At 41.8% G+C, this 57671-nt stretch carries 58 protein-coding genes and 1 pseudogene (1 of these 59 cut by a window edge); 48 read left to right on the top strand and 11 right to left on the bottom strand.

The features are described from left to right. From D1151_RS04555 to D1151_RS04525, 7 genes are all read left to right on the top strand, one after another. On the top strand, positions 1-3550 hold the 3' portion of the coding sequence (locus tag D1151_RS04555; protein WP_161908114.1) for a phosphohydrolase. It extends 1220 nt beyond the left edge of the window; only the last 3550 of its 4770 coding nucleotides appear in the window; its start codon lies beyond the left edge, outside the window; it ends in the stop codon at positions 3548-3550. 16 nt (positions 3551-3566) lie between these two features. Continuing rightward, the gene (locus D1151_RS04550; RefSeq protein WP_161908113.1) at positions 3567-4550 is read left to right on the top strand and encodes a lactate dehydrogenase; all 984 of its coding nucleotides are present in this window, start codon (positions 3567-3569) and stop codon (positions 4548-4550) included. 25 nt (positions 4551-4575) lie between these two features. After that, positions 4576-5637 carry a flavodoxin family protein gene (locus D1151_RS04545; protein ID WP_243151160.1) on the top strand — a complete coding sequence of 354 codons (1062 nt, stop codon included), beginning with the start codon at positions 4576-4578 and terminating at the stop codon, positions 5635-5637. 65 nt (positions 5638-5702) lie between these two features. After that, positions 5703-6317 carry an AAA family ATPase gene (locus D1151_RS04540; RefSeq protein ID WP_161908112.1) on the top strand — a complete coding sequence of 205 codons (615 nt, stop codon included), beginning with the start codon at positions 5703-5705 and terminating at the stop codon, positions 6315-6317. Between the two features lie 55 nt (positions 6318-6372). Beyond that, positions 6373-6600, top strand: coding sequence for a hypothetical protein (locus D1151_RS04535; protein WP_160202321.1), 228 nt, complete (start codon positions 6373-6375; stop codon positions 6598-6600). A gap of 129 nt (positions 6601-6729) precedes the next feature. Continuing rightward, entirely contained in the window at positions 6730-8655 is a 1926-nt protein-coding gene (gene metG / locus D1151_RS04530; RefSeq protein WP_161908111.1) for a methionine--tRNA ligase, read from the top strand. Between the two features lie 63 nt (positions 8656-8718). Beyond that, positions 8719-9564, top strand: a complete 846-nt coding sequence (locus D1151_RS04525; protein ID WP_161908110.1) for a GIY-YIG nuclease family protein — start codon at positions 8719-8721, stop codon at positions 9562-9564. 92 nt (positions 9565-9656) lie between these two features. On the opposite strand, the gene D1151_RS04520 is transcribed toward D1151_RS04525, so the two are convergent. Together D1151_RS04520 and D1151_RS04515 are read right to left on the bottom strand one after the other, a co-directional pair. Beyond that, a complete protein-coding gene (locus D1151_RS04520) occupies positions 9657-9959 on the bottom strand; it encodes a hypothetical protein (RefSeq protein WP_161908109.1) in 303 nt (100 codons plus the stop codon). A gap of 112 nt (positions 9960-10071) precedes the next feature. Then, complete coding sequence (locus tag D1151_RS04515; protein WP_161908108.1) at positions 10072-10836, bottom strand: DUF2089 domain-containing protein; 765 nt, start codon at positions 10834-10836, stop codon at positions 10072-10074. Between the two features lie 228 nt (positions 10837-11064). Between D1151_RS04515 and D1151_RS04510 the strand changes: the two genes are divergently transcribed. The 4 genes from D1151_RS04510 (at position 11065) to gap (ending at position 13656) form a co-directional block, all read left to right on the top strand. Continuing rightward, positions 11065-11337, top strand: coding sequence for a helix-turn-helix domain-containing protein (locus D1151_RS04510; RefSeq protein WP_243151159.1), 273 nt, complete (start codon positions 11065-11067; stop codon positions 11335-11337). After that, positions 11324-11554, top strand: a complete 231-nt coding sequence (locus D1151_RS04505) for a HipA N-terminal domain-containing protein (protein ID WP_161908106.1) — start codon at positions 11324-11326, stop codon at positions 11552-11554. Before D1151_RS04510 ends, D1151_RS04505 begins: the two co-directional genes overlap by 14 nt. Positions 11555-11803: 249 nt before the next feature. Continuing rightward, the gene (gene pcp / locus D1151_RS04500; protein WP_161908105.1) at positions 11804-12442 is read left to right on the top strand and encodes a pyroglutamyl-peptidase I; all 639 of its coding nucleotides are present in this window, start codon (positions 11804-11806) and stop codon (positions 12440-12442) included. 197 nt (positions 12443-12639) lie between these two features. Next, complete coding sequence (gene gap / locus D1151_RS04495) at positions 12640-13656, top strand: type I glyceraldehyde-3-phosphate dehydrogenase (RefSeq protein WP_161908104.1); 1017 nt, start codon at positions 12640-12642, stop codon at positions 13654-13656. A 71-nt stretch (positions 13657-13727) separates the two neighbouring features. Here gap and D1151_RS04490 read toward each other — a convergent pair whose 3' ends face one another. Further along, positions 13728-15236, bottom strand: coding sequence for a Na+/H+ antiporter NhaC family protein (locus D1151_RS04490; RefSeq protein ID WP_161908103.1), 1509 nt, complete (start codon positions 15234-15236; stop codon positions 13728-13730). A gap of 280 nt (positions 15237-15516) precedes the next feature. On the opposite strand from D1151_RS04490, the gene D1151_RS04485 reads away from it, so the two are divergent. After that, on the top strand, positions 15517-17598 hold the full coding sequence (locus D1151_RS04485; RefSeq protein WP_161908102.1) for a sigma-54-dependent Fis family transcriptional regulator: 2082 nt from the start codon (positions 15517-15519) through the stop codon (positions 17596-17598). 61 nt (positions 17599-17659) lie between these two features. Here D1151_RS04485 and D1151_RS04480 read toward each other — a convergent pair whose 3' ends face one another. Beyond that, on the bottom strand, positions 17660-18166 hold the full coding sequence (locus D1151_RS04480; protein ID WP_160202336.1) for a hypothetical protein: 507 nt from the start codon (positions 18164-18166) through the stop codon (positions 17660-17662). A 334-nt stretch (positions 18167-18500) separates the two neighbouring features. Between D1151_RS04480 and D1151_RS04475 the strand changes: the two genes are divergently transcribed. Next, positions 18501-19805 carry a D-serine ammonia-lyase gene (locus D1151_RS04475; RefSeq protein WP_160202337.1) on the top strand — a complete coding sequence of 435 codons (1305 nt, stop codon included), beginning with the start codon at positions 18501-18503 and terminating at the stop codon, positions 19803-19805. A 15-nt stretch (positions 19806-19820) separates the two neighbouring features. On the opposite strand, the gene D1151_RS04470 is transcribed toward D1151_RS04475, so the two are convergent. Continuing rightward, the gene (locus D1151_RS04470) at positions 19821-20420 is read right to left on the bottom strand and encodes a metallophosphoesterase (RefSeq protein ID WP_161908101.1); all 600 of its coding nucleotides are present in this window, start codon (positions 20418-20420) and stop codon (positions 19821-19823) included. Positions 20421-20493: 73 nt separating this feature from the next. Between D1151_RS04470 and D1151_RS04465 the strand changes: the two genes are divergently transcribed. Continuing rightward, a complete protein-coding gene (locus D1151_RS04465; RefSeq protein WP_161908100.1) occupies positions 20494-21126 on the top strand; it encodes a Fic family protein in 633 nt (210 codons plus the stop codon). Between the two features lie 96 nt (positions 21127-21222). On the opposite strand, the gene D1151_RS04460 is transcribed toward D1151_RS04465, so the two are convergent. Continuing rightward, a complete protein-coding gene (locus tag D1151_RS04460) occupies positions 21223-21462 on the bottom strand; it encodes a hypothetical protein (RefSeq protein ID WP_160202340.1) in 240 nt (79 codons plus the stop codon). A gap of 217 nt (positions 21463-21679) precedes the next feature. On the opposite strand from D1151_RS04460, the gene D1151_RS04455 reads away from it, so the two are divergent. The 5 genes from D1151_RS04455 (at position 21680) to D1151_RS04435 (ending at position 26419) form a co-directional block, all read left to right on the top strand. Next, positions 21680-22915, top strand: a complete 1236-nt coding sequence (locus D1151_RS04455) for an AI-2E family transporter (RefSeq protein ID WP_160202341.1) — start codon at positions 21680-21682, stop codon at positions 22913-22915. Then, on the top strand, positions 22916-23791 hold the full coding sequence (gene murB, locus D1151_RS04450; protein WP_161908099.1) for a UDP-N-acetylmuramate dehydrogenase: 876 nt from the start codon (positions 22916-22918) through the stop codon (positions 23789-23791). Beyond that, positions 23781-24527, top strand: a complete 747-nt coding sequence (locus tag D1151_RS04445; RefSeq protein WP_160202343.1) for a PHP domain-containing protein — start codon at positions 23781-23783, stop codon at positions 24525-24527. The genes murB and D1151_RS04445 overlap by 11 nt, the downstream gene beginning before the upstream one ends. Before the next feature lie 15 nt (positions 24528-24542). Further along, positions 24543-25403, top strand: coding sequence for an RNase adapter RapZ (rapZ, locus tag D1151_RS04440; RefSeq protein WP_161908098.1), 861 nt, complete (start codon positions 24543-24545; stop codon positions 25401-25403). 185 nt (positions 25404-25588) lie between these two features. Then, positions 25589-26419, top strand: coding sequence for a 3-keto-5-aminohexanoate cleavage protein (locus D1151_RS04435; protein ID WP_160202345.1), 831 nt, complete (start codon positions 25589-25591; stop codon positions 26417-26419). A gap of 505 nt (positions 26420-26924) precedes the next feature. Here the strand turns inward: D1151_RS04435 and D1151_RS04430 are convergent. Next, positions 26925-27158 (bottom strand): helix-turn-helix transcriptional regulator, encoded by a 234-nt coding sequence (locus tag D1151_RS04430; RefSeq protein ID WP_160202346.1) that lies wholly within the window; start codon positions 27156-27158, stop codon positions 26925-26927. A 254-nt stretch (positions 27159-27412) separates the two neighbouring features. Here D1151_RS04430 and D1151_RS04425 point away from each other — a divergent pair, with 254 nt between their 5' ends. The 18 genes from D1151_RS04425 to whiA all read left to right on the top strand — a co-directional run bounded on the left by D1151_RS04425 (position 27413) and on the right by whiA (position 44617). Then, positions 27413-28879 carry a class I SAM-dependent DNA methyltransferase gene (locus tag D1151_RS04425; RefSeq protein ID WP_330588280.1) on the top strand — a complete coding sequence of 489 codons (1467 nt, stop codon included), beginning with the start codon at positions 27413-27415 and terminating at the stop codon, positions 28877-28879. A gap of 72 nt (positions 28880-28951) precedes the next feature. After that, complete coding sequence (locus tag D1151_RS04420) at positions 28952-30082, top strand: restriction endonuclease subunit S (RefSeq protein ID WP_161908097.1); 1131 nt, start codon at positions 28952-28954, stop codon at positions 30080-30082. A gap of 9 nt (positions 30083-30091) precedes the next feature. After that, positions 30092-30283 (top strand): hypothetical protein, encoded by a 192-nt coding sequence (locus D1151_RS04415; protein WP_161908096.1) that lies wholly within the window; start codon positions 30092-30094, stop codon positions 30281-30283. 78 nt (positions 30284-30361) lie between these two features. Beyond that, positions 30362-31180: a DUF2971 domain-containing protein gene (locus D1151_RS04410; RefSeq protein ID WP_161908095.1), complete on the top strand. Its 819-nt coding sequence runs from the start codon at positions 30362-30364 to the stop codon at positions 31178-31180. A gap of 76 nt (positions 31181-31256) precedes the next feature. Further along, complete coding sequence (locus D1151_RS04405) at positions 31257-31715, top strand: DUF4869 domain-containing protein (protein ID WP_161908094.1); 459 nt, start codon at positions 31257-31259, stop codon at positions 31713-31715. A gap of 12 nt (positions 31716-31727) precedes the next feature. Continuing rightward, positions 31728-32696 (top strand): translation initiation factor 2, encoded by a 969-nt coding sequence (locus D1151_RS04400; protein ID WP_161908093.1) that lies wholly within the window; start codon positions 31728-31730, stop codon positions 32694-32696. Positions 32697-32748: 52 nt separating this feature from the next. Then, positions 32749-33717, top strand: coding sequence for a site-specific tyrosine recombinase/integron integrase (xerA, locus tag D1151_RS04395; protein ID WP_161908092.1), 969 nt, complete (start codon positions 32749-32751; stop codon positions 33715-33717). 64 nt (positions 33718-33781) lie between these two features. Next, complete coding sequence (locus D1151_RS04390; protein WP_161908091.1) at positions 33782-34057, top strand: DUF2442 domain-containing protein; 276 nt, start codon at positions 33782-33784, stop codon at positions 34055-34057. Between the two features lie 23 nt (positions 34058-34080). Beyond that, positions 34081-35070, top strand: a complete 990-nt coding sequence (locus D1151_RS04385) for a restriction endonuclease subunit S (protein WP_161908090.1) — start codon at positions 34081-34083, stop codon at positions 35068-35070. A gap of 31 nt (positions 35071-35101) precedes the next feature. Beyond that, complete coding sequence (locus D1151_RS17315) at positions 35102-35317, top strand: DUF3791 domain-containing protein (RefSeq protein WP_161908089.1); 216 nt, start codon at positions 35102-35104, stop codon at positions 35315-35317. Next, positions 35314-35793 carry a DUF3990 domain-containing protein gene (locus D1151_RS04375; protein ID WP_161908088.1) on the top strand — a complete coding sequence of 160 codons (480 nt, stop codon included), beginning with the start codon at positions 35314-35316 and terminating at the stop codon, positions 35791-35793. The genes D1151_RS17315 and D1151_RS04375 overlap by 4 nt, the downstream gene beginning before the upstream one ends. Before the next feature lie 2 nt (positions 35794-35795). Continuing rightward, on the top strand, positions 35796-36020 hold the full coding sequence (locus D1151_RS04370; protein WP_161908087.1) for a hypothetical protein: 225 nt from the start codon (positions 35796-35798) through the stop codon (positions 36018-36020). 82 nt (positions 36021-36102) lie between these two features. Next, positions 36103-39411 carry a DEAD/DEAH box helicase family protein gene (locus D1151_RS04365; protein WP_161908086.1) on the top strand — a complete coding sequence of 1103 codons (3309 nt, stop codon included), beginning with the start codon at positions 36103-36105 and terminating at the stop codon, positions 39409-39411. A gap of 15 nt (positions 39412-39426) precedes the next feature. Further along, the gene (locus D1151_RS16630) at positions 39427-40062 is read left to right on the top strand and encodes a hypothetical protein (RefSeq protein WP_201759570.1); all 636 of its coding nucleotides are present in this window, start codon (positions 39427-39429) and stop codon (positions 40060-40062) included. Further along, positions 40063-41385 (top strand): AAA family ATPase, encoded by a 1323-nt coding sequence (locus D1151_RS04355; RefSeq protein ID WP_202620376.1) that lies wholly within the window; start codon positions 40063-40065, stop codon positions 41383-41385. It begins immediately after the preceding gene. Continuing rightward, a complete protein-coding gene (locus tag D1151_RS04350) occupies positions 41385-42746 on the top strand; it encodes a VWA-like domain-containing protein (RefSeq protein ID WP_161908085.1) in 1362 nt (453 codons plus the stop codon). The genes D1151_RS04355 and D1151_RS04350 overlap by 1 nt, the downstream gene beginning before the upstream one ends. Further along, positions 42746-43603, top strand: coding sequence for an HNH endonuclease (locus D1151_RS16810; protein ID WP_243151061.1), 858 nt, complete (start codon positions 42746-42748; stop codon positions 43601-43603). Before D1151_RS04350 ends, D1151_RS16810 begins: the two co-directional genes overlap by 1 nt. A gap of 72 nt (positions 43604-43675) precedes the next feature. Continuing rightward, complete coding sequence (gene whiA / locus D1151_RS04340) at positions 43676-44617, top strand: DNA-binding protein WhiA (RefSeq protein WP_161908084.1); 942 nt, start codon at positions 43676-43678, stop codon at positions 44615-44617. Positions 44618-45364: 747 nt separating this feature from the next. Here whiA and D1151_RS04335 read toward each other — a convergent pair. After that, positions 45365-45598 carry a helix-turn-helix domain-containing protein gene (locus D1151_RS04335; protein WP_161908083.1) on the bottom strand — a complete coding sequence of 78 codons (234 nt, stop codon included), beginning with the start codon at positions 45596-45598 and terminating at the stop codon, positions 45365-45367. Between the two features lie 908 nt (positions 45599-46506). On the opposite strand from D1151_RS04335, the gene D1151_RS04330 reads away from it, so the two are divergent. From D1151_RS04330 to D1151_RS04320, 3 genes and pseudogenes are all read left to right on the top strand, one after another. After that, complete coding sequence (locus D1151_RS04330; protein WP_160202118.1) at positions 46507-47016, top strand: helix-turn-helix domain-containing protein; 510 nt, start codon at positions 46507-46509, stop codon at positions 47014-47016. Between the two features lie 236 nt (positions 47017-47252). Further along, positions 47253-47519 (top strand): type II toxin-antitoxin system RelB/DinJ family antitoxin, encoded by a 267-nt coding sequence (locus D1151_RS04325; RefSeq protein ID WP_161908082.1) that lies wholly within the window; start codon positions 47253-47255, stop codon positions 47517-47519. Between the two features lie 6 nt (positions 47520-47525). Further along, positions 47526-47774, top strand: a pseudogene (locus tag D1151_RS04320) (Txe/YoeB family addiction module toxin); the annotation flags it as partial. A 347-nt stretch (positions 47775-48121) separates the two neighbouring features. Here the strand turns inward: D1151_RS04320 and D1151_RS04315 are convergent. The 3 genes from D1151_RS04315 to D1151_RS04305 all read right to left on the bottom strand — a co-directional run bounded on the left by D1151_RS04315 (position 48122) and on the right by D1151_RS04305 (position 50160). Beyond that, positions 48122-48667 carry an NADH peroxidase gene (locus tag D1151_RS04315; RefSeq protein ID WP_160202183.1) on the bottom strand — a complete coding sequence of 182 codons (546 nt, stop codon included), beginning with the start codon at positions 48665-48667 and terminating at the stop codon, positions 48122-48124. 223 nt (positions 48668-48890) lie between these two features. Then, entirely contained in the window at positions 48891-49313 is a 423-nt protein-coding gene (locus tag D1151_RS04310; RefSeq protein WP_161908081.1) for a DUF2000 domain-containing protein, read from the bottom strand. Positions 49314-49323: 10 nt separating this feature from the next. Then, a complete protein-coding gene (locus D1151_RS04305; protein WP_160202120.1) occupies positions 49324-50160 on the bottom strand; it encodes an AraC family transcriptional regulator in 837 nt (278 codons plus the stop codon). Positions 50161-50292: 132 nt separating this feature from the next. Here D1151_RS04305 and D1151_RS04300 point away from each other — a divergent pair, with 132 nt between their 5' ends. From D1151_RS04300 to D1151_RS04265, 8 genes are all read left to right on the top strand, one after another. Then, positions 50293-50805: a hypothetical protein gene (locus tag D1151_RS04300; protein ID WP_161908080.1), complete on the top strand. Its 513-nt coding sequence runs from the start codon at positions 50293-50295 to the stop codon at positions 50803-50805. A gap of 444 nt (positions 50806-51249) precedes the next feature. Beyond that, entirely contained in the window at positions 51250-51954 is a 705-nt protein-coding gene (locus D1151_RS04295; RefSeq protein WP_161908079.1) for a B3/4 domain-containing protein, read from the top strand. Positions 51955-52172: 218 nt separating this feature from the next. Continuing rightward, complete coding sequence (locus D1151_RS04290) at positions 52173-52598, top strand: GtrA family protein (protein ID WP_161908078.1); 426 nt, start codon at positions 52173-52175, stop codon at positions 52596-52598. Then, positions 52591-53217: a hypothetical protein gene (locus D1151_RS04285; protein ID WP_161908077.1), complete on the top strand. Its 627-nt coding sequence runs from the start codon at positions 52591-52593 to the stop codon at positions 53215-53217. The genes D1151_RS04290 and D1151_RS04285 overlap by 8 nt, the downstream gene beginning before the upstream one ends. Further along, positions 53207-53797, top strand: a complete 591-nt coding sequence (locus tag D1151_RS04280; RefSeq protein WP_161908076.1) for a class II aldolase/adducin family protein — start codon at positions 53207-53209, stop codon at positions 53795-53797. The genes D1151_RS04285 and D1151_RS04280 overlap by 11 nt, the downstream gene beginning before the upstream one ends. Beyond that, complete coding sequence (locus D1151_RS04275; protein ID WP_161908075.1) at positions 53784-55151, top strand: aldehyde dehydrogenase; 1368 nt, start codon at positions 53784-53786, stop codon at positions 55149-55151. Before D1151_RS04280 ends, D1151_RS04275 begins: the two co-directional genes overlap by 14 nt. Positions 55152-55184: 33 nt before the next feature. After that, positions 55185-56096, top strand: coding sequence for a glutaminase A (gene glsA, locus D1151_RS04270; RefSeq protein WP_160202127.1), 912 nt, complete (start codon positions 55185-55187; stop codon positions 56094-56096). Positions 56097-56248: 152 nt separating this feature from the next. After that, a complete protein-coding gene (locus D1151_RS04265) occupies positions 56249-57445 on the top strand; it encodes an FprA family A-type flavoprotein (protein ID WP_161908140.1) in 1197 nt (398 codons plus the stop codon). Positions 57446-57671 lie beyond the last annotated feature (226 nt).

Genomic DNA, 57671 nt, shown 5'->3' with positions numbered 1-57671 from the left:
GCAGCAGTGGAAGAATCTGCGAACCTATATCAGTATTTTGGGGGAGTACTCCACCTATATGACGGAAAAGCAAAAGCTTTTAACACTGAAATTTCTCTATGAACTGCTTTCTCATAAGGAAAGCGACATCAGAAGTCGGGCAGCAGAAATTATGGGCTGCATGGTCGCAGGCTTTAGCGAAGAGTACAAGAAAGAAGTGCCGACTGATATCACCTTGCCGGACCTCCTTGTCAGCAATCTGACCCTTTGGGAACAGTATCTGACGAAGATTTTAAACCCTTCATATAAGCTGACGGATCAGCATAAGAAGTGGATTTCCAACACGTTGGACAGCTTCGTCAGAGCTACGGTGAACCACTGCAAGCCGTCTTGCAGGCATAAATATTTTGACATTCTGGAAAAATTTTACCAGGATACGGAAAATCATACGGAAAGCACCGCCATGGTGCTTCTTGATGCGGCGGCAGTGATTGACCGCAGTTTGTGTACAGAAAGCTTTGTTGCCGTTATGAGCAGCTTTCTAAAAGGCAGTTTTGGAAGGTTTTCCAGGAGCGTGGATATCGGCGTTCTTTCTGCAGCACGCTGTTATTTTGACGCCTATACGGAAGAGCGTTATGACACTGACCTGCGAATGCTGATGAAACTGCCAAAAGACGAGGACTTTGATAAGCAGCTTGCAGCCATGTTTCTTGACGACTTGAAGACGGGCACACCGTGGATTCAAAAGGTGGCAAATATTGGTTTTATGCTGAAACACGCCATAGGCAGCGGTGACAGAGGAAAACTGCTTCATGTAGCGACGCATCTTTCCAATTTGGTAAAAGTCAGCGAGACTGTGACGGTGCGCCGTGCTGCCGGAGAGGGATTGCTTCATATGATTGCAAAAATGCCGCCGGAGCAGAGAAATGAGTTGACCGTAGAACTGTTTAACGGGTTGGAACTGGGCGATTATCAGTTTTCTAAATACATTCCGGATTACCTGGGTGTTATCATGCTCTATTTGCCGCCAAAGGAACTGGATGAGTCCATCGATGAGCTCCAAAAGATTCTGGAAACTGGAAATGAAATGACGGCATCTTCTGTGGTAAACACTCTTGGAGTAATGTTGGAGCACTATTCTGTTTATAAAGAGAATTTTTATGAGAAAGGTAATACCTCTGAGAAACGCCGTTTCAGACTTCTCAATCTGCTGGTGAAAGCTTATGCCAGCTATAATCATGTCTGTTCGGAGGAGGCTTTCTGGATTCTTGGCACCAGAGTTTTTGGCAGTGAAGTGCTGAGTCTTGCTGAAAAGAACGAGCTTTTCTGTCAGTGTTATAAGAAACTGGCAGTGCTGCTTTCTGAAAAGACGGAAGACCCATTGGACTTTTATAATAATGCGGCGGTTTTGAATCACATTTACAGATATATCGGTCAAAATCAGATTGAAACGGGGAATTTTGATTTTCAGCAAAGTCGCAAGGTGGCATTTTTTCCGGGCACCTTCGACCCATTCAGCTTGGGACACAAGGCTGTCGCCACTACGATTCGTGATATGGGATTTACGGTGTATATGGCTCTTGATGAGTTTTCATGGTCGAAGAACACTCAGCCGAGACTGCAGAGAAGAAAAATCATGAATATGTCAGTGGCTGACGAGGCGGATATCTATGTGTTCCCGGAGGATATTCCGGTTAATATCGCAAATCCACAGGATATCAAGGTGCTGAAGGATACTTTCTGCGGCAAGGAACTTTATATTGCAGTAGGTACTGACGTGATTAAGAACGCTTCCTGCTACAAAGCACCGCCGGAGACTGATTCTATTCACACCCTGAATCACATCGCTTTTGCCAGAGAATCAGGTGAGCAGAAGGAGGGTGCAGAGGAAGAAAAGGGCTATCCGATTACTGGTGAGGTGGTTTACCTGCGGCTGAAAAAATACTACGAAGATATCAGTTCCACCAGAATTAGAGAGAATATTGACCTCAACAGGGATATTTCCAACCTGATTGATACGGTGGCGCAAAATTATATTTACGACAGAAATCTCTATCTTAGAGAGCCTGCATATAAACATGTGCTGCAGGCAAAGGAGATTACAATCAGCAGCTACGAGCACAGAGATGTGGATAGTCTTGATAGAATCAGAGAGGATTTGATTTCCCGTGGCTACGATATGGAGCGAATCAAGACATATTTGTCGCGGCAAGGCGTGCGTACGCTTTATATTGAAAACGGTGTGAGACAGAAGAAGATGGCGGCATTTGCAGCTGCCCACAGGGTGGAAACCAGCCAGCTTCTTGCGGAGTTTGGTGATCCTGCTATCGCTTCTCACATCAGAGATAAAGCCACCGGCGGTATTGCAGTTATCGGCGCTCTCTTTGTAGGGAAGGGAAGGGCGATTTCCAATGTAAATCAGATTCTTATTACAGAAATTCTAACGGAGCTTTTGGCGAGAGACTTTGCATATGTGGTATATCATCCGGCTGATGAAGCAGGATATAATCCACGGGTTATTGAGGCGCTGCGCAGGCAAGGCTTTATCAATATTGCAGAAGCGGGCAGCCAGACGCCGATTTATGCGGTAGACATGCGCTCGCCGATTGTGGTGTTCCGCGATGTTGAAACTGTGATTAAGAATCCGCTGAACAAAAATCCTAAGGTACTGCATGCTCTTGACGAGGCACATAACAAAATGCTTCGGGTGCTGACGGGGATTTATCACGGACAGCTGGTGCTTTCCTTTAATACCAGCGCGGTGCACAACAAGATTATCGGAAAGGTTGCTAAGCTCAACGGCGTGCCAGTGGAACCTGCGAAAAACAGGCAGCGCGGTCCGTACATGTCGGTGCCTTTTGGAAAGGCGCTGGCGGACGTGGTGGTGCCGAATACAGTAACAAAGGCGCTGCACACGGAAAAATATTTTGACAGCGATTTGAGCCATTTCAATATTGCGGAGATGAAGCATTATGCGGCACTTGACAATCAAGCGAAGACAATCAAGTCTTTTAATCGCCCGATTATCCTGATTGATGATCTTTTGCACAAAGGTTACCGCATGAATATTTTAGACCCGATTTTGAAACAGAATCAGGTAGAGGTAAAGGAAATTATTGTGGGTGTTATGACCGGAAATGGCAGAGATTTAATGGCGGTGAGAAACAGAAAGGCAGAGAGTGCATATTTCCTGCCGAGCCTACAGGTTTGGATTAATGAGAGGGACAGTTATCCGTTTATCGGCGGCGACAGCATGGCAAAAGACGCAGATTCATCTATTAATCTGATTTTGCCGTACACTATGCCTACCTTTATCAAGGCCGGAACAGAGGCGGTCTTCGATTATTCCATGACCTGTCTGGAAAATGCCAGAGACATTTTGAAGGTATTGGAGCAGGAGTATCAGGCCACCTTTGAAAGAAAGCTGACGCTGAAACGTCTGGGCGAGGTTATCACCTATCCGCGGCGTCCGGACATTGGAAATGGCATCAGCTACGATGAAAATCTGGCGCCGTCTGCTTATGTGGAAAACGATATTGAAAAGCTGATTCGTATGCGGCTGAAAGGATAAAAAGGAACGGAAGAATATGAAACGAATTGAAGATTTATGGAAGGAAGCGGGGGTGAAGAACCCTGTCAGCTTGCAGCGAGGCGGCTGCGCACCGGTCAGGCCTGGGAAGAAGCACCGGGTTAACGTTCTGGCTCTCGGCGACGTGGGAAGAACAGTTCTTCTGGGGCTGAAGCTGCTGGGTGGTGATGTGATTTCGTCCATCGGTATTTGCGACCTTTCAGCGGAAAACCTGCAGCGCCTTGAGATGGAAATGAATCAGATTTCCTATCCTTTTGAGGAGGCAGGATCGCTGCCGCAGGTTGCGCCTGTAGCCGAAGAACAGCTCTTTGACTGTGATGTGTTTGTTTTCTGTGCAAGCAAAGGTGTGCCGCCGCTGGGAAGTCAAGGCGATGTGCGCATGGCACAGCTTGAAGCAAATAAGGAACTAATCAGTCGCTACGGAAAAATGGCGGCTGACACCGGTTTCAAAGGACTGGTGGCAGTGGTATCAGACCCCGTAGATCCACTTTGCAAGACATTTCTTACTTCCAGCGGTCTTGCGCCTTCCCAGATCCAGGGCTACGGCTTGGGGGTCATGAATGCAAGAGCTTTATATTTTGCTGGAAAAGACCAAAGGCTGGCGCATTATCGAGAAGAGGGGCGCGCTTTCGGACCTCACGGAGAAGATTTGGTGATTGCAGACAGCATTTTGCATTACGACGACGAACTGTCAAAGGAGCTGACTGCGCTGACGGTGAATGCCAATGTAGCGGTTCGGGAGCTAGGCTTTAAGCCGTATATCGCGCCTGCTATCTCATCTGCTGCCATCTCTATTCTGCTGACTTTGCGGGGAGCGTGGCACTACAGCTCTCTATATCTGGGAGATGAGAATACCGGCGCTTTTCTCGGCATTAAAAACCGTATGGAGGCAGACGGTCCTGTCTACGAGGATTTATCTTTGCCGGAGGCGCTGTATGAACGAATTAAAAAGGCATATGGACATCTGTTGACTTTAAAATGACGTATGTGAAAAGGAAAAGAGGCGATTGAATTTGCTAACAGTGATTAAACCGTTTTGCAAAGAATTTAAAAGGGAAAGTCGGATGGATCAGGTGCTTTCGGAAGCACTTAAAAATGTCAAGGCGGAATATCTTCTGACCGCTGACGATTTAGAAAGAACCGACCTCAGAGGCAGGAGACTGCTCTTTGCTGTCTGCCTTTCTGAAGCCGGTATCAATTTGGAATACTATCGTATGCTGGAGTATTTCCGCAAAGTGCCGGACTGCCTTGCAGGGGCTTGTGCAGGAGTAATTGTGGACGGCAGCGGAGAGCTTTTTACCAAAAGTCTCGCCCGGCGCCTGGTATTTTCTGCAAACATGGCAGGCTGTACTTTCCCTGGCAAACCTCTGGTGGAAGCAACCGGATCCTTATACAATTTTCAGATTATCAGCAAAGTGAATCATACGGATTTGGCGGAGGCTTATGCCGGGCAGGTGAAAAAACTAGTGCGGCGGCTTCTTTCTTTCGAAATTCATGGGGAAAAGACGCAAAAAGTGTTGATGGTTCACGCTAGCAGCAGGAAGACGTCCAACAGTCTGCTTCTTTGGGAAAAGGTACGCAGATATTTTGATGACGATGTAGAGGTGGAGGAGATTTCTCTGCGAAACGGTCAGCTCCTTGACTGCCGCGGCTGTAAATACGAGACCTGTCTGCATTTTGGCGAAAAGGACGACTGCTTTTATGGCGGCGTCATGGTGGAAAAGGTTTATCCTGCTATCATTAAATGCGATACGCTGGTGATGGTTTGCCCTAATTACAATGATGCGGTCAGCGCTAACCTGACAGCCTTTATTAACCGGCTGACCTCTGTGTTCCGCACCCACGACTTCTCAAAGAAAAGAGTCTTTGCTCTAGTGATATCCGGCTACAGCGGCGGAGATATTGTGGCGGAGCAGGTGATTGGTGCGATGAATTTCAACAAGAACTTTATTTTACCGGGAAATTTTGCTCTGGTAGAAACCGCTAATAATCCGGGAAGCATTCTAAAAGTGGAAAATCTGGAAGAAAAAGCCGCCGCCTTCGCGGAGAGAATTTATTCTTCACTTTAGAACACTTTTGCGGTATAATAGAAGTATCCAAAGGGATAGGATAGAGAACAGAAAGGGTGTTTTTTATGAAGAAACTAGTTACAATCAGCAGAGAGTACGGAAGCGGTGGGCGCATTATCGGAAGACTTGTTGCGGAGAAACTGGGCGTGCCATTTTACGATAAGGAGATTATCGATATGGCGGTAGAAAAGAGTGGATTATCCAGAGAAATTGTGGAGACCGCGGAGCTTCGTGCAAAGAGTAGCTTCTCGTATAGCCTTTCTTCAGCAATGAACTTCGGTGAGGGCATGATGAGCGAGGCAGTTTCCGTTAACGAAAAGCTTTTTATCACCCAATTTGATGTGATTAATCAGATTGGCGAGGAGGGTGAAGGCGTCATCGTCGGAAGGTGTGCTGATTACATTCTCAAGGATATGCCAGGGGTGACGAATATCTTTGTTTATGCGGAACTGGAAGACAGAATTCGCCGTTGCATCGATGTTTATGGCATTGATGCCGCCGATGCAAAGGAGACAGTGCATACTTATGACAAAGCTCGTGCAAACTACTATAACTACCATACCTGCCAGAAATGGGGGCAGTTCTCCAACTATAATTTGGCAATCAACAGCAGTTATATTTCAGAAGAAGAGGCTGCAAGCTTAATTGTGGAATACGTTAATAAGAGAACATATAGATAAATTAAAGTGAAAATCAAGTGGATGAGTCGAGAATTTTGACCACGGAGGAAATGAAATGAGCAAGAAAAATAAACTGGAGCCGAATAAGGCGGATAAAGGAAGAAAAAGCGGCACGTCTGCAGCAGCAAAGGTAGCCCTTGCAATTTTAGGTGTAGGCTTTGTGGCAGGAACTACGTTGGTAGTGGGTATGGACCACATCATGAAGAAAATCTTTGTGAACGAAGACTGGCCAGATGAAGAATGGTCGAGAGATGACTGGGCTGAAGAAGATTTAGAAGGATAAAAAGCGATAAGGAGCATGTCAGATGGTGGCATGCTCTTTTCTTGACTAACCCAACCATTGTGTGGTATCCTAAAAGATAGAAACTGCCTCGCCCCATTCGGCGCAGGAGATGAAAGGAATGAATAGAAAATGACTGAGAAAAAGGGAACTTATTATATTACGACCCCGATTTACTATCCAAGCTCCAACCTTCATATAGGACACACATACTGTACAGTTATGGCAGACGCTATGGCAAGATTCAAGAGACTGTCAGGCTATGACGTGCGTTTCCTTACAGGAACAGATGAGCATGGACAGAAGATCCAGACCATTGCAGAAGAAAAGGGCGTTAGCCCGCAGGAATACGTGGATGGTGTAGTTGCTGGCATTAAAGAGCTGTGGAAGACCATGGAAATTTCTTATGATGACTTTATCAGAACCACTGAGGACAGACACGTAAAGCGGGTGCAGGCTATTTTTAATAAAATGTACGAAAAAGGCGATATCTATAAAGGCGAGTACGAAGGTCTGTACTGCACGCCGTGCGAATCTTTCTGGACAGAAAGTCAGCTTGTAGACGGCTGCTGTCCGGACTGCGGAAGACCTGTGCAGAAAGCCAAGGAAGAAGCTTATTTCTTTAAACTTTCCAAATATCAGGACAAGCTGATTGACCTTTTGGAAAACACCAATTTCCTTGAACCTGAAACCAGAAGAAACGAAATGCTGGGATTTATCAGACAGGGGCTTGATGACCTTTGCATTTCCCGCTCTACTTTTGACTGGGGTATTCAGGTACCAATTGATGAAAAGCATGTTATCTATGTATGGCTGGATGCACTTTCAAACTATATCACTGCCTTGGGCTATCCTGACGATCCGGCGCTCTTTGAAAAGTACTGGCCGGCTGATGTGCACCTTGTAGGAAAAGAAATTGTTAGATTCCATTCCATTATCTGGCCCGCAATGCTGATGTCTTTAGATTTGCCGATTCCGAAGCAGGTACTGGGACACGGATGGCTCCTTCTTGAAGGCGGCAAGATGAGCAAGTCCAAGGGCAATGTGGTTGACCCGGTGAAGCTCATCGACCGTTATGGCATCGACGCGCTGAAATATTTCCTGCTTCGCGAGTATACCTTTGGACAGGACGGCGTGTTCACCAATGAAGTGATGCTGAAACGGATGAACTACGACCTTGCTAACGACCTTGGAAATCTGGTGTCCAGAACGGCTTCCATGATTGAAAAATACTGCGGCGGCGTCGTGCCGGAAAGCAACACGGAAGATGATATCGACAAAGACCTGAAAGCAATCGCGACTGGCGCGGCCTCCAAGGTGGAAGCACAGATGGACAAGTTCGCGTTCAATATGGCGCTGGAAGAAATCTGGATTCTTGTTAGACGTGCCAATAAATATATCGACGAAAAAGCACCTTGGATTCTTGCAAAGGACGAAGCAAAGAAGCCGGAACTGGATACCTGCCTGCACAATCTGGCAGAGTCTCTGCGTATCATTTCCATTCTGATTCATCCGTTTATGCATACTACCTCTGACAAGATTAGAAAGCAGATGGGTCTGTGGTATGCGGATGTGGTCTGGGAAGACGCGTTTACTTTCGATATGATGTATCAGGAACAGGTGAAGAAGGGTGAAGCCATTTTCCCGAGACTTGATATCGAAAAGGAACTTGAGGAACTGGATGCTATGCAGAAGGCTGGTGCAGAGCCTGAAGAAGAGAATATTCCGCTGGAATTGAAGCCGGAAATCGAATACGATGATTTTGACAAGATTGATTTCCGTGTAGGTCTTATCGAAAAGGCAGAGAAGCACCCGAAGGCTGATAAGCTTCTGGTCTTCCAGATTAAGATGGGAACAGAACGCCGCCAGATTATCTCCGGCGTTGCGGAAGACTTTACTCCGGAGGAAATGGTAGGCAAGAAAGTCATCATCGTTGCCAACCTGAAACCGCGCAAGCTGCGGGGTCTTGAATCTAAGGGCATGATTATGTTCGCTGAAAACGGTGAAAGATGTGAAATCGTTACTACCATAGCTGAAGACGGCGTAGTGGTAGATTAAATGATGGAATGACAAAGGGAGGTTTCCATGGAGGGAATCTTCCTTTTTGAAGAGGTGTGACTTATGGCAATCTTGAATTTTGCTGACATTTTACAAAAAGTGGGAATTGACCCCAAGAGAGTAAAAGTGATTCGTCATTCACTAACAAGTGAGCAGTTTAAACCTTGCTATAAAAAAGGAATGATTTGGGAGTATACAAGAACACAAAGCCGGAATTTTGCAAAGGATTTTGACTATTGGGCTGTATTTATCGGTGATGAGGGAACGATGGCAAGATTCTACGCATTGTACAAAGTCGATGGATTTGTACCGGCAACCCCGGAGGTTATGCCTGTAGGATTTCCTCATGTCGATTGGTTTACAGGGGAAAATGGATATTTTAATCTGGAACATGTGGATTTGCTGCAGGAATATGAAGACCGGCTGATTATCGATTGGGGCAGAGGCACGCTGGCATGGAATCAGAGTGGTTCTTTGGAAAAACCAGTTGTGGCAATTCAGTCACGTGCGGCAGAAGTATTCAGCGGCTACGAGAATCTGATATTGTCTTTTGACCAGCTGAATACGATTATTAAAAATCGTCCGGTTTATGAATCCTGGCATACGGCACTGGAAGCGGTGAAAGCAGTCTATTTAATTGTGGACACGGTTTCCGGACAGCAATATGTAGGGTCCGCTTATGGAAATGATGGACTTCTCGGCAGATGGAAAGCATACATAGATACAAGAGATGGGGGGAACAAGAAAATCAAAGAACTTCTTTGCAAGGACCCTGAGCGTTATCACAAATTTCAATTTTCAATTTTGCAAATTTTGCCTAAGTCGGCATCTAATGAATCTGTAATGCAGTGTGAAGCGCTTTACAAAAATAAATTGCTATCTAAAGAATTTGGAATGAATGATAATTGATAAAGCGTGTCTTAATGACGCTGAGGATTATTAAACTAAAAAATCACCCTAGTCATATATACTAAATGTGTGGATGGCTAGGGTGATTTTGATTAACCATTTAAAAGATGTCTACAGTATTCAATCAGTTCTTTAGAAAAGAGAGTTTGGTATTCTTCCTTACATACGGAATCTTCCATCGTCAAATCTAAACGGTTAAGAATATATAGGGTTCTGAATCCATCGGAGCAGTCGCCTTTGCGCATTGCTTTATCAATTAGCTTTTTTGCAGTTTCTACGCCGCCAATCTCTGATATCATTTGGTTAAATCTTGTTGGATTGTAGTGGCATTCTTTTTTGGCGATGTGCATTTTATCAATTAGTTCATTATGAAATCGAAAGGCGAGTCTATCCATATGCTTCTACCTCCTGTTATTAATAAAGATATTAGAACCGGCTATGAGCACCTTTAAAAAATTCAGATAAAAATCTTATTAAAGGTGCTCATGTTTTATATCAGCTCTACAATTACAGATTAATTTTCTTTCGGTAACTATCGGTTAAAGTGAGTTTTCCGCGACCATTGTATGCAATGTCTGCCCATTCAAGGATAGCTGCTAAGAAAAAAACAGGATCGTGCACAGAGTCGCCAAGGCTTTTACCCGAGTAATGATAGCCGATGGCTCCAACAACTGTTTTTTCGGTGCATTTACCTTCGCCGAGTTTGTAGCCTCTTCCATTGCCTTTTTCAGCAGTGCCTCCTTGTGAAACCAGCAAATCGACGATTATATCAAATACTTTATATTGCCAAGGCGGGTTTATGTTAACTTTATTGCTGATGAAAGAAAGGCCATCGGAAGCAGCTCTAATCTCATGAGAACCACCGTTGACTGTATATACGGTAGCTTTTCCGCCGTTTTCCATCAGTTTCTGTTTAATAATATCGGACGCTTTATTACTGTTTTCTGGAATTGTCCAAGTTGACATATCTATTATCTCCTGATTTTCTGTTGAATCTGCTGCTGTGTCATCGAAAAGATTTAGTGATACCAGTAAATTGTCTAATTGTTTTTTTGCAGTTGGATAAGAAACATTCAGTTCCTTTTGGACTGCGTTCAAATTACCTCTGTGCTTTAAAAATGTAATGAGAAAAGTATATTGCTCTGGGTCTAAAGAGTCGAAGGAATTTAATTCAAAATCATTTTTTAACTCCATTCCGCAGCCTTTACAAGTTAAGGTGGAAATATTTAGTTTTGTACTGCATACAGGACAGTGGGATATCATTTTTGCCATATGACTTTCTCCTTTCATTGCTATAATACTATAGATGGAATGAAAAGTCAATGTAGATTGAAAAATATTTAAGTCTATTTATGAAAAGAAGAATAAATAGTGTACTATTTAATAATGAGAGGCCTTGAAGAGGCATCAATTGCAATATGTGCCTAAAAACAGCTATCATATTATCTGAATTTGACAAAAACAGCGTCTTTAGCTAAAATATTATCTATGAATACGATTTTGGATTTAATAAAATCTCCCAGAGAGATAGAACTGGAAATTGCTAAGAATGCCAGACGGCGAAAGAAAGAGGCGGGGCTTACTCAGGAGGAACTTGCCAGAAAGTCCGGGGTCAGTCTTGGCTCTTTAAAACACTTTGAGAATAAGGGAAAGATATCTATGGAGTCTCTGATTAAAATCGCTGAGACACTGGATTATCAGGAGGATTTTTTGAAACTGTTCGCACAGAGGCGCTACAGATCCATTGAGGAGATTATTCATGAAAGAGATTAATGTGCTGTCTGTTTTTCCTGACGGAAGAAAAATCGGTACTTTGGCAAAATATGAACGAAATTTGACTGCCTTTCAATATGAAGATGACTGGCTGGATAAAAAAGGTGTGTGGAAATTATCCCCTGCATATGATTTGACCTACAGCAGCAGTCTTGGCGGTGAGCGTGCTACCTGCGTCAATGGAAATGGAAAGAATCCGGCATGGAAGATGTTTTAGTAGTAGAGGAAAGCGCATGTATTTCTTCATCAAAGGCACAAAAGATTGCTAGGGACGTACAGGAGATTACTAAGGAACTGCAAAGATTCTTTCCAAGATAGAGTTTTATAGTTTATATTCTCATAGAAATGATTAAACTTATCTACTGACGGATGTATTGATATAGAAAGCACTTGTGAATTATGTTTGCGTAAATTTTCAATAAGTTGTTTGACGGACATGTACAACAAAATAAAGGAGTCACAACAGATGAAATTATTGATAACGGGTTTTGAACCTTTTGGAGGAGAAGTGATGAATCCTTCTTGGGAAGCAGTACGGCTTTTGCCCGATGAAATCGTGCGAGCACAGATAATAAAAAAAGAAATTCCGGTAGTCTTTGACCGGGGTAGAGAAGTTTTTGCAGGGGAAGTAAAACTGCATCGCCCTGATATGGTGCTGTGTATTGGGCAGGCGGGAGGCGTTGATGCGATTGAGGTAGAGCGAATTGGAATTAACCTGATTGATGCACGGATTGCTGATAACGATGGAAAGCAGCCTGTTGATGTGCCCATTAGAGAAGACGGAGCAAATGCTTACTTTGCTACTTTGCCAGTGAAGGCTATGGTTGAGCGGATTAGAGCTGTTGGTGTTAAGGCAGAGTTGTCTTATTCTGCGGGAAGTTACGTTTGCAACACTCTGTTATATGAAGCATTATATTTAGCGGACAAGTTTTATCCCCAGATGAAGGCGGGCTTTATTCATGTGCCATATATTCCTGAACAGGTGACGGAACGACCTGACATGCCGTCGATGGAACTTGCTGACATGGTTAAGGGACTGCAGGCTGCCATTTCCGCGGCGCTCTGCGGAGAAGAAAGCCATGTATCTATGGGAACACTGCAGTGATAACGATAGATGATTTCTGCTCCAATCCTGCAGTTGCAGCAGAAAATTTTAAAAATTTTTAAATAATTCATCGCATCTTGGTTTTTGTGATTAACTTTGGTTGGGTTTGTGCTATACTATAGTTAACAGACTGCCTGCTGACAGGGGATTACATGCGGGTGTTAAAAACGGGCAGTACAATGAGGAGGGTGTGAAACATGACAAAGATTGCAATTAATGGATTTGGACGAATCGGTAGGCTGGCATTCAGACAGATTTTTGAAGATGAAACTATGGAGGTCACAGCCATCAACGACCTGACAGAACCGGCGATGCTGGCACATCTGCTGAAGTATGACAGCGTGCAGGGCGGATACCGCGGTCATACGGTGACCAGCGATGAAAACTCCATCACGGTAGACGGAAAGAAGATTGCGATTCTTTCGGAGAAAGAACCGCAGCAGTTGCCGTGGAAAGAACTGGGTATAGATATCGTGCTGGAATGCACAGGCTTTTTCTGCTCCAAAGCAAAGTCAGAGGCGCATCTTCGCGCTGGTGCAAAGAAGGTTCTAATCTCTGCTCCTGCTGGAAACGATTTAAAGACTATCGTTTACGGAACTAACCATGAAACATTGACTGCCGAAGATGATATCATTTCCGCAGCGTCCTGCACCACCAACTGTCTGGCTCCTATGGCAAAGGCGCTTAACGATTACCGGGAAATTCGTACCGGTTTTATGACGACCATTCACGCTTACACCGGAGATCAGATGCTTTTGGACGGACCCCACAGAAAAGGCGATTTTCGCCGTGCAAGGGCTGGTGCAGTCAATATCGTGCCTAATAGCACCGGTGCAGCAAAGGCTATCGGTCTGGTGATTCCAGAACTTGATGGAAAGCTGATTGGCTCTGCACAGCGTGTACCAGTGCCTTCCGGATCTATCACTATTTTGGATGCTACACTGAAAGACGAGACAGAGTCTGTAACGGTAGAAGGCATTAATGCGGCCATGAAGGCTGCTGCCAGCGAGTCTTTTGGCTATACAGAGGAAGAGTTGGTATCCAGCGATATCATCGGCATGAACTACGGTTCCCTCTTTGACGCTACACAAACCCTTGCTCAAAGATGCGGCACCAAGATTTATGAGGTTCGTGTGGTTGCATGGTATGATAACGAATGCAGCTACGTGTCTCAGATGATAAGAACGCTGAAATATCTGAGAAATTTCCTTTAATATGCGGATAAGAAAAGGCGCAGGCTTCTTTGATGAGAGCCTGCGCCTTTTAGGTGGGATTATACTGGAATTTACGCGATGTTTTCTTTGTCTGTTTTTTTCCTGAGTTTGACTTTTGGTTCTTTTGGCAGTCCGAAGAGCGGAATCACTCTATCCAGACCGGTGACAGTCAGAATCAGAATAGAAGCTACAGCAATCATTGCCATAAAATTATACTTGATGAAGTCTGTGTTAGAGAATTGGAACAGCGGATATACGTTTGCTGCGATACCAACATAGAATCCAAGGTATACGTGCCATGGAATTAGCTGAGAGCCGAATACACCCATTGCATCACCGAAAGTAGCATTTCGCAGTTTCAGCTTATACATGTCTTCTTCTGTTTCAGCTTCTACGTTTTCTTCTGTAATTCCTTTGATGATTGGACCAACCGTTACAATCTGTGCCATCTCATCGGACAGGATTGCATTACCAGTAAGGCAAAGCAAGCCGTTGCAGAACATTAGCTGTCTTACATTGTGGGAAACTCTTACAATCAAGTTTGCCAGCGGATCGAAGGCTTTCATCTTGCCCATGATGCCGCCGAATGCAGCAACCCACATCATCATGATGATTACCCAGCTGCCTGCGTCAGCAAAGCCGTCCATACACATGTTCAGATAGTCCTGCAGTCCGCCGCCGTTGAAGGAAGTAGTGCCTGCGAAAAGTCCAAGAACGTAGGCAGATACGATACCGGTGCCGATACAGCCGAATGTGTTCAGCCCTGAAATTGCAAGGCCAATTACCAGAATGAGAGGAACTATCATGTAAAGTGCTACGCCGTTTTGTACCTGATCCAGAAGATTAATCGCTTCAGGCTTTTCTTCAGCCAGATAATCCAGCGCGCTCTGTGGAACGGAGTCCAGTACGTTGGAGGCTTCTACCGCCTGATTAGGAAGCCCCATTACGGTAGCGGCAATGAAGAATACGATAGCAGCAAGAACCAGACACAGTACAGACCATACGCCCTGACTTCTGATTCTGTCTACAACTTCTACGCCCTGAATACCGGAGGATACGATGGTAGTATCGGAAATCAGACCGATGTTGTCACCAAAGCATGCGCCCCCTGCGATTGCACAGGTAGTCAGAAGCAGGCTGCCGGTTTCGATGCAGTTAGGGTCAACGATATGCACCAGCCACAGGAAAATCGGAGCACATGCTGCAAAGGTGCCCCAAGATGTGCCAGTAGCAACAGAGAGTATGCCTGTTACGCAAAGCCCTACAATCGCAACAGTTCTCGCTGTGATACCCAGTGATAAAGCGATGTTTACAACAGAAGCCCCTACGCCTGTTGACATGAAGGCGCTGGCCATTGCATAGGCAAACATCAGAATAAATAATGCCACAATAATGTTTTTTACACTGTCCATAGCAGCGTCCATACATTCTTTAAAAGAAATTCTTTCTGTCAGCTTAGCTACAACAACCGCAGCAACTGCAGCGATAGTAGCAGCAAGCAAAGCGTCCTGTCCGGACATCATCAGTCCTGCCAGAATAAAAATTGGCACGAACTTGAAGATTGCTTTTAAAACGTTCATTTTTTTCTCCTTTACTTAATAAATCCCACCCATGTAAAGAGCAATATCTGTGCCAAGAGTAGAAAGTTGTCTGAAAATTACGCAATGAGACAGTATTTGCAAGGTATGAAAAGGACTTTAAGAACATAGAAAAATTGTGTCTTGTTCACGCATACGAACCATTTTTGAGAAAAATATAAAAATTACACGCCAAAAATGACTCAAAAGGTTGACTTTTTTCTGGTTCTATCATAGGATTAAGAAAGGATAGCCTTGCATTGTTAAGGAATAGGAGTTAGGAATGGACAGAAATTATGGTTTAAATCGGGTATTAGAACCCAAAGGTGTCGTGCCGGCAACGGCATGGAAAGTTGACAACAGCCGCACGCTTTTTAGCAAGGAAGCGAGAGTTTCTCTTGAACGAATTCACTTAGAATGGGGGAATTTTCAGCAGATTTGTACCAGCAGCGGATATGATGAAAACAAAATTCGGAGTAAGATTTTGGATTTAGTGGAGAAGCGAGGCAAACTGCATAATCCTTTTATTGGTTCCGGCGGTGTGCTGATAGGAACGGTGGAAGAGATTGCAGAAGATTTGACTTCGGAGGTAGGTGCAGTGGAAGGCGACCGAATTTACTGTATCGCCTCTTTGAGCAGCATTCCTGTATATATTGAAGAAATTCACGAGATAGATTTTAACTACGGACAGATTGTTTGTAGCGGTTATGCAATTCTCTTTGAGACATCGCCCGTTCACATAGCAGATAGGAATCTAAGTCCGGACTACACCTTGGCGGCAATTGATGAGGCGGGCAGTCTCTTTGGGGCGTATAATATTGCGCTGGAGCATGCCAACAAAAAATTGGTCATTATCGGAAGAACTGTCTATGGTACACTGCTGTATGCGGCGGCTTTGAAAGAGGCGGGAATTGCAGATTCTCATGTGACGGTGGTGATGGATGAGGAAAGCAGGGAAGGACTTTCGCAAAAAGAAATTAGAAATGTGATGAAACCCCTTGTAGGGCAAGTTTTCTTTACGAATCTAGCAATGCCGGTTGCGTCCTTTGAGGCACTGCGAAGAGAAGAACCGAATTTGGATCAGGTAGATCAGATTATCGTAGCGGAAGATATTTTTGGTGCAGAAACATTAGCGGTACTGATGATAAAGCCTTTTGGCGATGTGTATTTTACGTCGGTAGAAAATCATTATGGCGCAGCCCAATTGGCGGCGGAGTCTCTTGGTAAGATGACCACCATGTATGCTTTCGACCAGTATCTGAAGGATTATCCCCAGTTTACTTTGCGAATTGTGCGTAAAATCAGGAATCAGCTGGAGGAAATCAATCGTCTTTACGAGAAAAAGAATCGGAAGAAAGTACTGACAAAAAGTCAGGCGGAGAACATCATGCGGATTGCAGCGGGCAAAGAGGATGATTTTGTCTATCAAAGCAAGGTGACGAAAAGCATGATTGAGGAAGTCATGAATGTGGCAAAGTACGACTGCAACGTAATTATTCAGGGAGAAACCGGCGTCGGCAAGGAAAAGATTCTTTCTCTGATTCATCAGAACAGCGATCGCTGTTTAAAGCCCTGTGTGAAAATTAACTGCGCCACTATTGCAGAAGGTCTAGCGGAGTCTGAGTTCTTTGGATATGAGGCGGGCGCTTTCACCGGGGCAGCATCATCTGGAAAAACGGGGTATTTTGAGCTTGCTGACGGAGGAATTTTATTCCTCGATGAAATCGGCACCCTGTCAATGAACATGCAGTCAAAGCTTCTTCGGGTGCTCCAGGAAAACCAGTTCTTCAAAGTAGGCGGTACCAGACAGATTTCTGTCAATGTGCGGGTTATTGTTGCCAATAATGTGCCTTTAAAGGACCTAGTGGAGCAGGGAACCTTCAGAGAAGATTTGTACTACAGGCTGAATATTTGTAAAATTGATGTACCTGCTTTGAGGGAAAGAAAGGAAGATGTGCTGTGTCTTGCCCAGACTTTTGCTGACAGCTGGACGAAAAAATACAGAATCCACAAGGAACTGTCGCCGGAGGCTTTAGGTCAGCTTTATAAGTATCACTGGCCGGGCAACGTGCGGGAACTGGAAAATGTCATGCATCGCCTAATTATCAGCAGCAGGAACGTGGTGATTACAGCCGAAGATGTGGATGAGATTCTCAATGAAAATGCTTATGGAGATATGATGATTAATATCAGGAAAAGCTTTGAATATAGTGACAGTCTGGACTTTCATCAGCTGATGAATCAGCAGGAGAAGCAGATTATTGAGTATGCTCTGAAAAAAGAGGGAACCACCAGACGGGCGGCAGAACTTCTGGGTTTGCCCCAGACCACCCTCGCAAGAAAGAAATTAAAATACGGATTATAATAGGAGAAATGAAAAAGCTGCGAGACCGAAGGAAAACACAGCTTTTTTAGTGTGGGAAAAACTATTTCATTGCATTAAATTCATAGGAAAAGTCTTTTGCAGCTTCATTCATTTCGTGGAAAGATTTTTTGATATAATCTACGATTTCCTGTTCAGTGACTTCGATATTGCATTCCTTTGCGAATTCTGCCATACCATTTTTGATGATAGTGAAATCAAGTTTTTTGTCATAAAATGCGATGGCTGGGTTTGAAGCAGCGCGGGCAAATGCTTCTTTTAACATCTCATCTTTGGAAATTTCCAGCGGTTTGTAGTTTTCGGAAATCTGCTCTATATCTACATGCACACCGTCGCCGGTGATTTTAGTGGAGAGACTTTTTAACTTTTTCTGCTGGTCCTTGATGAAACTTTCAACTTCTGCGGCGGAAATATCGACACTGTTCTTCTTTGCATAGTCCAGAATATAGGTTTTGATGACTAAAAGGTCGGTGTCTGCGTCGGTAAAGCGAACTGCGCCAGTGGCGACAGCCTGATTAAAGGCTCTTTTCAGCATAACTGTATTGCTCATTTTTTTACCTCCATGTTTTTATATAGGGAAAGAGAAATTATATTGATTACTGTTAATTATAGCATAAACTGTGCCAAAAAGAGTAGGACTTTTCGAAAAAATCCATAATTTTTGCAGGGATGAAGAATGTGTATTTTTCAATGTGTAGCGGCATGAAAATTTGGAAGAATAATGACGTACGTCGAATTTTGCAGAATGTACGGGAAAAACTTGCTGAAATTGAGCCGATTATGGGTCAAAAGAGTGAAAATCGTACCGAAATTGAAACTTTTTTTTATACCAGAAATAGTGTATAATAGTAGCGACTCTTTGTATGTATAGAAAGGAGCGGACAATGGACATCGACAAATTAATTGTGGAACATCCCATAATACAGAATATGATAAATTGTGATGAGATTTTCTGGCTTAATGAGAAAGCTGGAAGAGAGAAAGAGTTGCCTTTTTCTTTAGCAGATATCGAGGATGCCGGTGCACGGCTTGCACGTTTTGCATCGTATATTAAGACGGCCTTTCCTGAAACGGAAAATACGGACGGTATCATTGAGTCGCCTCTTACGGAAATCACAAGAATGAAGAAAGTTTTTGAGGAGGAGATGAATCGGGAAATTCCGGGCAGAATGTTTTTAAAGTGTGACAGTCACCTGGCTGTTTCTGGCTCCATCAAAGCACGGGGTGGTATTTATGAGGTGCTGAAATTTGCAGAAACCATCGCCATAGAACGAGGTATGCTTTCTATCGGGGATGATTACGCAGTACTTGCGCAAGAGCGCTTTAAGAAAGTTTTCGGGGAATACAGTGTAGCAGTAGGTTCTACGGGGAACCTGGGACTATCTATCGGCATTATCAGTGCAAAGCTGGGTTTTAAGGTGACAGTGCATATGTCAGCTGATGCAAGAGCATGGAAAAAGGAACTGCTGCGCCAGAAGGGAGTTACTGTTATTGAATATCAAGATGACTATCAGAAAGCAGTTGCGGAAGGGCGTAAAGAAGCAGCAAAAGATCCTATGTGTCATTTTGTAGATGATGAAGGCTCTTCGGATTTATTTTTAGGGTATTCAGTAGCAGCAAAGAGACTGGCAGATCAGTTCAAGAGGCAGATGATTACCTGTGATGAAGATAACCCGGTTTTCGTGTATATTCCATGCGGCGTTGGCGGCGCACCGGGTGGTGTGGCATTTGGACTGAAAATGCTTTTCGGAGAACATATTCATATTTTTTTTGCTGAACCAACCCATGCGCCATGTATGACACTGGGTATGCTGACAGGTCTTCACGATGAGATTTCCGTCGGAGATGTAGGCCTTGACGGAAAGACGGCGGCAGACGGACTGGCTGTAGGAAGACCGTCCAGACTTGTGGGCAGTATTATGGAAACTCTTTTGGACGGTTGCTATACCATCGAAGATGACAAGCTCTACCCGTATCTGGCAAAGCTGGCAGATTCTGAGGATTTGTGGATTGAACCGTCGGCATGCGCGTCTTTTACAGGACCGGGGCATGTGCTTTCTGCGGAAGGCTATCTGATTAAAAACAATTTAAAGGACAAACTAAAAAACGCCACACATATTCTCTGGGCTACCGGCGGAAGCATGGTGCCGGAAGCAGAAATGCAGGCGTATTATGCGATGGGAAAATAATTGGAACTGGTGTCTTTAAAACCGGTCGCTATAGTTGAGTAATTTGTGCAGGAAGCCGCCTTTGACTTTCGGCGCATTTTTCTTTTGGGAATTGGACTCGGAATTGACGGGAGGTTCGGCTTTTCGGTGAGAGTCCATGAACGTGTCATAGCGGACGATGTCCACGCAGAAGTCATTTTCTGTGCTGGTAATGATAGCAAAGGTGCCGCCGCTGCCGTCTCTGGGGTCTGTTAGACTGCCCGGATTAATCAGATGGATGCCATTCACTTTTTCATAGGCGGCAATATGGGTATGACCGTAGCAGGCTGCAGTGCAGTCCTTTTCCATTGCCTGATAGAGCAAGTTGTCAAGACGAAACTCTACCAGCTGCATGTGACCATGGATGACCAGTATTTTGCCGTAAGGGGTGTCAACGGTAGTGAAATCGGAAGGATTGCACCGGTCGCTGTTTCCGTGGACACAGACAGCGGGGATGCCAGTCACTTCGCTGAGCCACTGGCCGTCATCTTTGTAGTCGCCGCAGTGGATAATCAGGTCAATATCGGAAAGGTTCGCAAGGACTTCCTGGGCTTTTGTGATAGAGCCGTGGGTGTCGCTGGTTAAAAAAATCTTCATAAATTGTTCCTCCGTAAATATAGTATAACACACCTGCGCACTTTTGTGTTAAAATAATAGTATGAAACGAGATATGAACAGAGATGAAAAGCGAATACAATGGGTTTTGATGAATCTGCGCCTTTCGGGAAGTGCTATGGATATGGAGCAGGCGGCACGAATTGCGGGAGGGGAATATGTACTGGAGGCCTCCTTGGAAGAGCACCTGCTGGTAACCAATCTGCTGGAAGCGCTGACGGAGATGGAACGGGTTTTAGGAATTGAAGAGGAACTTTGCGTGCGCACTTTGCAGCGTTTTTACAGTGTGTTTTCCGGAGGAGAGGAAGGGGTGTTTCGCAAACGAACACCGATTTTGACCCACCTCAGCTATAACCCGGTACTGCCGCAGGAAATCGAGGGAGAACTTTCCAAGCTGTTTCGCGGGCTTCATGCACACCCGGTGGTAAACGGGCTGGAAGCTGCCGTGTTTGTCCATAATGAGCTGATTAGAATCTACCCTTTCGATAGGTATAATGAACTCATTGCCCGTGCGGCGATGGAATATGAATTGCTTTACTGTGGTCTGGACTTGTATCCTCTGACCTTGAGTGAGAGCGAGTATAACAGCGCTCTGGCGGATTATGTGCGGTTCGGCAGGGAATCAAGGATTTTGGAAAACCTTAAACTGAACAGGCTGATGGCGGAAAGTAAAGAAACGCCGCTGTAAATTTTTTGCAGACATAAACAAAAGAACTGTTTCCCTGGGGGTGCCGGATTTCCGGCGGGAAAACAGTTCTTTTTAGTGTAGAATAAAATGAAGTTGTTATACGGCAGTTACCATGCCGTCATAAAGTTTGAGAGTAACAACACCATTTACGGTATTTAGCATCTGGACTTTTTCGAATACGTCTTCTGCCTTTACATCTACTTCTTGTCCCAGATAGTTGATGACGTGCTCGACGCCTTCCTTATTCAGTTCTTTGCCATTAATCATAGATATTTCGTTGTTTGTCAGTTCTAGTTCAAGATAAGTAGGACATTCTGCATGAAGTTTCTTTTGCATAGTGTATATCCTCCGTATGTTTATTTGAATGATAAAATAATTATACAACCTGAAGCGGAATTGTCAAGGGGAAATTTATAAAAATTTAAAACTATTTATGAATATTCTATGGGAGATATTATGGTAAAGATAGGAGTTTTGTGGTAGTATAAAATAGTATAGAAGTATAGGCGAAAGGTTTTATGAAAATGAGAATTAGAAATAGGGGTGTAAGTCATTGAAGGAACGTTTTCAGAGTCACTATGCAAAACTGGGGCTTACTATTTTTGCTTCCGGAGCAGCACTGATTGTGCTGTTTGAGTGTATCATACATTTAGATAGTATCAGAGAAGCCTGGTCGGAGGTCACTTCCATATTATTCCCATTTATTTTTGGTCTGGTGGTGGCATATTTGCTCTGTCCGATTTACAATGCGGTGGTGCGAAGAGTGTACCGGGTTTCGGCATGCAGATTCAGAGAGAAAAAAACGGCATTTCGTCTTGCCAGAGTTGTAGGAACGCTGGTTTCTCTTTTCGTGTTCTTCGGTGTGGTTGGAGGACTTTTTGCCATGGTGCTGCCGGAGACCATTCGCAGCATTGTAGGTCTGGTGCAGGAGGCACCGGATAAGTTTAATGATTTGATTCTATGGATTGAGAATACTTTTACAGCGGAGCGCTTTCCGGAACTTGCAGGTACGGCGGAGGCTATTTTAAGCAGAGCCAGAGATTCCTTTATGACTTGGACAGAGGCAGAGTTTTTGCCAAGAATCGGTGAATATATGACCCAGATTTCTCAGGGTGTCATCGTAACGGTGCGTACTCTGATGGATATGTTTATCGGTGTGATTATCTGTGTATATTTTCTTAACAGCAAGGAGCAGTTTAAGGCACAGACAAAGAAACTGATTGCAGCAACGATGAGCAGAAAGCAGGGGCAGGAGCTGCAGGAATTTGCGAACTTCTGCAATAAGACTTTTGGGGGCTTTATTAACGGGAAGCTGATAGATTCTTTAATTATTGGGATTTTGTGTTTTATACTGATGACTATATTTGGACTCCCTTATACGGTGCTGGTCAGCACTATTGTGGGCGTTACCAATATTATTCCTTTTTTTGGACCGTTTATCGGTGCTGTTCCGTCAGCTGTGATTATTTGCTTTTCCAGTCCAATGCAGGCGCTGTATTTCCTGTTATTGATTTTGGCTCTGCAGCAGTTTGACGGAAACATTCTGGGGCCGAAGATTCTGGGAGGAACTACTGGTCTTGCCAGCTTCTGGGTACTTTTTGCCATTTTGATGGGCGGCGGGCTCTTTGGATTTGTCGGTATGGTGCTGGGGGTACCGGTTTGTGCAATCGTATTCTACTATCTGAACCAGTATCTGAGAAAACGGCTGATACGCAAGAGTATGCCAGCTGATACAGTGGATTATCAGGACTTTAACAAATATGACATAAATAGGAAGGACGTATTATAGATGGAGAGATTAACAAATATAGAGATGAAGGAGTATACTTCTTTTAAGACAGGGGGAAAGGCTGCAGAACTTATCATCGTAGAGTCTGTAGACGAGTTGAGGCAGGTGCTTGCTGAGATTGACAGAGAAAAGAAACCTTATCTAATTCTTGGAAATGGTTCCAACACGCTAGTAAAGGACAGCGGATTTGCAGGCACAGTGGTGAAGCTGGGTGAAAATTTTAATCAAGTGAAGGCCCATGGAGAAACCGGCGAAAAGCTGGTCTGCGGCTGCAGCGCACTGATGTCTTCTGTGGCAAAGTTTGCGCTGGCAGAGTCTTTGACTGGCTTTGAATTTGCAAGCGGTATTCCGGGCAGCATTGGCGGCGCTGTATTTATGAATGCAGGTGCTTACGGTGGCGAGATGAAAGATATCGTCGAAAGTGTGAATCTGGTCAGCAGAGACGGTCGCATTTTGCGAACGGTGTCCGGCGCGGAAATGGATTTTTCCTATCGCCATAGCATTTTACAAGAGACCGGTGAGGTGGCGGTCTCGGTAGTGCTTCGTCTGTCTAAAGGAGATTCCGCAGAGATTTCGGATACTATGCGGGAGTTGACCAGGCGGCGCAACGAAAAGCAGCCGGTGCAGTATCCAAGCGCCGGAAGCTTTTTCAAAAGACCGGAGGGCTTTTTTGCAGGTAAGCTGATTCAGGATGCAGGACTGAAGGGGATTTCTGTAGGTGGTGCGCAGGTGTCTGAGCTTCACAGCGGATTTATTGTCAATAGAGGCGGCGCCACGGCAACGGATATCATCGACCTGATGCATCTTGTACAGAATACGGTTTTCGACCAATTTGGTGTTCAACTGGAACCGGAGGTAAGAATTATTGGAGATTAAAGGCAGACAGTACAAAATGATCTTTGACTATCACACCCATACTACCTTTTCTCACGGTAAAGGGTCCATCGAAGATAATGTCAAAGCGGCAGTTGCCGCAGGGCTTTCCGGGATTGCTATTACAGATCATGGACCGGGACATTTAACTTATGGTGTAAAGAGAAGTGATTTTCCGGTGATGCGTGCGGAAGTGGACAGACTGCGGAATATTTATCCGCAGATAGACATTTATCTTGGTGTGGAAGCAAATGTGGTGGCAAGGGAGCCATATCTGGATGTGAATACTGAAGAATTGCAGTATTTTGATTTTATCATCGGCGGTTATCACTATGGAATCCCTCACGGTTATTGTATAGGAAACTGGCTGGATTCCCATGGTTTTGTGGGTCAGCGTACCGGTAGAAAACTGCTTGCAAAGAATACAGATATGACCCTAAAGGCTCTTTATGAGAATGATATGCGGATTCTGACCCACCCAGGAGATAAGGGCAGGTTTGATATTGCAGCGATTGCGGCAGCCTGTGCTGAGACCGATACGCTGATGGAGATCAGCACATGGCATGCCCATTTGACTGTGGAAGAAATCAGAATTGCGGCAAAGACAGAGGCGAACTTTGTAATCAGCAGTGATGCACATACCCCGGGCAGAGTGGGAAGCTTTGCAGGCGGTGTGGAGCGAGCGCTTGAGGCTGGGCTTGACATAGAAAGAATTGTGAATATTGCTTTGGTGAAGTAACAGGGAGAATTTTGCATGGAGAAGATGAAAGTAGTCATCGTGACGGGTCTTTCAGGTGCGGGGAAGACCAATGCGGCAGACTGGTTTGAGGATCAGGGCTATTACTGTGTGGATAATATGCCGCCTGCACTGATGAAGAATTTTATTGATTTGGCTGCTTATTCGGGGCAGCGCATTGAAAAGGCGGCTTTCGTGGTTGACGTGCGAGGCGGCGAGTTTTTTGGTGATTTAAATCAGTGTCTGGAATTTTTATCGGAGAGTCCTGCGGTCAGCTGCAAGATTTTGTTTATCGAAGCTTCCGATGAAACCTTAATTAAGAGATATAACGAGACTCGGCGCAGCCATCCGCTTTCGGCAGGTTCCACCACGCGTGAAGTCATCGAAAAGGAGAGAGAGCAGCTTTCGGAGCTTCGCAGACGTGCCGACTACATCATCGATACCACCAATATGAAAACAGCGGGGTTTAAGAATGAGATGGAAAGGATTTTCGTTGGTGAAAATCCGCAGACCACTTTTTCGGTCAACGTGACGTCTTTTGGATATAAGCATGGTATTCCGATTGAAACAGATCTGGTATTTGATATGCGGTTTATTCCAAACCCGTACTATGTGCCAAGTCTGAAGCGGTTGACAGGCAACAATAAAAAGGTCTTTCAGTATGTGATGAAGCAGCAGATTGCAAAGGATTTTGCAGCGCAGCTTACTGTTATGATGGACACTGTTATTCCATGCTATATAAAAGAAGGCAAGTACCATCTGAACGTTGCTTTCGGCTGCACAGGCGGTCAGCACCGGTCTGTTACCATGGCAAATCATATGGCGGAGGTTTTTCGTGAAAAAGGTTACCGTGTTACGCTGCGGCATAGGGATTTGTAAGCGATGGGCAGGTGATTCATTGTCGACTCACTGCCGCAGAATCGGGCAGAGGAGCAGGGATTTCTGAATTTCACCCCTACCCAGGAAGTGGAATTTATGGTATACTACATGTATGCTAGTTTGAAGAGGAGCATTGCGCAGATTATCTTGCGTGAAGAAGAATATATTTATAAAGGAGAAGACCAATGGACAAATTAATTATCAGTGCTTGCATTTGCGGCGCAGAAGTAACCAAGGAACAGAATCCGAACGTTCCTTACACTGTAGAAGAAATCGTTAGAGAAGCAAAATCTGCTTATGATGCCGGCGCATCCTTAATCCACCTGCACGTTAGATGGGATGACGGTACACCAACTCAGGATAAGGGCAGATTCCAGGAATGTATCGATGCAATCAGAAAAGAATGTCCGGACGCAATCATTCAGCCTTCCACCGGCGGTGCTGTTGGTATGACCGATTTGGAAAGATTACAGTCCACAGAGGTAGTTCCAACTCCAGAAATGGCTACTTTAGACTGTGGTACCTGCAACTTCGGCGGAGACGAAATCTTTGTAAACACTGACAACACAATTGTCAACTTTGCAAAGATCATGCAGGAAAGGGGCATTAAGCCTGAATGTGAAGTATTCGACAAGGGTATGATTGATATTGCTATGAAGACTGCACACAAGAAGGGTTTCCTGCCTAAGCCAATTCACTGGGACTTCGTACTGGGCGTACAGATGAGCGCTACCATCAGAGACCTGGTTTACATGGTAGAATCCATTCCTGAAGGTTCCACCTGGACTGCAACAGGTCTTGGCAAGAACGCTTGGCACATCGCTGCTGCTACTATTTCCTTAGGCGGACACGTTCGTGTAGGTTTCGAAGATAACCTTTACATGGAAAAAGGCGTTTTAGCTGAATCCAATGGACAGATGGTCGCTAAGGTCGTAGAACTGGCTAAGTTGCTCGGCAGAGAAGTTGCTACACCTGCTGAAGCAAGAGAAATTCTGGGTCTTGCTCCACTGAAATAAGTATATTAAGCAAAGATCTTTAAAGCCGCTGGGGGATTATACCGGCGGCTTTTGCTGTGCTTTTATAAATAGCTGATGGACATGTTAAATTCTAGGGCGGCGCAGTTCAGTAAACGAAGTGTTTTTTACTTTTGCAGAACTTTGCCCTTTATCCGTGCAAAAAAAGGAAAAATTTCGTATGAAGTAGTGAATCAGAATGGAAAGTGAGATATTTGGCGAACATTTAAAGAAACTAGAAAGAAATTCATCAAATTTTCTTGGACAGAAATACTTCTCAGTTCAGAAGTTAATGCGAAATAGCCGTGGAGGCGTTAATTGAGTTGTAACGATAAATACTTTTTCCTTTTTTTGCGCCTGCAAAGGGTAAAGTTCTGCAAAGGGAATTTTTGTTTCAGAAGTGCAGGCAGGAAGAGATTGAACGAAGTAGACAAAGACACCGCTTTTGCGATGTCTTTAGTCTTTCTATCAGTGCGTGGCAACTGATAGATTTACAGCTTTACTTCAGCTAGTCTTCAGCATTATTTCCGAAGATTAAATAATCAGCGGAAACATTCAGGATTTGAACCAGCAGTATGAATTTTTGCATTGAGAGTCCTCTGCTGCCGCGCTCAATGTTAGCGAGAAATTTTGGCGTAATACCCAGACATTCAGCTAACTGTTCTCTGGAAAGTGCTGCATGTTCTCTGCTGAGACAGATCCGCATACCCATGGCTACTTGGTCAAATGTTTGTAATGACATATCCTATTTACCTCCTTTCGTTCTTGATAGTTTTGGTATGACATAAGTTGTAAAGTAATGTCAATAGTAAAAAGGGGAATAGGTCAAATTGACCTAAAAACTATGCAACGGTTTTCCTCACATAACCAACGGTTATATAGATTTTTTTATCGGAAATTGCATTTATCATGTTGGAAGGGGATGGGTATTAACAAAGGGCTTGAGTTTAGAGTAAAAATCTGTCATAATAAAATAAGATTTGTAGAGGAGATAGTATGATGATTACTGGCGAATTGAAAAACAAAATTGACGGAATTTGGGATATTTTTTGGTCGAGTGGAATGACAAATCCGCTGACTGTAATTGAACAGATTACATACCTTATGTTTATAAAAATTCTTGATGATAATGAGCTAAAGAAGGAAGCTAATGCAGCAGCATTTGATATGCCGGTTGTCAATCCGGTTTTTGATGAAGAACATCAGTGCTGCCGTTGGCATAAATTTAGACATTTTGAAGCAGATGCCATGTTTAGGAACATGACAGACAAAGTTTTTCCTTTTATTAAGGAAGAACTGCATGCAGGAAAGGATACGGCATTTGCTAAGTATATGAAAGATGCACTTTTTCTTGTGCCGACTCCTAGGGTGTTAGTGCGCGTTGTAGACGCTTTAGACAGTCTCGATTTGGACAATAAAGATATCATGGGAGATGTATATGAATATCTGCTTTCACAGATGGCTACCAGTGGAACGAACGGGCAGTTCAGAACGCCGCGTCATATCATAAGAATGATGGCTGAACTGATGAAACCAGGTCTTGAAGACACAATTTGCGACCCTGCAATGGGATCTGCTGGATTCATTTGTGAGGCGGCAAGATATATTTCGGAAAACTATGAAACTGAACTGATGAAAACGGAGAACAAGAAACACTATGCAACGACCATGTTTTCTGGTTTTGACACTGACCAGACGATGTTGCGCATCGGTGCGATGAACATGATGCTTCATGGGGTTGAAGCACCGAACATTAGCTGGCAGGACTCCCTTTCCGAAGATAACACACATAGAGACGAATACTCGCTCATCATGACAAATCCACCTTTTACCGGTTCACTTGATAAAGAAACTATCGCAAAGGACTTATTGGCTCTTGCGTCGACAAAGAAAACGGAACTTTTATTCCTTGCACTATTTTTAAAGTCCCTTAAAGTGGGTGGAAGATGTGCGTCTATTGTTCCGGACGGGGTTTTATTTGGTTCATCCAAAGCACACAAGGCAGTGCGTAAAGAAATTGTTGAAAATAACCGACTTGAAGCAGTCATTTCTATGCCGAGCGGTGTATTTAAGCCTTATGCAGGTGTTTCGACTGCAATTCTTATTTTCACTAAGACAGGAACCGGTGGTACCGATAAAGTTTGGTTTTATGATATGAAATCGGATGGTTTCAGCTTAGATGACAAACGTTCGCCGATAGACAATAGTGATATTCCTGATATTATTGAACGGTTCCATAGTCTTGATAAAGAGGATGCGCGGGAGCGGACGGAGCAAAGCTTTTTTGTACCGATAGATGAAATTAAAGACAATGATTATGATTTGTCTATTAACAAGTACAAGAAAACAGAGTATATTCCGGTAGAATATCCGCCGACAAGCGAAATCATGGCAGAGATTAAAGAACTAAATCAGCAGATTGAGTCAGAGTTAAAGGAGCTTGAGAAGCTGCTGGAATTATAGAACAATAACTAAAAGTTTGTATTGCCTGTGGAGCGAAAGTTTTGTGAAGAAACGGTGCTAAGGGCAAATAAAATGAAAGGAAACGCAAAATTTGGATTTGTAGTTGAATTGATGAAAACGTTTGATGAGATATTTATTGATTGCACTAAATATGGAGTAAAAATAAAAACTAGTGAATATTGCGAACAAGGCAAAAATATTATTGTAGATCAGGGACAAGCAAAAATTGCAGGATATACTGATAATAGCGAGGGACTTTTTACAGATGTTCCTGTTATAATATTTGGGGATCATACTAGAACGATTAAATATATAGATACTCCTTTTTTTCTGGGAGCAGATGGTACTAAAGTGTTGAAGTCTAAATTAGAGGATGCAAATTATAAATATCTCTATTATGCGCTTAAGAATACGAAAATACCAAATACGGGATATAGTAGGCACTTCAAATGGTTGAAAAATGCTAAAATCCGATATCCAAATATACAGAAACAAGAAGAAATTGTATTAATCCTTAATAAGATTCAGAAAATTATCGAGTATAACCAAACTCAACTTGCTAGACTAGACGAATTGGTAAAAGCCCGATTTGTAGAGATGTTTGGGGATCCAATAGATAATCCTAAAAAATGGGAAATGGCGACTATTGGTGATATAGTAACAGAGGTAAGGTATGGAACAAGTAGACCTGCTGTTGAGACAGGCAGGTATCCCTATTTAAGAATGAATAATTTGACTTATGATGGTCATTTAGATTTAACAGACCTTAAAAGAATTGATATTCCAAAGAGCGAGATTGAAAAGTGCATTGTACGGAAAGGGGATGTGCTGTTCAATAGGACAAATAGTGTTGAACTTGTTGGTAAAACCTGTGTTTTTGATGAAGATGAGGAAATGGTTATTGCGGGATATATTATTAGAGTCAGACTAAAACCTATATTGAAACCTTTGGTTTTATCTTGTTTTATGAATACCAAGTCAGTAAAGGAAAAACTTAGAAGTATGGCTAAAGGTGCAGTAAATCAAGCTAATATCAACGCAAAAGAATTGCAAGCGATAGCAATATATATTCCTCCAATAGAACTTCAACAGCAATTCGCTGCCTTCGTCGAACAAGTCAACAAATCAAAAGTTGCAGTGCAGAAAGCACTGGACGAAGCACAACTTTTATTTGATAGTTTAATGCAGGAATATTTTGGATAAGGAGACTTTATGACAGATTTTCAATTAAAGCCAGTAATTGAACCAACAAATGATTATAATAAAGCTAAGAAAGATGTAATACAGGCAATTGAATCAATTCGCAAATTAAATCCAAGGGAACAGGAAAAGCTATTAGAAGAGATTGCTAGGATGGTGGAGAATATTATGTTTCTAGATTTGATTCGAGGTATAGGTAGATGAGCAAGAGTTGAGTACGGAAATCCTTGAAAGATGTGTTTTTATTTGATAGTATAATGCAAGAGAGTGTTTTGGATTATTATGAAGAAATTTACCCCTACGGAATATGATATTGAAATGAGTGAAGGAATTGCAGAGGAGTATGAAAAATACGAATGTAATCGTAGAAGCCCTAAAGAAACTTTTGAACATTGGCAGAGTCAACGGCCTTGCATGGTATTCAAATATAGGGGGATAGACACAGAAGCGAATCTTAGCCGAGCGATTGATATTTTTGAAAAAGCACGATTATTTTTTCCTAAAGCAAGTAGCTTAAATGATCCATTTGAGGGCGGAAATGTAAATTTTCTTTCTGACGAAGATGACAAAGATAAGGAAAGATTTAGACAAAGGATTGGAAATACTAGAATTCTTTCACTTTCTAAAGACTGTTTTTCTGCACCACTTTGGGCACATTATGCATCCGAGGGGAATGGGATTTGCATTGGATTTCACACATATGAGAGTTTTAGTTCAATACAAAAATTGGGATATTCGAATACAATCGATAAAAAACAATTTTGGTCGGTAGATATTGATGATGCCGTCAAAAATGAGTATTGTTGGAAAAATAAGGATTGGTCTTATGAAAATGAATATCGCATACTCAAAGAAGTAAGTGACGATGAAAATGAAGATTATTTTTGCTTTTCTTCAAAAGAGATTCTTACGGTTATTTTTGGCGAAAATGTTAAACCGGTAGATAAAAAATCTTTATTGAAATGTATACCTAAAAATTGTGTCATTTTTGATATAAAAGCTGATAAAAATAGGGCAAGATATTATCTTATTCAAGATGATTTTCCTGAAAACAAAATTTATGAATTGGATGAATTGTATGATGCTGTTATTAAAGAATAAATGCTACTTGCACCTGCTTTGTTTCAGAAGCATTTTTACTGATAATCTGTGAATACTAATTTTGAGGTGATAGATAATGCTAAACATATATTTTGGAGAAATGCCGGAAGCGGACTTTCCCAATTATGTCTATAATACAAGTGTATATTTTGACAATACGTATTTAGATGCTTGGATTACAGATGAGTTTTCTCAAAAGATGATTAAAAATATAGATCAGGCAAAGGTAATTAGTCCTAATGCTGTTGACAGCAGAGCATTAGGTGTGATTCCTGTTAAACAGTTATCCGGTGGAGTAAAAACTTTGCTGCTTATCCAGCATGATGCGTCTAAGATTTTTAATGCGTCTACTTGCGGAGATAACTGTGCAAAGTGGATTTTAAAGCTTGCCAAGCGTTCAGATGAAGATATTGTAATTAATTTACGGCACTTAATGGACTTTGGTGAAAAGCCTTTTGAATTTAAAATCATGAATAACGGTAAAGTGGTTAGCAACATGCAGGAATATATCTTGTCTGCGGGCATGTATTTGTAAGGCGGTGAGAAAGTGAAAGGAAAGTATACCGTAGTGGTAAAAAATCGCCGTCTGCAATATAAGTTTTCAATTGAAAGAAACATTACGGTTTTAAAGGGTGACAGCGCGACAGGAAAAACCACTTTGATTGATATGATTGCATCTTATCAGCAGAATGGTGAAGCAAGCGGTATTACCCTCAATTGTGAGAAATCGTGCACTGTACTGACAGGACTGCGCTGGCAAGAAAATTTGTCTTTGATTTATGACAGCATTGTATTTATTGATGAAGGTGATAGATTTGTGCTTACTGATGAGTTTGCAAGCGCAATTCAGGGAACGGATAATTATTATGTCATTGCAACGAGAGCACCTTTATTCAATCTGCCATACAGTGTGAATGAGATTTATGGAATTAGAAATACAGCCGGAAACCGCTATCAGGGAACAAAGCGTTTATATGCAGAGTTTTACAATTTATGCGATGTGCATGTAGAATCCATTCCGAAACCGGAGCTTGTAGTAGTAGAAGATTCCAATGCGGGCTATCAGTTCTTTGCAGACTTTTTTTCAAAATACGATATACCTTGTGTTTCGGCACAAGGGAAAAGCGGAATTTATCAAGAACTTTTGAATCAGCCCTATTCGACAGCATTGGTAATAGCCGATGGCGCAGCCTTTGGACCTGAAATTGAAAGAGTGCTGTCGCTGCAAAAGGTTAAAAATCTGATTATCTATCTTCCGGAATCTTTTGAATGGATGATTTTAAAGTCAGGAATTTTGCAGGAGCGTGAAATCCAGGAAATTTTGGATGCACCTTTTGATTACATTGAAAGCAAAGCGTACTTCAGCTGGGAGCAGTTCTTTACTGCTTTGCTAGTGAACAAAACCAGTGATACGGCATATTTGAAGTATAGCAAAAGTTCACTGAACAAGGCGTACCTGAATACAAAGGAGCAAACAGCTATTATAAATGTAATGCCAGACTTATGGCTTAAATAATTTTTCGGTCGCAGGGATGTTGGTATACTAAAAAGGAAAGAGGTATACTGACATGGAAGAAAAAATTGTAACAATTCTCAATGAGATGGCTGAATATTTGAATGTCAGCCAAATGAAAAAACTGCAGGAAGTTATGCTGAAAGCTTTTGCTGAAAGTGAGGCTGAAAAGACTGAAATTGATAATAGCGAGTATCTAAAGATGTTCCTCGATGCAAAGCGAATCGAAGGCTGTTCGGATCGGACGATAGACTATTACAACAAGACAATTACCCATTTGATTTCGAAAGTGGAGTGCTCTGTGCGGAGAATCACGACAGAGGAAATGCGAGAATATCTGGCTGATTATCAAAAAATTAATAACTGCTCCAATGTAACAATTGATAATATACGTAGAAACATTTCAAGCTTTTTTTCTTGGCTTGAGGAAGAAGACTATATTTTAAAGAGTCCGATGAAGCGGATTCACAAGATAAAGACGAAAACGGTAGTGAAAAGTGTTATTTCCGATGAGGGAATCGAACGGCTTCGTGACTGCTGCAGGGAAAGTCGAGATCTTGCCATGATAGACTTGCTGTATTCGACCGGAATGCGAGTTGGGGAACTTGTGAATTTGAATATTGAAGATATAGATCTTGAACGGCGTGAATGTGTAGTTTACGGCAAAGGTGATAAAGAGCGGCGTGTATATTTTGACGCAAAAGCCAAAGTTCATTTGAAGGAGTACATAGAAAGCCGAAAGGACGAAGAAGCAGCCTTATTTGTGACACTGAATGCACCCCATCGCAGGCTGAAAATAAGCGGTGTGGAAATTCGAGTAAGAGAACTTGGGCGAAGTGTTGCGCTGGATAGAATTCACCCGCATAAATTCAGACGAACCATGGCGACGAGGGCAATTGATAAAGGCATGCCGATAGAGCAGGTGCAGAAAATATTAGGGCATTCCCAAATTGATACAACCATGCAGTACGCCATGGTAAATCAGGCGAATGTAAAGAACTCACACCAGAAAATCATGGGATAAGGAAAGTGAGGGCTTTTGAAAAGATGATTGATTAGAGGTAAAGAACCGTAATAGGAGGAAAAACATGTTCCCTAAAATTGTTCAGGTTGTTCCAACAGAGGGACATACGGTTTATGTGTATTTTGAAGATGGTAAAATTGTGTGCTATGATGTAAAGCCTCTCCTTGAAAAAGAAGTGTTTGCCGTTTTAAGAGAAATTGATTTTTTTATTAAATCTTGCATGATAATGAATGACACTTTGGCATGGGATGTGTCGGGTAATAGGGATAGCTCTAATTGTATTGATATTGATCCAGATACATTGTATATGCTTGAGACAGTAAAAGAGGAAATCGCATAAATTTGGATTTGCGAAGATAATGGATGGATAGAATTAGGTTGGGAACATTAACAAGGATAAGAACAGGAAAACTTGATGCAAATGCTTCGTCAGAAAATGGAGAATTCCCCTTTTTTACTTGTGCAATGGAGCCACTAAAAATAGACGCATATAGCTATGATTGCGAATGCGTTTTAGTTGCGGGAAATGGAGACTTAAATGTCAAATATTATGATGGGAAATTTGATGCGTATCAAAGAACTTACATCATTGAAAGCACTGATAAAGAAAGAATAATTGTTCCTTATATATATTATTTCCTTGAAGGTTATATTGACACGTTAAGGGGACAGTCGATAGGTGGAATAATCAAGTATATTAAACTTGCGAATTTGACTGATGCTCAGCTTTTAGTTCCATCAGTATCAGAACAGAAAAAAATTGTGAGTATTCTTGAGAGTGCAAAAGCAATTATTCATCACTATAAAATTAAAACTGAGAAACTAGACGAATTGGTAAAAGCCCGATTTGTAGAACTCTTTGGTGATCCGGTGCTAAATGACAAGAAGTTTCTTACGGTATTAGGAGACAGTTTTTTCAAACTTTCAAACGGTAAGGCTGTATCGGAAAAGAAAAGATATAAGGCAGGGATTCCGGCATATGGGGGGAATGGAATTTCTTGGTTCACAGATAAGCCTTTGATAGCAGACGATACGTTGGTGGTTGGACGTGTTGGCTTCCAAAGTGGAAATGTTCATTATGCTGAGGGTCCATTATGGATAACTGATAATGCAATGTATATCAGCAAGTATGATAAAGATAAATTTAATCTGATGTTTTTATGTGATCTTATGCAGCATATTGATTTTTCGAGGTTTCAGGATGCTGGAGATTTGAAGAAAATCACACAAAAGCCTTTTATGAATTTTCGATACATACTTCCTTCAATGGCTCTGCAGCAGCAATTCGTGGATTTTAAGAGGCAAGTCGACAAATCAAAAGTTGTATTAGAAAGAAGAGCATGTTACAATTAGTAAACCAATTGAAGAATGAAAGGAAAATGATATGACGAAAGACGTATTGTCATTTATTGTATATATGATTCATGCGTGTGCAAATAAATGGGGTGTGAGTCCGTCTGTAGTATACAAGAAAATGCAAACAGCAAATTGTATAACAAATTTTTTAGTGCCCAATTATGAGATTCTTCATACGCAAAGCACGCAGTATATAGTAGAAGATATTAACGATTACCTTAATGCAAGGGGGATATTGATATGATTATTTATCATGGATCAAGTATAGCTATCGAAAAACCGGATATAGAGCATTCTTTTAGGTCATTGGACTTTGGCAAAGGTTTCTATACAACTTCCGTAAGAGAACAAGCTGAACGATGGGCTAGACGAAAGGCAGATATTTTAGGGCAGGAAAAAGGGATTGTCAATGTATATCAGATGGAAGAAGATTCTTTAGGCTTACTGTATAAAGTGTTTTCAGAGGATCTAAGCGAATGGATTGATTTCGTGTGTGCATGTAGAGATTGTGGAAATGAGTACTTACAATATGATGTTATTATTGGTAAAGTTGCAAATGACAAAGTGTTCCGGGTAGTAGACATGTATCAGGCTGGAATCTGGGACAAAGAGCGTGCACTGAAAGAAATAAAGGTTTATCCTACATATGATCAAATCGCTTTTATCAGTCAAAAATCAATCGACCGATTGCTGAGTTTTGAGTCATACTATGAGGTGTGAAGATGGATGAAATAATTTTAGAAAGAGTATATCAAGAGAATCTGGAAGAAAGAATTATCATTTATCTTGCGGAAATAAACCATCTTACTTATGAAAAAGCCATGGATATATATTATAATAGCAAATTAGCAGATAAAATCCAGCGTGGGCAAGAGGGAATTCAATACTTGGACTATAAAGTATTATCGGAAATACTCATAGATACCGAAAAAGAGTTATTCGTGTAAAATATGAACTAAAGCTAAGAGAACGCATTAGATGGAAGGTCAAGTAACAATTAGAATCTAGGATAAGCAACGAGGTATAAAAATGAACTTTGATTATTTGAAACAAAATCCAAAGATGAAAAAACTTGCGCTATTTTGCAGCGATGCAGAGCAGCTTGTACATTCAAGACCGTACCTAAGCGGCATGTCGGCGAGACAGGCTCTTGAATATTTGGTTAAACTGGTTTTTGCCTCAAAAATTGAGCCAGTGGAGAACCGGAGCATTTTTGATATTGTCGACGATTACAGATTCGTCAATTACATAAACGATGACTATATCATGAATTCGATTCACTTCATTCGGAAGATGGGAAATGTAGCGACGCATCAGGGTGAATTGACTTCGGCGGAGGCATTGCAAGTTGTTGAAAATTTACATTTTCTCGTTGGTGAAATGATGATGTTGTTTGGCGTGGTCGATGATTATCCTGTCTTTGAAGCACCGGCTAAAAGAGCGAAACCAGAGCCGGAGAAAACTGTTGCGGTAAGCAAAGAAAAGGTTGTCGTTGAGCCTGAAATTGTTGCAGAGTTTGCACAGAGAATGCGCAAAACTGTTTTTTCGACAGAACACGGTCGAGATGAAAATGAGAATAAAAAGTTATTTATAAAGGCATCTTTGCGTGAAGCAGGATGGAAGATTGTCAGCGTAGAAAATCAGGCGATGCCGTGCTGTGCCAGCATAAATTGCATGATAGATGATAGTGGCGACTTTATTGACTATGTTCTCAATGGAAGAGATAATAAGCCTCTTGCAATAATCGAAGAGACTGAGACGAAAAAGAATCCTGTTTCCGGCAGAAATAAGGCAATTAAAATTGCTGATTTGATGGAGCAGAAGCATGGATATAAGCCGATTATCTACTATACTGACGGATATCACATCTACTGTATCGACCAGTTGGGATACAAAGCAAGACGCATATTTGACTTTCATACAGTTGATGAGCTGGAGCTTTTGAAGCTCAGAGCAGGTATTCGTACGGATATTACAAATCCGGACATCAATGAAGAAATTATAAACCGCGACTATCAAAAAAATGCGGTAAAAGCGATCTGTAATGCTTTTTCTGATTTTCGTCGTCACAGTCTTGTTGTAATGGCAACAGGAACCGGAAAAACCAGAGTGTCAATAGCAGCAGTAGACGTGCTTATGAAAGCAAATTGGGTGAAAAATGTTCTCTTTCTTGCAGACCGCACGAGTCTGGTGAAACAGGCCCATAAGAACTTTAATAAACTGCTGCAGGACGCATCAACGTCGATTTATGCCGGCGGAAATTTTGAGAAAGATGAGAATGCCAGAATCATATTCTCCACATATCAGACCATGATAAATCTGATTAATGATGATACAAAGGAGTTTGGAATCGGCAGATTTGACCTTATCATTATTGATGAAGCACATCGTTCAATTTTTAAGAAATATGGTGCGCTATTCCATTATTTTGATGCGCTTATGCTTGGGCTTACAGCTACCCCGAGAAGCGAGGAAAATAAAAGTACCTACGAAGTGTTTAATCTTCAAAATAATGAACCGGATATGGCGTATGAACTGGAAGAGGCCATAGCGGATAAATATCTTGTAGGCTTTAGTGTACTGGATAAAACAACTGAAGCGATGAAGAGAGGCATAAAATATGATGACCTCACAGAAGAGCAAAAGGAACAATTTGAAGAGGAATTTACGCCGGAAGATGCTGCTTTCAGTGATTTTTCAGGAACAGAAATTGACGGTAAGCAAGTTGGAAGACGGGTTATCAATATTGGAACAATAGATGCCATGCTTGGTGACCTTATGAAGAATGGACTAAAAATTGATGGTGGTGATAAATTAGGAAAAACTATCATTTTTGCAAATAGTCATATTGAGGCTGCTAAAATCGTAGAACGGTTTAATCATCTTTATGAGGGTGCAGGGGAAAATTTTTGCGCCCTTATAGACAGTCACGTGGAAAACAGTGATAATTTGATAGAACTGTTTGAGCAAAGAGACAGTCTTCCACAGATTGCTGTTAGTGTAGATATGCTCGATACGGGCATTGATGTGCCTGACATTCTAAACCTTGTGTTTTTTAAACCAGTGAAGTCTAAGATAAAATTCTTGCAGATGATTGGCAGAGGAACAAGGCTGTCTTCTGATGTTTTTGGACCGGGCGAGGATAAGCGAGGATTTCTTATTTTTGACTACTTTGACAACTTTGGCTATTTTAATACGCAGGGTAACTGGAAGACGATGAATGCAGATACAAAGTCTTTTACCGGTCATTCACAGACTTACAACTTAAATAAGCGTAAGCTTAGCATATTGAAACAGCTTCAAGAATCTTCAAAACTCACAGCCTTTGAACGCAAATATCAGGACAGTTTAAAGGACTATTTCGTTGCTGAAATACGCTCTTTAAACAATGATGAGATTGAAGTTCAGTACAATATGCCTTTTGTTAGTAAGTACAGAACGGCAGAAAACTGGGTGGGTATAACGGAGATAACGCAGCAAGAAATTGAAGAGCATATTTTATCGTTGATTCCGGCGGAGAAAGACCACGTGAAGATTAAAAGCTTTGATATGCTGATGTATGTGGTAGAAGACGAATATAAGCAGAAAATTGATGAGGGAAAGGATCCTCTGAAGATTAGAAATGGTTTTATAAATGTTTCTGATGCAATATCGACTCGCATGAAGGAATTACTAAAGTTAAAGACGATTCCAGACGTTGTTAAAAATGAGCAGCTCATCAAAGACATGACGGATTGTAACTATCTTTATGAAAATTTTTCTCTTGAAAAGACTGAGAATATCCGTAAGCAGCTTAGGAGATTGATGCAATATCTTCCGGATAAAAAGAATTATTGGATTGTAAATATTCCAGACAAAATTATAGATGAGCAAACGCCTGCGGCATCTCCTGAAAAGTCCTACGCTGAGAGAGCTGAGGAATATATACAGAACAGCCAAAATCCTGTATTTGCAAAGATTAGAAATTTGGATATGCTTTCTGATGATGAGAAAAATGAGTTAGAGGATATATTCTATAATCAGCTTGGTACTATCACAGAGTTTAATATGTGGTCGGAGAATAAAGCCCTGTTACCGTTTATCCGCTTACAAACCGATATTGCTGATGAAGCGATACAGACCAAGTTTGGCGCTATTCTAAGCGACCAGACGTTGAGTGAGATGCAGAGAGGGTATTTGGATCAGATTTTAGATTATGCTAAAACTAACGGGGATATCACATTTATGGATTTGCAGCAAGTAAGTCCATTCTGTGACTATAATGTCGTTGACCTTTTTGGCGATAAATTGACGTTAATCAAGGATTTGATTAACGGAGTTCATAAACCTGTTCAGTAAAGGGGAGTAAATGCTTTGGAAATACTAGCAATATTAAAAGGCAACCAGGATGATTTGTTACCTGAGGATTTTGCACTCTTTAGAACAGAACTTGCTGTGGGAAGTTATTCAGAAGAATACAAGAAAGAGTGTCTTGATTTGATAAAGACCTTGGAGAATTGGAATAAGGAAAATAAAAAGGCAAAACAAAGTCGGAATAACGGGGTGGCTGCAGGGAAAATGAATATATCGCAGATAGTTCCTGCTCAGAACATCTCGCAAATTTCCTTTTTAGAGCAGTTCAAAGCTGACTTAACGATTATGCGGACGTCGGAGTCTTATAAAAACAGATTTAAAACATATATTAAAACCCATGAAGAATTTGATGAAAGCTTTGTTGATGTGCATTTTAATATGTTTGACAGCAATGAAATGGGTGCAGTGCTTTTAGAGATGCAGCTTAGCGAAGCGTTTCTTGAAAAATACTTTACCGCATTGGATAAAGATAAGATTGCAAGATATCAACAATTCAGTGAAAGCTTTTTCCAACGGCATTTTGCTGATTTTGATGCTGAGACGGTGTTAAAAAAGGGAAAAAATGAGTGGCGGAAAAAAGAAAAGCGGTCAAAGCAGCTTGATGTTTTTCTGCGTTTGAAAGGAGTGAAATTTTAATTGATTACAATTAATGAGGCTAGACGTCTAATAAAAAGGGCGATACTTGCAAATGTTGTTAGTGAGAAAAAGGATTTAGCAATCACTCCGCTGATTTCCGGAAAGCATGGTATTGGAAAATCTCAAATGATAAAATCTATTGCGGAAGAACTAGGTGGTGTTTGCATTACAATTGAGGGAGGAACTCTTAAAGAAGGAGAAATTACTGGTCTTCCATATCAATATAAAGATGAACAAGGCAATACAAGGTTTCGTTTTTTGCCTTATTACGCAGTAGAACGTATTCAAAATGAGCAGGAACGTATTTTCTTTATGTCAGAAGAAACGACAAGGCCATCATTGCTACAGGGCGATGAAAACAGATATGCTCTTGAGGATATTACAATTGAAGAAAAACTCGAAATGCTGAAAAGCAGAAAGATAAAGTCGGTTATCATATTTATCGATGAGATTAATCGAACCGAGAATTCAGTATATAAAGAACTAATGAATATCCTTTTAACAAGAAGTGTAAATGGATATAGCTTTCCATGGTGGGTCTTCTTTGTAGGAGCAATGAACCCAAGCACACAAAATAGTCTGTATGCTACAAATGAAATGGACCCAGCACAGTTGGATCGTTTTTTGAAGATTAAAGTCTCTGATAGTACAAAAGAATGGCTAGGATATGGGAAAAAAGTCGGACTTTCTCCAGAGATTTTAAATTTTATTAAAGATAATCCTAAGTGCCTTTCAAGTAACGATAAAGAACTGCAGGACGACGAAAAACCAACGCCATCACCTAGAGGTTGGGATATGGTGGATACACTGTTAAGATCAGAACCTTTACTTAGAGATTTTTTTACAGAGAAAGAAAATGATCCTAAGGTTGTTGAAAAGGATATGAAAAATCTCGTTTCTGCAAAGCTTGGTGCAACCGTTGCAACGATGTTCTTTGCGAGCATGGTTTCACAGACAAGAGCACTAATGCCAGAAGAAATCTTTGCTGATGATGAGAATCTTTCAAAGCTGTCTAAAAAAATTGAAACCATGTCGGCGGCTAAGAAAATTCAAACTTGTGATCTTATGCTGGCGTATTTAAAAGAGAATATTGAATTTATGATGCTTAATAAAGCTCAATTTGATATTAATAAGTGTCAGCTGTCAGCTTTTGTAGGTATGCTTGATTCTTCGGCAAGACTTTTATTCGCACAGAAGCTTTCTAATGCTATTTCTAATGACGGCAACAGTTTGATTGAAATACTTTTTGATGTTTTTGAAAAAGAATTGATTGAGATGCTTGACTTATCAGATGAAACAAGAAAGCTTATTGAGGAAAGCTGATGGCAACCAATACGATTGTTGAATACTTATATAGAATTAAAGATAATATAACAGCAGTGGAAAATGGTATTATTGAAGATGCAATTTTAAATGAAATTGAAAATGATTTTCATGAGTTTATGGAATTAATTAAGTTGTTCTTGATTTCTGAAAGGGATAGTTATTACGGCTATTTTATGATGAATTTGTCATTCAAAGTTGATTTTTACAGCAATACTATTGCAGGTATCAAGTTAAATGTTTATCCTCTGGTAATGGTGTCTAATCCACTACTTTTATGCAAACTTACGCTGAAAGAAATTATCTTTATCATTTGTCATGAAATTGAGCATATTATACTGAATCACCCCTCGGAGATGGTAAAATGTAACCCGATGGGAGATGAGAAGACTCATGCAAAATTTAATCTTGCAGCGGACGCTTCGGTCAATGGCCGACTAAGATATGAGATTAAGGCTGAACATCGGTTATTTATGACTGTCTGGGAAAAGTGTATTTTACCGGAGACTCTTAAAAAAATGTTCGGTTTAAGAACTGTAGCGCCGCTGGAAAGCTATTATTACTATTATCAGCTTATTGAGGAAAAAGATTTACCTGACGGTAAAGAAAATGGCATAGGTGCAGATTCTGATGAGTTTATCACAGAGGGGAAGTGTGATAGATATGAGGATCATAACTGGGAAGCTGGTGACGATGTTGATGAAATAACTGCTATCGTTGGTGAATTTATTAATGCGGCAGCGGAAATGATGGATGACGAAACCAGAAACCTTATGCCGGCTTACTTTTTGGAGCAGGTAAGAAGAGTAAATGAACCGGCTAAGTTGTCGTGGAAAAAAATTCTGAAAAAGTATATAGGGACAATTGCAGCAGGAAAACGTAAAACGAAAGCTAGATTAAATCGCAGACAACCAGAGCGATATGATTTGTCCGGGGAGATAAATGATAAGATATTAAAGATTGTTGTGGCAATTGATACTTCCGCATCTGTTACCGGGAGAGAGCTTTCTTTAATTTTTAATGAGTTGTTTTCAATTCTGTCAAAAAAGAATTATTGCATTACTGTAATTGAGTGTGACAGTGAGATACAGCGAATTTATACTGTAAAACAGCCAAGTGATGTAAAATATGACGTTGCAGGACGTGGTGGAACTGCCTTTACTCCGGTGATAGAGTATGTGAATAGGAATAAATATTATAGAGATTCCCTGTTAATATATTTTACTGATGGATACGGTGAAAATAAGATTCCGAAACCGTTGACATATCGAAACTTATGGGTTATAACTGGAAGCAGAAGGGAATTGTCGTTAAAGAATCCTTATGGAGCGGTTATAGGCTTTGAAGAAGGTGAAAATTAATGTCTGGATTATTAAATACTAAAGACAAATTGATTGGGCAGGTTCTCATCGAATGGTGTCTTCAGAAGCAGGAAGAAAATGCGCATATACATTTTAAGAAATCCCTCTGCTCGGGAGTGCAGAAAATAAGATTTACAAGTGATAATATCAATGCTGTTTTTCCGAAGAATGAACAAAAGAGCGGGTACACTTTATGCTATGAAATTCTAAACGTCAATGAAAATCTTTTTATTACAGTAACACTGGATAAGCGTTATGTTGTAGGAAAGCAAATTCAAAAGCAATATGAGCAGTTGATAACATCCATGGATGTAGCTGTTGCTGAAGGAGATTTAATAACGCTGGCGGCGTGGAGCGTTTTTTATGAAGCGGATAATCTTTCACAAATACAGAGTGGCTTAGATCGGATTTTTGATTCCGAAATTTCATTTTTTGAAAAAAATTTATATGCATGGCTAAAGGATCATACCAGAAAGATTAAAGCCCTTTCATATTTTGAACAGGAGACTATGTCAGAGCAGGGAGCGATAGAAGAAATATCTGTTGAAGGTGCGATGAAAAACGTACTTACTAACAGGTATGAGAGGAATTCCTGGGCGAGAGATAGATGCTTAGCTTACTATGGTACGGCTTGCACAATATGCGGGTTTGATTTCGGTGAAGTGTATGGACCAGAGTTCACAGGTAAAATAGAGGTACACCATAGAAAACCTTTAAATGAAATAAAACAAGCTTATGTGGTTAATCCTATTGAAGACCTTATTCCTGTTTGTCCGAACTGTCATCTTGTGTTGCATAGCAAAAGTGATGGAGTATATACCATTGAAGAAATTAAGGCAAAATTGGCTAAAGAGTAAATCATTTGGTACTTTTAAGCAATCCCGTGTAGAATATAAAAAGATGCAGATGTGATAGATGGAGGACAGATCATGTCATTTGCGGCGGAAACGAAAAACGAGTTGGCTAGAATTGAGCCAGAAAAGAAATGCTGTATGCTTGCAGAAATTGCGGGCTTTCTTAGAGTGTCTGGCAGTCTCAGGCTGGCAGGAGGCGGAAAGTTTAAGATTGTCATTACTACGGAAAATCCGGCAGTGGCGCGGCATTATAAAAAACTGATTAAAGAATATTTTCAAGTAGATACGGAATTAGAAGTGGAGGACGCACCACCGCCCAAGAAAGGCAGAATCTATATGCTTGCCATCAGTCCTGAAATGCGCAGTGAGCAAATTTTGCGTGAAACAGGAATTTTGATGGTGCGGGAAGGCAACAATTATATTTCTGATGGGATATTTGATGGTCTTATTCGCAGCAAGTGCTGTAAGAAAGCGTATTTGCGCGGCATTTTTATGGGTGCGGGAACGATGAATGACCCTGCGAAAAGCTACCATTTAGAATTTGTGTGCGCCAGCAAGAATCTTGCCATGGATCTTCGAAAAATGATAAACAGCTTTGTGGATTTATCCGCAAAGGTGGTGCAGCGAAAAGAAAGCTATATTGTATATATGAAAAATTCGGAGTATATCAGTGATACGCTGGCTATTATGGGTGCTCATACTCAGGTTTTTGCCTTTGAAGATGTGAAGATAAAGAAGGAGCTTGTCAACAACGCGGTGAGGATTACAAACTGTGACAACGCTAATACGGATAGAACTTTGGACGCTTCTCAGCGGCAAATTTCAGCAATCCGAAAAATTGAGAACGCAAAGGGGCTTGGATGGCTACCTGAAAAACTACAGGAGGTTGCAGAGTTGCGCCTGGCGCATCCGGAGGCGAATCTATTGCAGTTAGCGGAGATGATGAACCCGCCGATGAAAAAATCAGGTATCAATAACAGGTTCAGAAGAATAGAGGAACTGGCTGCAAAACTGTAAGGTTTCAGATTAATGTTTTTGGAATCTTAAAAATTGAGAATGAAATATATTAAATAAGAAAAATTTTGAAATTTACTATTGAAAAGTTAATCGTTTAGATGTAGAATGAAAGAACCTAAAAAATTGGTGTTACGGTTAGGCAAAGGCTTTACTCCCCTCTGCACGACTTTAACATAAATTATCATATTGCATCTATGAAAAGAAAGACTGCTGCTGCGGTCTTTCTTTTCATTTGAGCACAAGCTTTACTTGGACATAAGAGAAAATATAAGTATTATTTAACAGAAGGTTTAGAGAGAGGGAGCTATGGATGCGATGAAGATGTTTGGAACAAAGATTAAGGTTTTCATTTGCACTGCAGTAGTGATTTCGCTGTTTTTTGTGCCGATGAGCGTGTATGGAATGCAGAAACGAGCTTGGGTTATATAAACCGTATGGGAGGATTTTATAGGGGAAGAAAAAGTAAGCGTTGAAGGAAAGGCACTTACACAATTTCTACAAGTCCGTCTGGAGTATTCTCTTCTACTGGAAATAACAATAGTGTAGAATTGAGTCGGTTGATTTACGTTCTTTCAAAGAAAAATGTAAGTATTCGTATATCAGGAAAGATTGGCATATTTTCAGAGAGGGATGCTTCATCTCGTATAGAACGTTATCATTAAAACGAAAAGACCAAGGCACCGCTTTTGCGGTGCCTTCAATCTTCCTATCAGCATGGAAGCTGATGGAATTACAGTCCTACTTTAGTTAGTCTTCGGCAGTATTTCCAAAGATTAAATAATCTGCAGAAACGTCCAGGATTTGAATAAGTAGTATGAATGTCTGCATAGAGAGTCCTCTGTTGCCGCATTCAATGTCAGATAGAAATTTAGGCGTAATATCCAGATGTTCAGAAAGTTGTTCTCTGGAAAAATTTGCACGTTCTCTGCTGAGACGGATGCGAACACCCATTCCTACCCGGTCAAATTCTTTTAATGTCATATCCTATTTACCTCCTTTCATTATTATGATTTTGGTATGACATAAGCAACGAGGTAATGTCAAGACTTAAAATAAAAATAGGTCGGATTGCCCTAAAAGACTGCAAAGTTTAAAAGGGTACGGATATTTTTGTAGTCATACCTTTTTATGCGGCATTTGCAGCAATTTCTTTTATAAATTTAACTGAGAAGAGGTTGTCGAAAAGTACTAATAAGTATAAGGAATCTTATAATAAATAATTATAATTTATTATAGTCAAAATCATAGTGGGTTACCTATATCAGAAATGATATAATATACTTGTCAAGAGGACAAGCGAAAGCGGTTAGCCTTCCTCGAAACTCGAAAGGGGTTTTGGACTAAAAGGAAGGTGGTAATATGATGAGGATTACAATTACCTTTGGTAGAGTAAGAATCACTATTTACATAAAAAAATAACTGCCCACAGCTTGCAACTTTGGCAGTTATTCGTAAACTGTTAGGTTAGCCGTTTTCAATGGCTTTCCTCTTGAAACCAATATACCACAAAGAAGAATAAAATTCAATATCAAAGCAATATTTTCCACATAGCAGCGGCTGTGTTTTTGTCTACTAAAATTTCCAACCTCTTCAAAATTTGAACCTTTTTTAAAATCTATATAATATTATAGAAAGAGAATAAAAGAGAAATTGCGGCAGACGCAATTTTACCGCAAAGGAATCGACCTTAAAATTTATGGCACTTTTACCATCTGAAATTAGTAGAGGAGGTCGCTCCAAATACGTGCATATATAGATATAATATATTAAAATTCTTTACTACGGCTTAGCCGTTATAGATATATGTGAAGCGCGCGGCAGAACTCCACCTGCTACGCGTTTCTTTTTTATCCTTTTCAAAGAAATTTTTAAGATAGGAGGAATACAAAATGAGTTATAAACAGAGTTTTGTATTATATGAAAGCGCATATGCGCAGTTTGAAAGGCTTTTAAAGGCAAAGCAAGTAGAGGGTGCGAACAATTATATTAATGCGGTTATGCAATATGGATTATATGGCGTACTGCCAGATGAAGAAGATAAAGTATGGCTTTATGGTCTTGATAATGTGATAGCGAGCATTGATAGCGCCAAGCCAAACTATCGAAAGAAAATCAATATTCAAAAAGATGAACTTGCAAAGTGCTTGATGGAGGGAAGAACGCAAGCAAATATTGCGGAAATATTTAACTGTTCAGTAGATACGATTCAAAGAAGAATTAAAGAGTATGGTTTAAATACTCTGCCGCCAGAGGATTATTTTTTTGAGGACGATACCGCAGATACCGCAACAAGCAGTATAGAAACAGGGCGCAATTATCTTTCTCATTCACATTCTTTTTCCCATTCTGATTTCTATTCTACTTCTCCAAGGAGTAAAGAAGATAATAACGGGAAATGATGACGGCGAAAGTCCTAGGGTTTTAAGGGAAGAATGAAATGGGAGATGGATTTTAAAAAATCGGTTATAGGTATCTGCAGAATTCTTTCATGGGACGTATGTTTCTGGGGTAAAATAGTTTTACTTTAGAAATTCGCTCTTTTCACAGAATCTATCCTCTGACTCGCGAAAAGCGAATACGTTGTATTGACATAGTATGAAAAAGAAGTACAATAATCTTGAAAGGAGTTGATAACATGGCTACTATTTCCATTAGAATGGACGATAATCTGAAAAAGGATGTTGAAAATGTATGTGAGGAACTAGGTTTGAGCATGAGCGCGGCATTTACTATTTTTGCCAAAAAGCTTAGCCGGGAAAAGAGAATTCCTTTTGATGTTTCCATAGACCCGTTTTATAGTGATATGAATATGACTTGCTTACGTGAAAGCATTGAACAGATGGAAAAGGGAAACGTGATAGTGAAAACGATGGAAGAATTAGAGGCAATGGCAGATGAGTAAAATCATTTTACACAAAGGGCTTTTGAAGGATATCTTTATTGGCAGTCGCAGGATAAGAAAACCTTAAAAAGAATCAATGCTTTGCTAAAGGATATTGGGCGAAATCCTTTTGAAGGATTTGGAAAACCTGAAGGATTAAAAGTAAATCTGAATGGCTACTGGAGCAGACGTATAGATGGGGTGAATCGCTTGGTTTATCGCATAGTAGATGGTGAAAGAGAGGTTTATCAGTGCAAAGGTCATTATGGTAACTAAAGAACTCAAAAACGCAGAAAAGGCGTGGCTGCTTTTGCAGTCATACCTTTTCTTTTTTTTATGCACATTTGCGGTAACTTTCTTAAGCTGTTGTGAGATGTTACGATGTAGTTCGGATTTGTAAAATGATGTTAAAATATGTTGCGAAAATGTTTTAAAACGTTGAAATTTCAATGAAATTGTAGTATAATATTATTGTAAAAAGTGACAAGTTCTTTAAGAATTATTGATTGCACAATCAGAAAGTGACAACTTCATCCGCTCTCTCACGCTGAATCTCCCACGAAAAAAGGAAGCCCTTCCAAGCTTCCTCTATTTTCTAAGCATTGAATTTTAAACAATTTTGCTTAACCGAAGTATCTCTTTAACAGACCTTCGAAAGCAGCGCCGTGTCTTGCCTCATCCTTAGCCATTTCATGTACGGTGTCGTGAATTGCATCCAGATTCTGCTGTTTAGCCATAGTAGCCAGAGCTTTTTTACCAGCGCAAGCGCCAGCTTCAGCTTCTACTCTCATTTCCAGATTCTTCTTAGTGGAGTCGGTTACAACTTCGCCCAGCAGTTCTGCAAATTTAGCAGCGTGCTCAGCTTCTTCCCAAGCAGCCTTTTCCCAGTACAGACCGATTTCCGGATAACCTTCTCTGTGAGCAACTCTAGCCATTGCTAAGTACATGCCTACCTCAGAACATTCACCTTCAAAGTTAGCGCGAAGACCGTCGATGATTTCCTGGTCAACTCCCTGAGCAACGCCTACAACGTGCTTGTCTGCAAATTCTACTTTACCTTCTTCCTGCTTGATGAACTTGTCTGCAGGAACTTTGCACTGTGGACATTTTTCAGGTGGCTGGTCGCCTTCGTGAACATATCCGCAAACTGAACATACCCATTTCATAATGTTAAATCCTCCTTGAATTTCATTTTTTAATTATGTCTATTGTACCACATTTTTTCTTAAATCTAACACTTTTTTATAAAAGTTCTATGGAATTTTTATAAAAACTTTATGAACAGTGAAAGATATCGATTAGGGTTAGAGTGTACCCGCAGAAAAACCTTGACGAAGGGTCACGAACAGAAACAGCAGATTACTGCTGTTTCTGCCTTTTTATGCATCTATTTTATCGAAGCAGTGCAATGCTGCCTGCTAGCTTATTGACTTTTTTCTTGGATCCGCATATGGCAATCCCTATGTAATTTAAGTTGCTTTCGGCAGTGTTGCCCATCTTGAAAGTGAACTCTTCATAGGTTTTACAGGTCTGCGCCAAATCCGAAAAATCTACTGTCAGCAAGTCGGAAAATTCCGGTCTGCAGAGTTTTTCTCGAATTTCCCGCAGAATTTTTTTGTTTCCTGAAAGGATGGGAACAGGAAATTCGATGATTCCTTTGTGTAAAGAGCCGGAATTGTCGGTCACATCACAGCCAACGACCTCAGGCAGTTCTTTACCCAGAGTAATTCCCAAAATTGCTGCGGTGTTGGCAATAATGCCAAGGGGCAGCGTCTCATCAATAATCATAACACATTTTTCTTCTTGTAAATTCATGACAAAATTCTCACTTTCTTGTTAATTTTTTTTGAAGGATATCACGGTACAGGGCTGGTGTCAGACCGGTAAACATGGTGAAATAGCGATTGAAATGGCTTTGGTCCGAAAAGCCTGTGTTGAGAGCAGCCTCAGCAGGATTTAAACCGTCCTCCAGAAGTTGGCGGGCTTTGTTAATCCGAACCGTTTCCAGATATCGATAGGGTGTGATTCCCTTTTCCCTGGTAAACGTGCGCAGCAGGGTGGACTTGCTCTGACAGGCAATATCGCATAGGTCATTCAGTGAAATGTGCCGATCAAAATTTTCGTCGATATAATTACAGACTTTTTCTATGCTGCTAGGATTAGCGCAGTCTTTCTGCGAATCATCCTCTTGGACAAACCCATGACGGCGGAGCAGACGTTCAATGAGGCAAAGGAAAAGTTCCTCTTTCTGAAATTCCTTACTTTCTTCAAAGATTAACTGGTTAAGCTGGTAGATGTACGAGTAAAGTTCCTCGTCCTGCAGCAGCGGTGATACGAAAGCAGGAAGAAACTTTTTGCCGGTTAGCTCTAGGCATCTTTCTTCCATGATTTTCGAGGAAACGTTGAGCCCATAATAGGAAAGAGCGGCGTTGCCATCGGGCAGGCATGCGTGATTCTGGTAAGGAGAAAAGACTATCACATCACCTGCGCGAGCACAGTAGTCGATATTTTTGACAGTCATATTCCGCGAACCCTCAGCGATAATTCCAAGTACATAGTAACCGTGGAAGTGATTGGGAAAGGGCTGCCTTATATGTGCGAAGCGATAGGCTTCAATTTTTAAATCGGTATCGTAGCAGATTGTTCTAGTTTCTTTTTCCATGGAAAGCCATCCTTTCTGGTTTTGATTAGTGATAGTGTATCATGGATTTTAAATACATGCTTGTAAGATATCTTCATTTTGAGTTCTGTTTTTTTTGTCCGCACATACACTGTTTGCAGGAGGCGGTATGGAATGAAAGTAAAAATAAGGACAATCACTCTAGTTTCTTTTGCAGCGGTGATGATGTTTCTCGTGACAGCATGCTCAGGCAAAACGCAAGTGCAGACAAAAGGACAGATTTTAATGGAAAAAAGCTGCGCAGCCTGGACTGACGTCATCGAAAAAGCGTGTGAAATCAAAGACTTTGGGAGACCTTGTGGTACAGCAAAAGAGAGTTTGGAAGTAGTGGATGGTACATATAGTATCCTTTTTGACATTGATGAAGAAATGAACCAGGAACTGGTGGACGGCTATGCGCAAAGTATATGGCGCGCTTGTGAAAAACGAAGTGGCGAGTCAAATCAAAGCAGCAGCGGCTATCACTATGCCAGCATGACGGAGGCTTCCAAACGGCAGGAACCGCTCAATTATTATATCTGGTATTATCGGGCAGGCGAACAGAAATTTCGCGTGGGGCTTTACCCGACCAATATGGAGACAGGGGTTCCCGGCGGACTGGTGCTTCGGATAGAACCCTGGGAGTAACGTAGAAGGCAAGCAGAGGTAACACGGCAGATGCATGAATCCCCTTCCTACGAAATGTAGGACTAGTACCTTTAGCCGTTTTTTGCAAAAAAGGTACTAAAACCTTTGAATTGTACTATCCATTATATGGAATTTGAGGGGTTGACTTTCATAAGATGGCAAGTTTTTACGAGAATAGACGCATGAAAAACAGAAAAATACGATAAATTCCGTTTTATTTGCTAAAAATCTTTTAATTAATATAAAATAGCTCCTAATTCTTAGTACCTTTTTTGCAAAAAAACGGATTAGGTATGAAAATCCAATATCCATGGCATTTCACAGGTTTGCCGTGGCAGAAGTAAAATATACTCTTGCACTTTACTCCAGAACTGTGTTAGACTAAAAAAATAGGAGAAGTTGTAGACTTTACTGGGGCAAAAAATGTAAAGGAGACAAGAGAATATGAGATTTGAAATTGCAAAAGAAGTATTTGACCTTCTGCCTAATGGATATTTTGGTATTGTAGCAGTAAAGGGCATGGACAATACCAAGGAAATTCCGGAACTTGAGGCAATGCTGCAGGCAAATATCGAAGTCTGCGAGAAGGATTTTGAGGGAATTAAAGTAAAGAATGCTGACGATATCGTTCCTTACAGAGAAGCATTTCGTGCAATGGGCATCAACCCTAACAGATATATGTGTTCCATAGAGGCACTGCTTGACCGCATTGCTAAGGGCAAGGGATTCCCGCACATCAACGCCATCGTAGATTTGGGCAATGCTGTATCGATTAAGTATCATCTGCCGATTGGCGCGCATGATATGGCAACCATCGATGAAGCGCTGGAGGTGCGCCATTCTAAGTCAGAAGATACATTCATACCTTTTGGAAACGGCGAGATGGAAAAGCCGGAAGAGGGAGAAGTCGTATATGTTTCCGCAGGCGAGGTCAGAACACGCCGCTGGACATGGAGACAGAGCGAGATCGGTAAGATCACAGAGGAAACCAGTGATGTGCTGTTCCCGATCGATGGATTTACAGATCTGAATAAGGACAAGGTAGAGGAAGCGGCGCAGGAACTGGCAGCTCTTGCTGAGAAATTTTTCAAAGTCAAGGCGTCTGTCGGATATATCGACAAGGACAATAGAGTCTTTGAGGTAGAATAGGGGCAGCCGCTCTAAAGCGCTGAACCAGCGTTGACGGATTTCTATTTTTGTCAACGAATTTGGCCATGACAGCAAGGCAAGACCCCACATTTTCTGCCTGACACGTTTGCCATGGACGCATTAGGCAGCCGGCTTGACTTTAGGTTGAATTATTGAGATAATATTACCGTAGCCAATGGCTGCGGTATATTTTTTTAAAAGTAAGGGTGGAGAAGGAGATGAAGAAACTATCGAAGCAAGAAAATCGTTTACAGGTGTTAAAGTTTGTATTGTTTTCCATATCGGCAGGTGTCATTCAGACCGGTGTGTTTACACTGCTCAATGAGTTGTTGCACTGGAGGTATTGGCCGTGTTATCTGATTGCGCTGATCGCATCAGTACTGTGGAACTTTACGCTGAATCGGGAATTTACCTTTAAATCGGCGGGCAACGTGCCTCTTGCCATGGCAAAGGTATTCGGGTTTTACTGTGTGTTTACACCGCTATCTACCTGGTGGGGCAGCGTACTGACTGATGGCGGCATAAACGAGTATATTGTGCTCTTTGGCACCATGTTAATCAACCTGATAACCGAATTTCTTTATGACAGATTTTTTGTATTTGGCAGCAGTATCAATACGAATAAGAGGGCAAGCCGTGAATAATCAAATTGCTGTAATGATAAATAAATACGCCAAAATGCTGACGCAGATAGATGATAGTCAGCTGGCAAAGTATAAAGTCCTCGTAAGGGTGGACGGCGTTTTTTACGAGACTGAGGGTGATCTTGCCGGCGCATTTACGATTAGAGAAAATGCTGGTGATAGACTTCGGCAGATCTATCCTGTCGAAGGATCAATCCTTATGGGCGGCAGTGAAGTCTGTGCAATCGTGCTTTCCAATACTCGTTATTGCAGGCAGGCAGCACAGGGACAAAAACCTCTTAGGGTTTCCCTCGATGATATGGCGCAGGTTATAGGTCCGAAAGTAGAAGTGCTGCCTTACGAGGAACCCCAGATTAAAGCGGCGCTGCAGCATGCAGCAGGCTGTTTTGTAAAAGATCGTTATACCATCTGCACGGGGCGCAGCCTTTTTGAAGCGGTAACTGCGCTGCAGGTTTTGGAAAAACAGGCAGAAGTCGCACTCAAAGCCCAGGTACTCGGCGGTGCGGTCCCTGTTTCCGAAGAAGAGGCGGTTTTCATGCGGGAGAATTATCTGCAGAATTATTCTAAGGCAGAAAACGCTGTGAAATCCCAGGAAGGAAGGGCGAACCATGGAGCATGAGTACAGAGAGAATTTAGTCGTCTATGGGAAAAAACTTTTGGAAACTGGACTCGTCCAAGGTACTTATGGCAATCTGTCTGTGAGGCAGGACGAACGCTCTATGCTGGTGACGCCTTCGGGACTGGACTATGCAGGGCTTCAGCCGAAGGATATGGTAAAGGTAAATCTGGAAACTCTTGTCTGGGAAGGTTCATTGAGACCTACTTCTGAGAAGGGGCTGCATGGGGAAATTTACAGGGTGCGAAGGGATGTGGGCGCAGTAATCCATACCCACTCCAAATACTGCGCTATTTTTGCGGCGGCAAGAAAAGACGTTCCCATAGAAGATGTGAAAGTGCAGGAAATATTTGGAAAGATGGTAAAGCTGGCAGCTTATGCACTGCCGGGAACCGAGGAACTCTGGACGCATACGCTGGAGGCTTTAGGGGAAAATAACGGATGTATTATGGCAAGTCACGGCATGTTATGTGTGGGAAAAACTCTTAAAGACGCTTTCGAAAACTGCTGCATGCTGGAAGAGTATTGCGGCAGATATATCGAAAGCAGATGGGAAGCGGGTGGATTAAATGGAATTATATGAGATTTTAGAAAAACAGAGAACTTTTTTTCGAGAGGGTATTAGTAGGAATCTGCAGTATAGACGGCGGGGACTTTTGCGACTTCGGGAGAATCTTAGACGTCACGAAGAGGAACTCTATGCGGCATTATATGCGGATCTGGGCAAATCCAGGTACGAAGCCTATGAAACGGAGATTGGGATTGTATACAGCGAAATCACCTATATGGTGCGACATCTCTCGTCTCTGGCAAGACCTCAGCGGGCGCGCACGGCACTGGTGAATTTTCCGGCAAAGAGTACCATTTACAAAGACCCTTACGGTGTTGTTTTGATCATGTCGCCGTGGAATTATCCGCTGCAGCTTACGCTGGTGCCGCTGATCGGTGCGCTGGCAGCAGGCAACTGCGCAGTCGTAAAACCTTCGGCATATTCACCGGAAACGTCCAAAGTCATCGAAAAGATCTTGCATGAGACTTTCAGCGAAGGCTATGTGTACACGGTAACTGGCGGCAGGCAGGCCAATGAGAATTTGCTTGCTGAAAAGTTTGACTATATCTTCTTTACCGGTGGAAAAACAGTGGGCCGGCAGGTCATGGAAGCTGCAGCAAAGCATCTGTGTCCAGTCACCTTGGAGCTTGGCGGAAAAAGCCCCTGCATTGTAGATGAAACTGCCGATATTGCTATGGCAGCACGGCGTATTGTCTGGGGCAAATTCTTAAACTGCGGGCAGACCTGTGTAGCGCCGGATTACGTGCTGGTGCACAGCAGTATAAAGGAAAAACTCCTTGCAGCAATGGTTGCTAATATAGAAGCGCTCTATGGGCAATATCCGCTGGAAAGCAAGGATTATGGTAAGATCATCAGTGAAAAGCATTTTTTAAGACTGGGCGCAATGTTAGAGGGAGAAACCCCTTACTACTTTGGTGGTGCAGACGACAAGTACTGCAAGATTGGACCGGTGATTCTGGATGACGCTGACTGGAGCAGTCTGTCCATGCAGGAAGAAATCTTCGGACCTATTCTGCCGGTGGTGGTCTTCGAGGACCTGGAAGAGGTAAAGCGGGAAATTGAAGCTCGTCCGAAGCCGCTTGCGTTGTATTTCTTTACAAAGTCAAAAGAAAGGGAACGGTATCTCATGACTCATTTGTCCTTTGGCGGCGGCTGCGTCAACGATACCATCATGCACCTTGTCAGCAACTCCATGCCTTTTGGCGGCGTGGGAGCAAGCGGCATGGGCGGTTACCATGGAAAATACAGCTTCAGGACATTCACCCATGAAAAGAGTGTGCTGAAAAAATCTACGCTGATCGATATGCCGATGCGCTATGCACCTTATCCGGACAGCTTGAGATTTCTGAAAAAGTTTTTGAAATAAATTGAGATCGTTTGATAATGAGAGGATTTTATTATGGAAAAAGTTTTAAATGCAGTGCTGGAGGACTGCAGAAGGTACACCCTGGAAGGGCAGGTTGCCTCCTATATTCCTGAACTTGCTAAGGCTGACAATGAGAAAATCGGCGTTTATGTAGCGATGAAAGAAGGAGAATTTTGTGCAGGCGATTGGGACAAGAATTTTACCATTCAAAGTATTGCCAAAACCATTTTTCTCATGCTCGCCGCCATTGACAATGGTATTGATGTGGTGAAGTCCCATGTAGGTGTAGAAGCAACGGGAAAACCGTTTAATGCCATTGACTACGGTGATTCGGTGATTTTGAAGGAGCATATCAATCCAATGGTAAATATTGGTGCGATTGCAGTCTGCGGCATGGTAAAGGCGAAGGATAATGAAGAGCGATTCCGCCGTCTGATGGAGTTTTCTAAAAAAATTACGGGAAACCCGGATCTGGAAATCGACAGAGAGGTCTACCGCTCAGAGCGGGAAACGGGAAACAAGAACCGGGCGCTGGGCTATCTTCTGAAAAATTCCGGCATGATTTACGGCAGTGTAGATGAACTTTTAGATGTGTATTTTGCTATGTGTTCGATGAAAGTCAACTGCCGGGACCTTGCAAATATTGCGCTGATGCTTGCGAATCACGGAAAGAATCGTCAGGGAGAGCAGATTATTCCAAAAGCTGATGCTCGTTTTCTCAATGCAGTACTGATTACCAGCGGTATGTACGATGGCTCCGGCGAATTTGCAACGACAGTAGGCATTCCTGCAAAGAGCGGCGTTGGCGGTGGTATTATGGCGGACTGCCCGAATCGCATGGGAATCGGAATCTATTCACCTGCCTTGGATCGCAAAGGCAACAGCGTTGCCGGGATTAAAATGCTGGAAGCACTGAGCAAAGAATGGGAACTGAGTATCTTTTAAGCTGAAAGAAAGAGGGTATAAAGGAACTATTAAAGATTTTTATACTTTTGCTGAGATTTTTCATGATACGAAAAATCCCAGCAGTGTTTGACATTGAAGAACTCTGTGGTAAAATGATAACGATTAGAGTGATAAAGGAGGAATGAGTGATTATGCATTGTGTTAGAAAGGTAACAGATGATCTCTACTGGGTTGGAGCAAACGACAAGAGATTAAATTTATTTGAAAATATTCATCCGATTCCGAGAGGAACTTCTTACAATTCCTATTTGCTGATGGATGAGCAGACGGTTCTGTTTGATACAGCGGACTGGTCTGTCTGCAGACAGTTCCTGGACAATATTGAATATGTATTAGACGGAAAAAAACTGGATTACATGGTGATCAACCATATGGAGCCGGACCATGGTGCATCTATTGAGGAGATTCTTCTCAGATATCCGGATGTAAAGATTATCTGCAGTGTCAAGGCAGCTGACTTTATGAGACAGTTCAGATTCCATACAGACAATGTGGAAACCGTGAAAGAAGGCGACGTGAAGTCCTTTGGAAAACATCAGGTGACTTTCGTTATGGCGCCGATGGTGCACTGGCCTGAGGCGATGGTATCCTTCGATACGACAAACGGTGTGCTCTTTGCTGCTGATGCGTTTGGATCTTTTGGATCTCTGGATGGTAAACTCTTTGCAGATGAAGTGAACTTCGATAGAGACTGGTTGGACGATGCCAGAAGATACTACACCAATATCGTCGGCAAGTTTGGAGCCAACGTGCAGAACCTACTGAAAAAAGCGGCTGGTCTGGATATTAAATATATCTGCCCGCTCCACGGACCGGTTTGGAGACAGGATTTTGACTACATTCTGGACAAATATAACAAGTGGTCCACTTATACGCCGGAAGAAAAGGGCGTGATGATCGCTTATGCTTCCATGTATGGGAATACAGAGGCGGCAGCTAATATTCTGGCAACAAAGCTGTGCGAAAAAGGCGTTGCTAACGTAGCGCTTTACGATGTGTCCTGCACTCACGTATCCTATCTAATCGCAGAGGCATTTAAGTACAGCCATCTGGCGCTGTTTTCCGTTACATATAACCTGAATGTGTTCCCGGTTATGGCAAATTTCCTGGAGGACATGGCGGCGCTGAACCTGCAGAACCGAACTGTGGCCACGGTTTGCAACGGCACATGGGCACCGCAGGCAGGTCCAAAGATGATCGAAGCTGTCAGCAAGATGAAGAACACGACCCTTTTAAACGAAGGGCTGACTGTGGCTTCTTCCTTGAACGAAGATACTTATGCACAGCTGGAACAGCTGGCTGATACGATTGCAGAAAGCCTGCAGTAAGATAACAGTGCATATTACAATAAAATAGGATTATTACCCAAAAACTGCTGCTAAAAAGTAGCAGTTTTTGTTCTTTTTACGCATTTTTATATATTTTTTTGGATAATTTCGCGTTTGCCTGTTGACAAGCAAATATCAAACCAATAGAATGAAAGCATAACAAAAAGATAGAAAGGAAAAGGCGTCGTTTTTGCCGAACAAGGCATTGATGCGAGGTGTACAACAA

It is taken from the genome of Emergencia sp. 1XD21-10 (assembly GCF_009936045.1).
In the GTDB taxonomy this organism is placed as follows: Bacteria; Bacillota; Clostridia; order Peptostreptococcales; family Anaerovoracaceae; genus Senimuribacter; species Senimuribacter intestinalis.
This window is presented reverse-complemented; position numbering and strand designations above follow the sequence as displayed.

Bases quoted from the DNA above. Each gene is read 5' to 3' on its own strand.
- D1151_RS04550 (WP_161908113.1), top strand. From the start codon at position 3,567: ATGAAACGAATTGAAGATTTATGGAAGGAAGCGGGGGTGAAGAACCCT.
- D1151_RS04540 (WP_161908112.1), top strand. From the start codon at position 5,703: ATGAAGAAACTAGTTACAATCAGCAGAGAGTACGGAAGCGGTGGGCGC.
- D1151_RS04535 (WP_160202321.1), top strand. From the start codon at position 6,373: ATGAGCAAGAAAAATAAACTGGAGCCGAATAAGGCGGATAAAGGAAGA.
- metG (WP_161908111.1), top strand. From the start codon at position 6,730: ATGACTGAGAAAAAGGGAACTTATTATATTACGACCCCGATTTACTAT.
- D1151_RS04525 (WP_161908110.1), top strand. From the start codon at position 8,719: ATGGCAATCTTGAATTTTGCTGACATTTTACAAAAAGTGGGAATTGAC.
- D1151_RS04520 (WP_161908109.1), bottom strand. From the start codon at position 9,959: ATGGATAGACTCGCCTTTCGATTTCATAATGAACTAATTGATAAAATG.
- D1151_RS04515 (WP_161908108.1), bottom strand. From the start codon at position 10,836: ATGGCAAAAATGATATCCCACTGTCCTGTATGCAGTACAAAACTAAAT.
- D1151_RS04505 (WP_161908106.1), top strand. From the start codon at position 11,324: ATGAAAGAGATTAATGTGCTGTCTGTTTTTCCTGACGGAAGAAAAATC.
- pcp (WP_161908105.1), top strand. From the start codon at position 11,804: ATGAAATTATTGATAACGGGTTTTGAACCTTTTGGAGGAGAAGTGATG.
- gap (WP_161908104.1), top strand. From the start codon at position 12,640: ATGACAAAGATTGCAATTAATGGATTTGGACGAATCGGTAGGCTGGCA.
- D1151_RS04490 (WP_161908103.1), bottom strand. From the start codon at position 15,236: ATGAACGTTTTAAAAGCAATCTTCAAGTTCGTGCCAATTTTTATTCTG.
- D1151_RS04485 (WP_161908102.1), top strand. From the start codon at position 15,517: ATGGACAGAAATTATGGTTTAAATCGGGTATTAGAACCCAAAGGTGTC.
- D1151_RS04480 (WP_160202336.1), bottom strand. From the start codon at position 18,166: ATGAGCAATACAGTTATGCTGAAAAGAGCCTTTAATCAGGCTGTCGCC.
- D1151_RS04475 (WP_160202337.1), top strand. From the start codon at position 18,501: ATGGACATCGACAAATTAATTGTGGAACATCCCATAATACAGAATATG.
- D1151_RS04470 (WP_161908101.1), bottom strand. From the start codon at position 20,420: ATGAAGATTTTTTTAACCAGCGACACCCACGGCTCTATCACAAAAGCC.
- D1151_RS04465 (WP_161908100.1), top strand. From the start codon at position 20,494: ATGAACAGAGATGAAAAGCGAATACAATGGGTTTTGATGAATCTGCGC.
- D1151_RS04460 (WP_160202340.1), bottom strand. From the start codon at position 21,462: ATGCAAAAGAAACTTCATGCAGAATGTCCTACTTATCTTGAACTAGAA.
- murB (WP_161908099.1), top strand. From the start codon at position 22,916: ATGGAGAGATTAACAAATATAGAGATGAAGGAGTATACTTCTTTTAAG.
- rapZ (WP_161908098.1), top strand. From the start codon at position 24,543: ATGGAGAAGATGAAAGTAGTCATCGTGACGGGTCTTTCAGGTGCGGGG.
- D1151_RS04435 (WP_160202345.1), top strand. From the start codon at position 25,589: ATGGACAAATTAATTATCAGTGCTTGCATTTGCGGCGCAGAAGTAACC.
- D1151_RS04430 (WP_160202346.1), bottom strand. From the start codon at position 27,158: ATGTCATTACAAACATTTGACCAAGTAGCCATGGGTATGCGGATCTGT.
- D1151_RS04425 (WP_330588280.1), top strand. From the start codon at position 27,413: ATGATGATTACTGGCGAATTGAAAAACAAAATTGACGGAATTTGGGAT.
- D1151_RS04420 (WP_161908097.1), top strand. From the start codon at position 28,952: ATGAAAGGAAACGCAAAATTTGGATTTGTAGTTGAATTGATGAAAACG.
- D1151_RS04415 (WP_161908096.1), top strand. From the start codon at position 30,092: ATGACAGATTTTCAATTAAAGCCAGTAATTGAACCAACAAATGATTAT.
- D1151_RS04410 (WP_161908095.1), top strand. From the start codon at position 30,362: ATGAAGAAATTTACCCCTACGGAATATGATATTGAAATGAGTGAAGGA.
- D1151_RS04405 (WP_161908094.1), top strand. From the start codon at position 31,257: ATGCTAAACATATATTTTGGAGAAATGCCGGAAGCGGACTTTCCCAAT.
- xerA (WP_161908092.1), top strand. From the start codon at position 32,749: ATGGAAGAAAAAATTGTAACAATTCTCAATGAGATGGCTGAATATTTG.
- D1151_RS04390 (WP_161908091.1), top strand. From the start codon at position 33,782: ATGTTCCCTAAAATTGTTCAGGTTGTTCCAACAGAGGGACATACGGTT.
- D1151_RS04385 (WP_161908090.1), top strand. From the start codon at position 34,081: ATGGATAGAATTAGGTTGGGAACATTAACAAGGATAAGAACAGGAAAA.
- D1151_RS17315 (WP_161908089.1), top strand. From the start codon at position 35,102: ATGACGAAAGACGTATTGTCATTTATTGTATATATGATTCATGCGTGT.
- D1151_RS04375 (WP_161908088.1), top strand. From the start codon at position 35,314: ATGATTATTTATCATGGATCAAGTATAGCTATCGAAAAACCGGATATA.
- D1151_RS04370 (WP_161908087.1), top strand. From the start codon at position 35,796: ATGGATGAAATAATTTTAGAAAGAGTATATCAAGAGAATCTGGAAGAA.
- D1151_RS04365 (WP_161908086.1), top strand. From the start codon at position 36,103: ATGAACTTTGATTATTTGAAACAAAATCCAAAGATGAAAAAACTTGCG.
- D1151_RS04350 (WP_161908085.1), top strand. From the start codon at position 41,385: ATGGCAACCAATACGATTGTTGAATACTTATATAGAATTAAAGATAAT.
- D1151_RS16810 (WP_243151061.1), top strand. From the start codon at position 42,746: ATGTCTGGATTATTAAATACTAAAGACAAATTGATTGGGCAGGTTCTC.
- whiA (WP_161908084.1), top strand. From the start codon at position 43,676: ATGTCATTTGCGGCGGAAACGAAAAACGAGTTGGCTAGAATTGAGCCA.
- D1151_RS04335 (WP_161908083.1), bottom strand. From the start codon at position 45,598: ATGACATTAAAAGAATTTGACCGGGTAGGAATGGGTGTTCGCATCCGT.
- D1151_RS04330 (WP_160202118.1), top strand. From the start codon at position 46,507: ATGAGTTATAAACAGAGTTTTGTATTATATGAAAGCGCATATGCGCAG.
- D1151_RS04325 (WP_161908082.1), top strand. From the start codon at position 47,253: ATGGCTACTATTTCCATTAGAATGGACGATAATCTGAAAAAGGATGTT.
- D1151_RS04310 (WP_161908081.1), bottom strand. From the start codon at position 49,313: ATGAATTTACAAGAAGAAAAATGTGTTATGATTATTGATGAGACGCTG.
- D1151_RS04305 (WP_160202120.1), bottom strand. From the start codon at position 50,160: ATGGAAAAAGAAACTAGAACAATCTGCTACGATACCGATTTAAAAATT.
- D1151_RS04300 (WP_161908080.1), top strand. From the start codon at position 50,293: ATGAAAGTAAAAATAAGGACAATCACTCTAGTTTCTTTTGCAGCGGTG.
- D1151_RS04295 (WP_161908079.1), top strand. From the start codon at position 51,250: ATGAGATTTGAAATTGCAAAAGAAGTATTTGACCTTCTGCCTAATGGA.
- D1151_RS04290 (WP_161908078.1), top strand. From the start codon at position 52,173: ATGAAGAAACTATCGAAGCAAGAAAATCGTTTACAGGTGTTAAAGTTT.
- D1151_RS04280 (WP_161908076.1), top strand. From the start codon at position 53,207: ATGGAGCATGAGTACAGAGAGAATTTAGTCGTCTATGGGAAAAAACTT.
- D1151_RS04275 (WP_161908075.1), top strand. From the start codon at position 53,784: ATGGAATTATATGAGATTTTAGAAAAACAGAGAACTTTTTTTCGAGAG.
- glsA (WP_160202127.1), top strand. From the start codon at position 55,185: ATGGAAAAAGTTTTAAATGCAGTGCTGGAGGACTGCAGAAGGTACACC.
- D1151_RS04265 (WP_161908140.1), top strand. From the start codon at position 56,249: ATGCATTGTGTTAGAAAGGTAACAGATGATCTCTACTGGGTTGGAGCA.